General features: G+C 53.0%; 48 protein-coding genes, 1 pseudogene and 1 riboswitch (1 of these 50 only partly in view). Of the genes and pseudogenes, 27 read left to right on the top strand and 22 right to left on the bottom strand.

Going from position 1 to position 53,441, the window contains the following annotated elements; genetic code table 11:
• From NNO03_RS13280 to NNO03_RS13270, 3 genes and pseudogenes are all read left to right on the top strand, one after another.
• Nucleotides 1-757 (top strand): annotated as a pseudogene (locus tag NNO03_RS13280) (hypothetical protein); the annotation flags it as partial.
• A 342-nt stretch (nt 758-1,099) separates the two neighbouring features.
• Nucleotides 1,100-1,747 carry a hypothetical protein gene (locus tag NNO03_RS13275; protein WP_271449737.1) on the top strand — a complete coding sequence of 216 codons (648 nt, stop codon included), beginning with the start codon at nt 1,100-1,102 and terminating at the stop codon, nt 1,745-1,747.
• 27 nt (nt 1,748-1,774) lie between these two features.
• Complete coding sequence (locus NNO03_RS13270) at nt 1,775-2,725, top strand: hypothetical protein (protein WP_271449736.1); 951 nt, start codon at nt 1,775-1,777, stop codon at nt 2,723-2,725.
• A gap of 125 nt (nt 2,726-2,850) precedes the next feature.
• On the opposite strand, the gene NNO03_RS13265 is transcribed toward NNO03_RS13270, so the two are convergent.
• Nucleotides 2,851-4,131, bottom strand: coding sequence for a putative acyl-CoA thioester hydrolase (locus tag NNO03_RS13265; RefSeq protein WP_271449735.1), 1,281 nt, complete (start codon nt 4,129-4,131; stop codon nt 2,851-2,853).
• A 224-nt stretch (nt 4,132-4,355) separates the two neighbouring features.
• Here NNO03_RS13265 and hutI point away from each other — a divergent pair, with 224 nt between their 5' ends.
• The 5 genes from hutI to hutH all read left to right on the top strand — a co-directional run bounded on the left by hutI (nt 4,356) and on the right by hutH (nt 10,749).
• Nucleotides 4,356-5,579 (top strand): imidazolonepropionase, encoded by a 1,224-nt coding sequence (gene hutI, locus NNO03_RS13260; protein WP_271449734.1) that lies wholly within the window; start codon nt 4,356-4,358, stop codon nt 5,577-5,579.
• Nucleotides 5,576-6,517: a formimidoylglutamase gene (gene hutG / locus NNO03_RS13255; RefSeq protein ID WP_271449733.1), complete on the top strand. Its 942-nt coding sequence runs from the start codon at nt 5,576-5,578 to the stop codon at nt 6,515-6,517. The genes hutI and hutG overlap by 4 nt, the downstream gene beginning before the upstream one ends.
• A gap of 87 nt (nt 6,518-6,604) precedes the next feature.
• Entirely contained in the window at nt 6,605-7,330 is a 726-nt protein-coding gene (locus tag NNO03_RS13250) for a histidine utilization repressor (RefSeq protein WP_271441241.1), read from the top strand.
• A gap of 211 nt (nt 7,331-7,541) precedes the next feature.
• Nucleotides 7,542-9,227: a urocanate hydratase gene (gene hutU / locus NNO03_RS13245; RefSeq protein ID WP_271449732.1), complete on the top strand. Its 1,686-nt coding sequence runs from the start codon at nt 7,542-7,544 to the stop codon at nt 9,225-9,227.
• Nucleotide 9,228: 1 nt separating this feature from the next.
• Entirely contained in the window at nt 9,229-10,749 is a 1,521-nt protein-coding gene (hutH, locus tag NNO03_RS13240; RefSeq protein WP_271449731.1) for a histidine ammonia-lyase, read from the top strand.
• A gap of 90 nt (nt 10,750-10,839) precedes the next feature.
• Here the strand turns inward: hutH and NNO03_RS13235 are convergent, their stop codons facing one another.
• Nucleotides 10,840-11,316 (bottom strand): kinase inhibitor, encoded by a 477-nt coding sequence (locus NNO03_RS13235; RefSeq protein ID WP_271449730.1) that lies wholly within the window; start codon nt 11,314-11,316, stop codon nt 10,840-10,842.
• A gap of 57 nt (nt 11,317-11,373) precedes the next feature.
• A complete protein-coding gene (gene bioA / locus NNO03_RS13230; RefSeq protein WP_271449729.1) occupies nt 11,374-12,663 on the bottom strand; it encodes an adenosylmethionine--8-amino-7-oxononanoate transaminase in 1,290 nt (429 codons plus the stop codon).
• Nucleotides 12,664-12,739: 76 nt separating this feature from the next.
• Between bioA and bioB the strand changes: the two genes are divergently transcribed.
• Genes bioB through bioD form a run of 4 tightly spaced genes read left to right on the top strand, consistent with a single transcriptional unit; the run spans nt 12,740 to nt 16,364 of the window.
• Nucleotides 12,740-13,780, top strand: coding sequence for a biotin synthase BioB (bioB, locus tag NNO03_RS13225; RefSeq protein WP_271441246.1), 1,041 nt, complete (start codon nt 12,740-12,742; stop codon nt 13,778-13,780).
• Complete coding sequence (gene bioF / locus NNO03_RS13220; RefSeq protein WP_137384348.1) at nt 13,777-14,934, top strand: 8-amino-7-oxononanoate synthase; 1,158 nt, start codon at nt 13,777-13,779, stop codon at nt 14,932-14,934. The genes bioB and bioF overlap by 4 nt, the downstream gene beginning before the upstream one ends.
• Entirely contained in the window at nt 14,918-15,703 is a 786-nt protein-coding gene (bioC, locus tag NNO03_RS13215) for a malonyl-ACP O-methyltransferase BioC (protein WP_271449728.1), read from the top strand. Before bioF ends, bioC begins: the two co-directional genes overlap by 17 nt.
• Complete coding sequence (bioD, locus tag NNO03_RS13210; protein WP_271449727.1) at nt 15,666-16,364, top strand: dethiobiotin synthase; 699 nt, start codon at nt 15,666-15,668, stop codon at nt 16,362-16,364. Before bioC ends, bioD begins: the two co-directional genes overlap by 38 nt.
• Here bioD and NNO03_RS13205 read toward each other — a convergent pair.
• A complete protein-coding gene (locus tag NNO03_RS13205; RefSeq protein ID WP_271449726.1) occupies nt 16,330-17,052 on the bottom strand; it encodes an ABC transporter ATP-binding protein in 723 nt (240 codons plus the stop codon). The two genes, bioD and NNO03_RS13205, sit on opposite strands and share 35 nt — an antisense overlap.
• A gap of 768 nt (nt 17,053-17,820) precedes the next feature.
• Here NNO03_RS13205 and uvrB point away from each other — a divergent pair.
• Complete coding sequence (gene uvrB, locus NNO03_RS13200; RefSeq protein WP_271441251.1) at nt 17,821-19,842, top strand: excinuclease ABC subunit UvrB; 2,022 nt, start codon at nt 17,821-17,823, stop codon at nt 19,840-19,842.
• Between the two features lie 410 nt (nt 19,843-20,252).
• Here the strand turns inward: uvrB and yvcK are convergent, their stop codons facing one another.
• On the bottom strand, nt 20,253-21,161 hold the full coding sequence (yvcK, locus tag NNO03_RS13195) for a uridine diphosphate-N-acetylglucosamine-binding protein YvcK (protein ID WP_101741867.1): 909 nt from the start codon (nt 21,159-21,161) through the stop codon (nt 20,253-20,255).
• A 289-nt stretch (nt 21,162-21,450) separates the two neighbouring features.
• A riboswitch (molybdenum cofactor riboswitch) is annotated at nt 21,451-21,596 on the top strand.
• Between yvcK and moaA the strand changes: the two genes are divergently transcribed.
• From moaA to NNO03_RS13165, 6 genes are all read left to right on the top strand, one after another.
• A complete protein-coding gene (gene moaA, locus NNO03_RS13190) occupies nt 21,584-22,573 on the top strand; it encodes a GTP 3',8-cyclase MoaA (protein WP_115602345.1) in 990 nt (329 codons plus the stop codon). (Overlaps the previous riboswitch by 13 nt.)
• Nucleotides 22,574-22,592: 19 nt before the next feature.
• Nucleotides 22,593-23,105, top strand: a complete 513-nt coding sequence (moaB, locus tag NNO03_RS13185) for a molybdenum cofactor biosynthesis protein B (RefSeq protein WP_271449725.1) — start codon at nt 22,593-22,595, stop codon at nt 23,103-23,105.
• A gap of 2 nt (nt 23,106-23,107) precedes the next feature.
• Nucleotides 23,108-23,593: a cyclic pyranopterin monophosphate synthase MoaC gene (gene moaC / locus NNO03_RS13180; RefSeq protein WP_137384341.1), complete on the top strand. Its 486-nt coding sequence runs from the start codon at nt 23,108-23,110 to the stop codon at nt 23,591-23,593.
• Nucleotides 23,586-23,831, top strand: coding sequence for a molybdopterin synthase sulfur carrier subunit (gene moaD / locus NNO03_RS13175; protein WP_271449724.1), 246 nt, complete (start codon nt 23,586-23,588; stop codon nt 23,829-23,831). The genes moaC and moaD overlap by 8 nt, the downstream gene beginning before the upstream one ends.
• A gap of 1 nt (nt 23,832) precedes the next feature.
• Nucleotides 23,833-24,285, top strand: a complete 453-nt coding sequence (gene moaE, locus NNO03_RS13170; RefSeq protein WP_271441256.1) for a molybdopterin synthase catalytic subunit MoaE — start codon at nt 23,833-23,835, stop codon at nt 24,283-24,285.
• A 41-nt stretch (nt 24,286-24,326) separates the two neighbouring features.
• Entirely contained in the window at nt 24,327-25,031 is a 705-nt protein-coding gene (locus NNO03_RS13165) for a Bax inhibitor-1/YccA family protein (protein ID WP_137384338.1), read from the top strand.
• Between the two features lie 144 nt (nt 25,032-25,175).
• Here the strand turns inward: NNO03_RS13165 and clsB are convergent, their stop codons facing one another.
• On the bottom strand, nt 25,176-26,417 hold the full coding sequence (gene clsB / locus NNO03_RS13160; RefSeq protein ID WP_271449723.1) for a cardiolipin synthase ClsB: 1,242 nt from the start codon (nt 26,415-26,417) through the stop codon (nt 25,176-25,178).
• Nucleotides 26,414-27,175, bottom strand: a complete 762-nt coding sequence (locus NNO03_RS13155) for an endonuclease/exonuclease/phosphatase family protein (protein WP_271449722.1) — start codon at nt 27,173-27,175, stop codon at nt 26,414-26,416. Before NNO03_RS13155 ends, clsB begins: the two co-directional genes overlap by 4 nt.
• Nucleotides 27,176-27,366: 191 nt before the next feature.
• Between NNO03_RS13155 and NNO03_RS13150 the strand changes: the two genes are divergently transcribed.
• On the top strand, nt 27,367-27,777 hold the full coding sequence (locus tag NNO03_RS13150; protein WP_048212208.1) for a YbhQ family protein: 411 nt from the start codon (nt 27,367-27,369) through the stop codon (nt 27,775-27,777).
• Here NNO03_RS13150 and NNO03_RS13145 read toward each other — a convergent pair.
• From NNO03_RS13145 to cecR, 5 genes are read right to left on the bottom strand one after another with little or no spacing between them, the layout of a single operon-like run.
• Nucleotides 27,739-28,845, bottom strand: coding sequence for an ABC transporter permease (locus NNO03_RS13145; protein WP_271449721.1), 1,107 nt, complete (start codon nt 28,843-28,845; stop codon nt 27,739-27,741). The genes NNO03_RS13150 and NNO03_RS13145 overlap by 39 nt on opposite strands.
• Nucleotides 28,846-28,855: 10 nt before the next feature.
• A complete protein-coding gene (locus NNO03_RS13140; protein ID WP_121584394.1) occupies nt 28,856-29,989 on the bottom strand; it encodes an ABC transporter permease in 1,134 nt (377 codons plus the stop codon).
• Entirely contained in the window at nt 29,982-31,718 is a 1,737-nt protein-coding gene (locus tag NNO03_RS13135) for an ATP-binding cassette domain-containing protein (RefSeq protein ID WP_271449720.1), read from the bottom strand. Before NNO03_RS13135 ends, NNO03_RS13140 begins: the two co-directional genes overlap by 8 nt.
• Nucleotides 31,711-32,706: a secretion protein HlyD gene (hlyD, locus tag NNO03_RS13130; RefSeq protein WP_271441260.1), complete on the bottom strand. Its 996-nt coding sequence runs from the start codon at nt 32,704-32,706 to the stop codon at nt 31,711-31,713. The genes NNO03_RS13135 and hlyD overlap by 8 nt, the downstream gene beginning before the upstream one ends.
• The gene (gene cecR / locus NNO03_RS13125; RefSeq protein ID WP_271441261.1) at nt 32,703-33,380 is read right to left on the bottom strand and encodes a transcriptional regulator CecR; all 678 of its coding nucleotides are present in this window, start codon (nt 33,378-33,380) and stop codon (nt 32,703-32,705) included. Before cecR ends, hlyD begins: the two co-directional genes overlap by 4 nt.
• Nucleotides 33,381-33,600: 220 nt before the next feature.
• On the opposite strand from cecR, the gene rhlE reads away from it, so the two are divergent.
• A complete protein-coding gene (rhlE, locus tag NNO03_RS13120; protein WP_202039076.1) occupies nt 33,601-34,944 on the top strand; it encodes an ATP-dependent RNA helicase RhlE in 1,344 nt (447 codons plus the stop codon).
• 71 nt (nt 34,945-35,015) lie between these two features.
• Here the strand turns inward: rhlE and NNO03_RS13115 are convergent, their stop codons facing one another.
• A complete protein-coding gene (locus tag NNO03_RS13115) occupies nt 35,016-35,750 on the bottom strand; it encodes a GntR family transcriptional regulator (protein ID WP_271441263.1) in 735 nt (244 codons plus the stop codon).
• 202 nt (nt 35,751-35,952) lie between these two features.
• Here NNO03_RS13115 and NNO03_RS13110 point away from each other — a divergent pair, with 202 nt between their 5' ends.
• From NNO03_RS13110 to NNO03_RS13090, 5 genes are all read left to right on the top strand, one after another.
• Entirely contained in the window at nt 35,953-37,305 is a 1,353-nt protein-coding gene (locus NNO03_RS13110) for an adenylosuccinate lyase family protein (protein WP_271449719.1), read from the top strand.
• Between the two features lie 33 nt (nt 37,306-37,338).
• The gene (locus NNO03_RS13105; RefSeq protein WP_271449718.1) at nt 37,339-38,760 is read left to right on the top strand and encodes a DASS family sodium-coupled anion symporter; all 1,422 of its coding nucleotides are present in this window, start codon (nt 37,339-37,341) and stop codon (nt 38,758-38,760) included.
• Nucleotides 38,761-38,967: 207 nt separating this feature from the next.
• Nucleotides 38,968-41,118, top strand: a complete 2,151-nt coding sequence (gene dinG / locus NNO03_RS13100) for an ATP-dependent DNA helicase DinG (protein ID WP_271449717.1) — start codon at nt 38,968-38,970, stop codon at nt 41,116-41,118.
• Nucleotides 41,119-41,147: 29 nt separating this feature from the next.
• Nucleotides 41,148-42,116, top strand: a complete 969-nt coding sequence (gene ybiB, locus NNO03_RS13095) for a DNA-binding protein YbiB (protein ID WP_271449716.1) — start codon at nt 41,148-41,150, stop codon at nt 42,114-42,116.
• A 171-nt stretch (nt 42,117-42,287) separates the two neighbouring features.
• Entirely contained in the window at nt 42,288-43,373 is a 1,086-nt protein-coding gene (locus NNO03_RS13090; RefSeq protein ID WP_271449715.1) for a malate/lactate/ureidoglycolate dehydrogenase, read from the top strand.
• Between the two features lie 96 nt (nt 43,374-43,469).
• Here NNO03_RS13090 and ybiJ read toward each other — a convergent pair whose 3' ends face one another.
• From ybiJ to mcbA, 5 genes are all read right to left on the bottom strand, one after another.
• The gene (ybiJ, locus tag NNO03_RS13085) at nt 43,470-43,730 is read right to left on the bottom strand and encodes a DUF1471 family protein YbiJ (protein WP_048212199.1); all 261 of its coding nucleotides are present in this window, start codon (nt 43,728-43,730) and stop codon (nt 43,470-43,472) included.
• A 301-nt stretch (nt 43,731-44,031) separates the two neighbouring features.
• Nucleotides 44,032-44,298, bottom strand: coding sequence for a DksA/TraR family C4-type zinc finger protein (locus tag NNO03_RS13080; RefSeq protein WP_048212198.1), 267 nt, complete (start codon nt 44,296-44,298; stop codon nt 44,032-44,034).
• Nucleotides 44,299-44,387: 89 nt separating this feature from the next.
• Nucleotides 44,388-45,065 (bottom strand): PKHD-type hydroxylase YbiX, encoded by a 678-nt coding sequence (gene ybiX / locus NNO03_RS13075; RefSeq protein ID WP_271449714.1) that lies wholly within the window; start codon nt 45,063-45,065, stop codon nt 44,388-44,390.
• A gap of 43 nt (nt 45,066-45,108) precedes the next feature.
• Nucleotides 45,109-47,394 (bottom strand): catecholate siderophore receptor Fiu, encoded by a 2,286-nt coding sequence (locus NNO03_RS13070; protein WP_271449713.1) that lies wholly within the window; start codon nt 47,392-47,394, stop codon nt 45,109-45,111.
• Nucleotides 47,395-47,685: 291 nt separating this feature from the next.
• Complete coding sequence (gene mcbA / locus NNO03_RS13065) at nt 47,686-47,946, bottom strand: DUF1471 family periplasmic protein McbA (protein ID WP_137384321.1); 261 nt, start codon at nt 47,944-47,946, stop codon at nt 47,686-47,688.
• 200 nt (nt 47,947-48,146) lie between these two features.
• Between mcbA and rlmF the strand changes: the two genes are divergently transcribed.
• The gene (rlmF, locus tag NNO03_RS13060; protein WP_115602333.1) at nt 48,147-49,073 is read left to right on the top strand and encodes a 23S rRNA (adenine(1618)-N(6))-methyltransferase RlmF; all 927 of its coding nucleotides are present in this window, start codon (nt 48,147-48,149) and stop codon (nt 49,071-49,073) included.
• Here rlmF and ybiO read toward each other — a convergent pair.
• The 4 genes from ybiO to glnH form a co-directional block, all read right to left on the bottom strand.
• Complete coding sequence (gene ybiO / locus NNO03_RS13055) at nt 49,070-51,307, bottom strand: mechanosensitive channel protein (protein ID WP_271449712.1); 2,238 nt, start codon at nt 51,305-51,307, stop codon at nt 49,070-49,072. The genes rlmF and ybiO overlap by 4 nt on opposite strands.
• 120 nt (nt 51,308-51,427) lie before the next feature.
• A complete protein-coding gene (gene glnQ / locus NNO03_RS13050) occupies nt 51,428-52,150 on the bottom strand; it encodes a glutamine ABC transporter ATP-binding protein GlnQ (protein ID WP_271441272.1) in 723 nt (240 codons plus the stop codon).
• Entirely contained in the window at nt 52,147-52,806 is a 660-nt protein-coding gene (gene glnP, locus NNO03_RS13045; RefSeq protein ID WP_005123684.1) for a glutamine ABC transporter permease GlnP, read from the bottom strand. The genes glnQ and glnP overlap by 4 nt, the downstream gene beginning before the upstream one ends.
• Nucleotides 52,807-52,939: 133 nt before the next feature.
• On the bottom strand, nt 52,940-53,441 hold the 3' portion of the coding sequence (gene glnH / locus NNO03_RS13040) for a glutamine ABC transporter substrate-binding protein GlnH (protein ID WP_271441273.1). 245 nt of this gene lie beyond the right edge of the window; 502 of the gene's 747 nt are visible here — the last part of the coding sequence; its start codon lies beyond the right edge, outside the window; the stop codon is at nt 52,940-52,942.

Below are 53,441 nucleotides of genomic sequence, written 5' to 3'. Positions count from 1 at the left end.
TTTTAAAGTTGCTAGCTATAAATTGATATCAGGCAAGTCAATTAAGGCTATGAGGACTATTGACCCCAATTTTAATGAGAAAGAAGAAATTGATGCTATAGCTAATATTATGAAATCAAAGATTAAGACCTTTTTGTACAATGATGGGCTTAATGTTGTGATTTCTGAAATGAAAGTGCCGCGTGATAAAGAAAATTTTCTGGTGGGAATTAAGGAGAGGTTTCAAGATTTTGTGTCTATGTATCGTCGTATGCTAGTAGGGCCGGGGGGACTAATACCTGATGAGGGGCTTGCATATCGTATATATAATGGATGTCTTCAGGTGGCAAGAATAAAAGACAATGCTATTACGTCAACCAGTTACAGTCTTACTGAAGGGACAAAACCCAATAAAATGTTTGTGCCAAATCTGGTGACTACTAATATGCCTATTGAAACCAACGAAGCTATTGTTTTAAGCACATTCTTAGATGCTAAGGTTATACCCATTACTGACCCTGACTTTATAAAGGCTAACTCAATGGAATACTTGATGTCAAATATGTTAGAGATGGCAAAGAAGCAAGGGCGTGATAGGAGTGATACACTACTTGATGATAACGATTCACATGTTTCGAATCCATCAGAGAGTGATGAAAATGAGGCGGTTGCGGCACAGCCTTCAAATGAGACACCTGCTGGCGAGACTCAAAAACCGCTTTTCAATAGAAGAGAATTACGGCGTGTTCTCAGCCACCAGGCTGTACTGGTGCAATAATAAGGTAGCGATGTCCAGGGATGGCGGTCAGCCATCCCTTTGCGCAATTACTGCTTAGGTTTTGCAATTACTTTGCTACCAATGCCGCGGTTATTGTATTCCCATACTCGGTTGAATTTAGTATATAAACGATATTGATATTATTTTAAGTTGATTTTTTCATCTATACACAATTTAAATAATTTCCGTGACTTTAAGGGAAAGAAGATATATTTCTCTGAATTATATATTACCGGTGGGCATGGATGTAACTTATACGCAAAAAACCTGAATTGTGAAGGCATATAAGCGTATTTAGACTATCAGCTAATTTATAGTGGCAGGAATATTTGGAGTGAAAAAATGAGTGACATGAGCATATCGGGTTCATTGAGTTCCACCGGTGGCGTACAGAGTCATCCTTCGGAGACATCAGGCAACACCAGTGCTGGCAAGCTTAGTAAAGATCTTAAATCGGTTGCAAATTCAGCTGAGCAAACATCAGAAGGACTTTCCCGAGCGTCTGCTATTAGCTGTGTGCCTGAAGGTGAACCCAATATTCAGCCTTCTGCGTGTATCAGGGTACTTCAGGTGCCGGGTGGCAGAGCGCAGATTAACCAAATGGGGGACTCTGGTAACAGCGGGGCGTCAACTAGGCTTAAAATAAACGAGCCAGCCGATCCAACGAGCCAGACAAGCGAAATATCAGGTAGTGGTTCCCCTGTAATTCTGGGCGATAAGTCGCCCGAAACGGATGTGATTGATTATGTTAATTCACTTAAGCGTGAGTTTAGAAATCTGTTTCCAGAGAGTCTTATTACTATAAAGAACTATGCCTTAGGCATAGTTCTTATGGAAAAACAGCTGAGTCACAAAAATTGGGATCTGCAGAAATCATATTTCCTTAACGAAAATATGCTGGCTCGGCGTCTGACTACCACTAGAGAGAAATACGCTGAAAGCATCAGGGCTCTGTCCGCGGACTGGCGAATAATCTCAGAACAAAACTGAAGTGTTAAAGATACGCTACGCTGCGCGGTGATTGAAAATTTAATTAATTTAGGTAGGAAGCATAATGTATTAGATTCTGATGCTATAAAATATTTTCCGATAATATTACTAGAGGAACAATCAGCCATATATACTGATTATAATTCTTCCTTGAAGAATATGGCAAAAAAAGATCATGGCAACTCACAAGGTGACTATATATATGGAAATAATGTGCGAAATGACGATTTATTTGGTGCTAGCATATACAAAGATCTACCTTTGGTAGATAAAATAAAATCCCTGAAAAGTGAAATTATCAACGAGATTGATTTTAAACAATATCATGCTAATGTTGATGGTGATATGGCTGTTTGTGTTCTTTCTTCATATTTAGCAAGTCTGAATATTTACCTTCACATTCTCAAATCTCCTGATAGAAAGGCACTTAATATAAATAACGAAGCTAAAGGTAAACATGGCAATAAAGAGAAGGTATTTTGTTACGTGCCTGGAGATACTTTAAAAAATGGAGTGTCTAATTTTGTAAAGGATGGAATGTCGTATTTAGCAAAAAAGGCTGAAACTCGCAAGCATATTTTTATCTTTTTGAAAGATAGCCATTATCAGGCGATAATACCAAGAGAAAAACTAAAAAAACAACTAGCAAAAGGAAAAATAACACAAATTGAAATCGACCAAAAATTAGATATTATAATTAATAATGCTGGAGATAGTAACTGTCTTTTCCACTCAGTTGCTGATGTGTTAAAATATAATAAGATAGATAAGACTGTAGATGGCGATCTTCTTAATAATCGGACAAAAGAATATCTTAATGCTAATTTTGAGCGCTTATTTAACGGACTTTATGTCCAAATTGAAGTAGAAGAATCTCAAAATAGTGTATATGGCATATCAGCAAGCTCTCATTTTAGGAAACTTTCCACTCTTATGTCGCAATATAAAGCTGCTGTAGAATCTTCTCGCCGGGTGTAACGCCTCAAGAGTCTGTAGAGGGCAAACTGGTTTTGGGGTTACCGGCCCAGCCGCCAGACTGTACTGGCGTAATAATAAGAGTGACCTATTCAGGGATGGCGGTAAGCCATCCCTTTGCGCAATTACTACTTAGGTACTGCAACCACTTTGCTACCAATACCGCGGTTGTTGTATTCCCACATGCGGTTGAAGTTGGTGTCGTTCAGGTTGCGCTGAATTTCACCTTTGTCATCTTCCGCACCGGTGTTCCCGGCAAACGGACGTTTTGAGATAACGCTGTCAGCCCAGGGTTTTGCCATGTTAAAGCCTTCGTTGATCACGCTGTCGCGAATAACCACCTGACCGTTAGTGTTGGAATCGACATCCAGCGAGCGGCCCAACTGCGCGACGCCATCGCCTGCTGCGGTAAAGCGGCTATTGGTGGCGAGGAAACCGTAGTAAATATTCGACAGGGTTGCTGGCGCAAATACGTAGGCTTCCTGCTGGGTGCGGGAGTTTACTACGCGGAAATCGGTGTTATCGAACACTACAGCACCGCGACCAGAAACCATATCCACATCGCCTTCAATGTAGCTGTTCGTTACCAGCGTACGCGGCTGACGATCGTTTTCCAGACGGTTTTGCACGCCGCTATTGGTTACGAAGAAGGTGTTCTGACGTCCCAGAATATTGACCTTGTCGATCTGCACTTTATCGCCATCGGTACGCAGTGCGACGGCCGGGTGGTTACCCGCATCAACGCTGTCACCGAGGTTATTTTCGATGGTCAGGTTCTGCAACTGCAGACCATTGTTTTGCGACCAGACAACCGCAGAACACATCACGCCGATGTTTGTGCCACGCTTATTCTGGCAATTATCATACATATACCACGCAGGTTTACCCGGCATATATTTTCCGCCAGGGTTCACCGTACGACGCCAGTCTGCGGTACTCATTTCGCCATCAATAGCCTGGCCAATTTTCACATCAAGCGGTTTTTCGCCCATACCGTAGAGCGTCAGGCTTCCTGTCGCGGCCGGAATATAGACCGTGCCCTGATACTCGCCAGGCATGATGGCGATGTACTGACGCTTATTGGTGCGTTTGATGATTGCCGCATCAACTGCCGCCTGAATACTGGTATGGGTAACGCCTTGAGTTCCTGCTGGGCCAACGACAAAGTCAGGCTGGGCGGGCAGGGAAATAGCGGAAGGACTCCATGGCGCAGTGTTTGGCGTCAGAGCTGAAAAATAATGTGCAGCGACAAAATTTTTCGCTTCATTTGCCGACAGAATCGGGCGCATAGACGTTCCTGGCGCGGTCTGATCGGAAGGACGTTGATCGGGCGGTGTAGAGCTACAGGCTGTCAGCGTCACGCCAAAAGCCATTGCCAGCGCCAGACGGGAAACTGATGAAATGTTCACAGGTTGCTCCGGGCTTTGAAAGTTATCCATTGAAGCCTGCTTTTTTATACTAAGTTGAGCGAAACGGGAAGGTGAAAAGGTAAAAAGTTGTTTTTTATAGCAGCGATGTCGGGTGTAGAGAGTCCTTATATCACAATTAGATAACAATTTTGGTCCTTCAGGTTGACAACATCCACAGGATGCAAAATAAATGTCTATACAACCTATGACAAGTGGTGAGTCGAATGCAGCAATTTTTCCCTGATGATGCTATCTGGCGTAATGTCCGCCTGGCGACCATGGATCCTGAACGTGATACTCCGTATGGGCTGGTGGATGGCCATGCGCTAATCGTCCGTCAGGGTAAGATTCGGGACATTGTGCCTGAGTCGTCGTTATACCTTACACACGATAATACCCTTGATATGCAAGGACGATTGATTACGCCGGGTCTGATTGACTGCCATACGCACCTGGTGTTTGGGGGCAATCGTGCAGGTGAATGGGAACAGCGGCTAAATGGCGTATCCTATCAGCAGATAAGCGCCCAGGGTGGCGGTATTAATGCCACCGTGTCGGCGACGCGCAGCGCCTCCGATGAGCAGCTCTTACAGCTGGCGCAGGGGCGAATGGAACGGTTGATCAAAGAAGGCGTTACGTTGCTGGAAATCAAATCGGGCTACGGCCTGGATTTGACGACAGAAGAGAAAATTTTACGCGTCGTGGCTGCGCTGGCGGCAGCTAACACCGTCGAAATAAGCCCAACGCTGTTAGCTGCACATGCCACACCGGCGCAGTATCGCGATGATCCCGATAGCTACATTACGCTGGTTTGCGAAACGATTTTGCCGCAGTTGTGGGAACAGGGATTGTTTGAAACCGTTGATCTGTTCTGTGAAACCGTGGGCTTTACGCTGGCGCAGAGCGAACGCGTATTTCAGGCCGCGCAGGCGTTGGGCATCCCGGTTAAAGGTCATGTCGAACAACTGTCATTACTGGGCGGGGCGCAACTGGTTAGCCGCTACCACGGATTATCAGCCGATCACATTGAATATCTGGACGAAGCGGGCGTAGCGGCGATGAGCCAAAACGGTACGGTTGGTGTGCTATTGCCCGGCGCTTTTTATTTCCTCAAAGAGAAACAGCGTCCGCCAGTTGAGTTATTACGTCAGTATCAGGTTCCGATGGCGGTGGCGACCGACTATAACCCAGGCACCAGCCCGTTTATTAGCCTGCATTGGGCGATGAATATGGCCTGTGTACAGTTTGGCTTAACGCCGGAAGAGGCATGGGCGGGCGTAACCCGTCATGCGGCCCGGGCGCTGGGGCGTCATGCCACTCACGGACAACTGAAAGCCGGGTTTGTGGCCGATTTTGTGGTGTGGGATGCCGAACTCCCGGTCGAGATCCTCTATGAACCTGGGCGTAACCCGCTCTACCAACGCGTATTTAAAGGACAATCAGCATGACTAACTGGCAACCTGCTTCTCCTTCGCTCTGGCAGGGGCGAGATGACCGCGCCGAGTCGCCGACTGCGCTGCGCCTGTTTCAGACTCTCACGCTGAGCCCGACGTTTAGTCCAGAAATGTACTCTGAGCAGATAGCACTGCTTGGTTTTGCCTGTGATGAAGGCGTTAAGCGTAATCAGGGACGTACGGGAGCCGCCGGAGCGCCGGACGCGCTGCGTAAAGCACTGGCCAATTTAGCCAGTCACGCGGGCCATCAACGGTTGGTCGATTTGGGAAACATTGTGGCCCAGGCACCCGACCTTGAAGGTGCTCAGCAGGCGCTGCGTACAGCGGTGCAGCGTTGCCTGCAGGCGGATATGCGTACCTTCGTGTTGGGCGGGGGACACGAAACGGCATTTGCGCATGGTGCAGGGGTGTTGGATGCCTTCCCGCAGGCAAAAGTGGGGATCGTCAACCTCGATGCGCACATGGATCTACGCTACGCCGAACAACCCACATCCGGTACGCCGTTTCGTCAACTGGCACATCTCTGTGAGCAACAGCAGCGTGAATTTCATTACGCCTGCGTGGGCGTCAGTCGGGCTGCGAATACCCAGGCTTTGTGGGATGAGGCGCAACGGCTGGGGGTCATCGTGGTGGAAGATCTGCACTGTCATACGGCTCAGACTCAGCTGGCGCAATTTGTTGCAAACATGGATGTCATCTATCTGACTATCGATCTTGACGTATTACCGGTATGGGAAATGCCGGCCGTATCCGCGCCTGCCGCGTTGGGGGTCCCGCTGGCGACGTTGTTGGGGCTCATTGAACCCCTTTGTCGCAGCGGTAAATTACAGGCGGTGGATATGGTTGAGTTTAACCCGCGTTTTGATGACGATGGCAGGGCGGCACGCGTTGCGGCACGATTGGGTTGGCAAATTGCGCACTGGTGGCACTGATATGCCTAAGGGAATTGCGCTTATCAGGTCCGGGTTATACCTGTAAACTGCACTTATTAAAATTCTCAGCTTAAGGAAGGCTAACGAATGCACCGAACCCGCCCCCAAACTGCTCCGGCTCCTTTTTACGAAAAGGTCAAAATGGAGATCAGTGAGAAGATTTCCAGCGGTATTTGGCAACCTCACGATCGTATCCCATCGGAGGCGGAACTGGTGGCGCAGTATGGTTTTAGCCGTATGACGATCAACCGGGCACTACGTGAGCTAACGGATGAAGGATTGCTGGTGCGTTTGCAAGGGGTGGGAACATTTGTCGCCGAACCTAAAGGTCAATCCGCGCTGTTCGAAATTCGCAGCATCGCGGATGAAATTAATGCGCGCCAGCATCAGCATCGATGTGAGGTCCTGACGCTGGAAAGAACCCGGGCAAATGCGCAGCAAGCCACGGCGTTAAACGTCAAAGAAGGCACCCCCATTTTTCACTCCATCATGGTGCACTATGAGAACGAGTTGCCGGTGCAGATTGAAGATCGCTGCGTGAATGCGGAGATTGTGCCGGAGTATCTGTTGCAGGATTACAGCCAGACCACGCCGCATGCTTACCTGTCACTCATCGCCCCTTTGACGGAAGGGGAACATATTGTCGAAGCGGTACGCGCCAGCGCGGAAGAGTGTGCGCTGTTGCATATCAAAGAGCACGATCCCTGCCTGTTGATCCGCCGGAAGACCTGGTCGGCGTCTTCTATTGTCTCTCATGCCCGCTTACTTTTCCCTGGTTCCCGCTATCGTCTGCAAGGGCGATTTATGTCCTGAAAATCGTGATTGCTGCCGCAGTATGGCAAAAATGTAGCTCAGTTGTTAATTGCGGTCTTGCGCCTGATTGTATAGACAAGTATATACTTTTAGCTAATGTGATCGTTAATCGTAGGCCTGATAAGACGCGTGTATGCCGCCATCAGGCGCTGTGCCGGATGGCGGCATACACGCCTGATCCGGCCTACATTCAGCCTGAGGAGTTTTTGTCATGTCTCACAGCAAGTATCGTCAGCAGGATGTGCGTGCCCCACGCGGCACTACCTTAACGGCCAAAAGCTGGCTGACCGAAGCGCCGCTGCGCATGTTAATGAACAATCTGGACCCTGACGTGGCGGAAAATCCGCATGAGTTGGTGGTGTACGGTGGGATTGGCCGTGCAGCGCGTGACTGGGAATGCTATGACGCCATCGTCAAGGCACTGACCGAACTGGAATCTGATGAAACTCTGCTGGTTCAGTCCGGGAAACCGGTCGGCGTGTTCAAAACTCATGACAATGCGCCCCGCGTGCTGATTGCCAACTCCAACCTGGTGCCGCACTGGGCGACCTGGGAACACTTTAACGAACTGGACGCCAAAGGGCTGGCGATGTATGGCCAGATGACTGCCGGGAGCTGGATCTACATCGGCAGTCAGGGCATCGTGCAGGGGACGTACGAAACCTTCGTTGAGGCCGGGCGTCAGCATTATCAGGGTAACCTGAGTGGACGCTGGGTGTTAACCGCCGGGCTGGGCGGCATGGGCGGTGCGCAACCGCTCGCAGCTACGCTTGCGGGCGCGTGTTCTCTGAATATTGAATGTCAGCAAAGCCGCATTGATTTCCGTCTGCGCACCCGTTACGTGGATGAGCAGGCCACCTCACTGGACGACGCTTTAGCGCGTATCGACAAATACACCCGCGAAGGTAAAGCGGTGTCCATTGCATTGTGCGCGAACGCAGCCGACATTGTACCGGAACTGGTTAAGCGCGGCGTACGCCCGGATATGGTCACTGACCAGACCAGCGCCCATGACCCACTGCACGGTTATCTGCCGTCCGGCTGGAGTTGGGAAGAGTATCAGGCGAAAGCGGTATCCGATCCGCAAGGTACGGTACAGGCGGCAAAACGTTCAATGGCGACGCATGTTGAGGCGATGCTAGCGTTTAGCAAAATGGGTGTACCGACGTTTGATTACGGCAATAACATTCGCCAGATGGCCAAAGAGATGGGGGTGGAAAACGCCTTTGATTTCCCTGGGTTTGTGCCTGCTTATATTCGTCCGTTGTTCTGCCGCGGCATTGGTCCGTTCCGCTGGGTAGCGCTTTCCGGCGATCCGCAGGATATTTATAAAACCGATGCCAAAGTGAAAGAGATCGTGGCTGATGATAAGCATCTGCATCACTGGCTGGACATGGCACGTGAGCGGATCAACTTCCAGGGCTTACCGGCACGTATCTGTTGGGTTGGCCTGGAATGGCGACAAAAGCTGGGTCTGGCATTTAATGAGATGGTGCGCAGCGGTGAAGTATCTGCGCCGATTGTTATCGGCCGTGACCATCTGGATTCAGGCTCTGTTGCCAGCCCGAACCGCGAAACCGAAGCGATGCGCGACGGTTCTGACGCGGTATCCGACTGGCCGTTGCTGAATGCGCTGCTTAATACCGCCAGTGGTGCGACCTGGGTATCACTGCACCACGGTGGTGGCGTTGGAATGGGGTTCTCCCAACATGCCGGCATGGTGATTGTTTGTGATGGCTCTGATGAAGCTACTGCACGTATTGCCCGGGTATTACATAACGATCCGGCGACAGGTGTCATGCGCCATGCCGATGCCGGGTATGACATTGCAGTGGAATGTGCCGTCGAAGAAGGGCTGAATTTGCCGATGATTGCCGCCACGCAGGGGAAACGCTGATATGAACACAATTACCTTAACGCCTGGCCACCTTAGCTTTGCGCAGTTGCGCGATATCTGGCAACAGCCGGTTCAACTGAGCCTTGATGCCAGTGCGATTGACGCAATTAATGCCAGCGTCGCCTGCGTCAATAGCATTGTCGCGGAAGGCCGCACGGCGTATGGCATTAATACCGGGTTTGGGCTTCTGGCTCAGACACGTATCGCGACTGACGATCTGCAAAATTTACAGCGCTCGCTGGTATTGTCTCATGCAGCAGGTGTAGGCGAAGCGTTAGATGATGCGATGGTGCGCCTGATTATGGTGCTGAAAATTAACAGCCTGGCGCGTGGTTTTTCCGGTATTCGCCTGAACGTCATTGAAGCGCTGATTGCGCTGGTCAACGCCGGGGTGTACCCGCTCATTCCGGCGAAAGGATCGGTGGGGGCATCGGGCGACCTGGCTCCGCTGGCGCATATGTCCCTGACACTGTTGGGAGAAGGCAGGGCGCGCTGGCAGGGAGAATGGCTCCCGGCGGCAGACGCGCTGAAGAAGGCCGGGCTGGAGCCGATTACTCTGGAAGCGAAGGAAGGGTTGGCGCTGCTGAATGGCACCCAGGCTTCCACCGCCTTTGCATTACGTGGGTTGATTGAGGCGCAGGAGCTGTTTGCTTCCGCGACGGTGTGCGGGGCACTGACCACCGAAGCGGTATTAGGCTCGCGTCGTCCGTTTGATGCCCGTATTCATGCGGCACGAGGACAGCGTGGACAAATTGATGCCGCGACGCTGTATCGCCATGTGCTGACCGATTCCAGCGCACTTTCACAGTCGCATCACAACTGTGAAAAAGTGCAGGACCCCTATTCTCTGCGCTGCCAGCCTCAGGTCATGGGAGCCTGTCTGACACAAATGCGCCAGGTCATGGAGGTGTTGCTGGTGGAGGCCAACGCCGTTTCGGACAACCCGCTGGTGTTTGCCGAAGAAGGTGATGTTATTTCTGGTGGTAACTTCCATGCTGAACCGGTGGCAATGGCAGCGGATAATCTGGCGCTGGCGATTGCCGAAATCGGGGCGTTATCCGAGCGACGTATTGCGTTGATGATGGATAAACATATGTCGCAACTGCCGCCTTTCCTGGTGAAAAATGGCGGGGTTAACTCCGGCTTTATGATTGCTCAGGTGACTGCAGCTGCGCTGGCGAGCGAGAATAAAGCCCTCGCGCACCCACACAGCGTGGATAGTTTACCCACGTCAGCAAATCAGGAAGATCATGTCTCAATGGCACCTGCAGCAGGTCGTAGACTGTGGGAGATGGCGGCGAATACGCGTGGCGTGATTGCTGTGGAGTGGCTGGCGGCTTGTCAGGGGATTGATCTACGTGAAGGATTAACCTCAAGTCCGCTACTGGAGCAGGCGCGCCAGACGCTGCGTGAGCAGGTTGCGCACTATACGCAGGACCGTTTTTTCGCCCCGGATATTGAATGTGCGACCGAACTGTTAGCACAGGGTGCGTTGTTAAAATTGTTGCCTGAGTTTTTGTAATACCCTGCCGGATGCGTTGACGCTTATCCGGCCTACAAAACCAGGAAACCCGTAGGCCGGATGAGGCGAAGCCGACATCCGGCGCTGCGTTTAACTAAACATCGCAGTAATCGATGCGCTGGCGAGCGAATGAAAATGGACGTTAAATCCGACCATCGCGCCGCTGGCGCTCTCATCGACATCAATCCGTTCCACATCCAGCGCGTGAACCGTAAATATATAGCGATGGGTTTCGCCTTTCGGTGGTGCCGCACCGCCATAGCCCGCTTTGCCGAAATCTGTTCGGGTTTGAATGACCCCATCCGGCAGGGCAACCCGTCCGGAGCCATACCCTTGCGGTAGTGCACGGGTATCCGCCGGCAGATTGACCACTACCCAATGCCACCAGCCGGAGCCGGTAGGCGCATCAGGATCATAGCAGGTCACGACAAAGCTTTTAGCTCCGGCGGGCACATCATCCCATGCCAGATGTGGCGAAAGATTATCCCCGTCGTACCCCATGCCGTTAAAGACGTGGCGATGTGGTAGCTTTTCCCCATCGCGCAGATCGTTGCTGATTAATTTCATGCTGACTCCTCTCGTTAGCCAAAAAGTGTAGCCAGAAACCACTCAGCTTACCGCTGATTATTCGCTAAAAAATGTTGCATCGCGCACAGCATCGTTCACAGCCTGTGTCAGACGTTGCAATTGATCGGGTTGGATGATGTACGGCGGCATCAGATAAATGAGTTTGCCGAACGGTCTTACCCATACGCCCCGTTCAACGAAGAACTTCTGTAGTGCCGCCATATTTACCGGCTGGGTGGTTTCTATCACGCCAATAGCGCCAAGCACGCGCACGTCGGCGACATAGTCGGAATCCGCTGCGGGGGGGAGTTCTTCACGCAACTGCGTTTCAATGGCCGCGACCTGTGAGCGCCACTCGCCGGTGTTGAGCAGCGACAGGCTGGCCGAGGCGACGGCGCAGGCCAGCGGATTACCCATAAAGGTCGGGCCGTGCATAAAGCAGCCAGCATCACCGTTGCTGATGGTTTCTGCGACCAGGCGGGTGGTCAGGGTCGCGGAAAGGGTCATCGTGCCGCCCGTTAACGCTTTGCCGAGGCACAAAATATCCGGTGTAATACCAGCATGTTCACAGGCAAACAGTTTACCTGTACGACCAAATCCGGTGGCGATTTCATCGGCAATCAACAGGATACCTTCACGGTCACACATCTTACGAATACGCTTCAGCCATTCGGGATGATACATGCGCATACCGCCAGCGCCTTGCACAATAGGCTCAAGGATCACCGCTGCTATCTCGTGGCGATGCGCGGCCATCAGGCGGGCGAACGGTACCATATCCAGTTCGTCCCACTCGCCGCCCATGCGGCTTTGCGGGGCGGGCGCAAACAGGTTTTCTGGCAGATAACCCTTCCACAGGCTGTGCATTGAGTTGTCGGGATCGCAGACCGACATGGCGCCGAAGGTGTCACCGTGATAGCCGTTACGAAACGTCAGGAAACGCTGACGCGCTTCGCCTTTTGCCTGCCAGTATTGCAGCGCCATTTTCATTGCCACTTCGACGGCAACCGAACCTGAATCCGCGAGAAAAACGCACTCCAGCGCCTTGGGTGTCATGTCCACCAACTGGCGACACAATGTAATGGCCGGGGCATGGGTAATACCGCCAAACATCACATGCGACATGGCATCAATCTGCGTTTTCATCGCGGCGTTCAACTGCGGGTGATTGTAGCCATGGATCGCCGCCCACCAGGATGACATGCCGTCAATCAGTCTCTCACCGCTGGCTAAAATCAGTTCGCAACCTTCGGCGCGAGCCACCGGGTAAACCGGCAAAGGAGAGGTCATCGAGGTGTATGGATGCCAGATATGGCGTTGGTCAAAAGCAAGATCGTCCGTTGTCATAATCGACTTGTAAACCAAATTAAAAAGATTTAGGTTTACGAGTCTACACCAAACTTACAACGAAACGTATATCAATATGGCTCACACTTCTCGCTGGACAATGTCGCAAGTCACCGAATTATTTGAAAAACCGCTGCTGGATCTGCTGTTTGAAGCGCAACAGGTGCACCGTCAGCATTTTGATCCGCGGCAGGTACAGGTGAGTACGCTGCTGTCGATTAAAACCGGTGCTTGTCCGGAAGATTGCAAATACTGCCCGCAAAGTTCACGCTATAAAACCGGTCTGGAAACCGAGCGCCTGATGGAAGTTGAGCAGGTTCTGGATTCCGCGCGTAAGGCGAAACAGGCCGGTTCAACGCGATTTTGCATGGGGGCGGCGTGGAAGAATCCGCATGAGCGCGATATGCCTTACCTGGAACAGATGGTCCAGGGCGTAAAAGAACTGGGGCTGGAAGCCTGTATGACGCTGGGTACGCTCAACGAAACCCAGGCCCAGCGCCTGGCCAGTGCGGGTCTGGACTACTACAACCACAATCTCGACACCTCGCCGGAATTTTACGGCAATATCATCACCACCCGGTCTTATCAGGAACGTCTGGATACGCTGGATAAAGTGCGTGAAGCCGGGATTAAAGTCTGCTCTGGCGGTATCGTGGGGTTAGGTGAAACGGTTACCGATCGCGCTGGTTTGTTGCTGCAGTTGGCGAATTTGCCAACACCGCCGGAAAGCGTGCCGATCAACATGCTGGTGAAAGTAAAAGGCACGCCGCTGGCAGATAACGACGATGTCGATGCGTTTGATTTTATTCGCACTATCGCTGTGGCCCGCATCATGATGCCAACGTCATACGTGCGTCTTTCCGCCGGGCGCGAGCAGATGAACGAACAGACCCAGGCAATGTGTTTTATGGCCGGGGCCAACTCGATTTTCTACGGCTGCAAGCTGCTGACTACACCCAACCCGAACGAAGACAAAGATCTGCTTTTATTCCGCAAGCTCGGTCTGAATCCGCAACAAACGGCGGTGCTGGCGGGTGATAACGAACAGCAGCAACGTCTGGAGCAGGCGTTGCGTACCCCGGATACAGACGACTACTACAACGCGGCAACCGTATGACCTGGCAGCAAAAAATTGACGATGCGCTAACGGCGCGTCGTTGTGCTGATGCCCTGCGTCGCCGTTATGCGGTGACGCAGGGGGCAGGGCGCTGGTTGTTGGCCGAGGGGCGTCAGTATCTGAATTTTTCCAGTAACGATTATCTGGGGTTAAGTCACCATCCGCAGATAGTCTGTGCCTGGCAGCAGGGGGCTGAACGTTTTGGCGTCGGTAGCGGAGGGTCAGGCCATGTTAGCGGCTATTCCATCGCGCATCAGGCGCTCGAAGACGAACTGGCGCAATGGCTGGGTTATTCACGAGCATTGCTGTTCATCTCCGGCTTTGCTGCCAACCAGGCGGTGATCGCCGCGTTGATGGGAAAAGAGGATCGGATTGTCGCCGACCGCCTCAGCCATGCGTCGTTGCTGGAAGCGGCCAGCCTGAGTCCCGCCGTGTTACGCCGTTTTACCCATAACGACCCGCAACATCTGGCTCGTCTGCTGTCTGCCCCCTGTCCGGGGCAGCAGTTAGTAGTTACCGAAGGCGTGTTCAGCATGGATGGCGATAGCGCACCGCTGGCGGATATCCATGCCGCAGCGCAACGCCAGGCGGCCTGGTTGCTGGTGGATGATGCGCACGGTATCGGCGTGTGCGGTGAGGAAGGGCGCGGCTCGTGCTCCCGACAGCAGGTCAAACCTGAACTGCTGGTGGTGACATTTGGTAAGGGATTTGGCGTCAGCGGTGCGGCAATACTGTGTTCTGACAGCGTGGCTGATTATCTGCTGCAGTTTGCCCGTCATCTGATTTACAGCACCAGCATGCCACCAGCGCAGGCGCAGGCATTGCGTGCCGCGCTGGCAGTGATCCGCAGTCGTGAGGGGGATGAACGCCGGGAAAAACTGGCGATGTTGATCCAACGTTTTCGTGCTGGCCTGGATACGCCGGATTTCACGCTGGCAAATTCAGACAGTGCCATCCAGCCATTGATCGTGGGCGATAACCATAAAGCGCTGCAACTGGCGGAGGCTTTACGCGCTCAGGGGTGTTGGGTGACCGCCATCCGGCCTCCTACTGTACCGGTCGGCACAGCCAGATTACGGCTGACGCTGACGCAGGCTCATGAATGCCAGGATATTGACCGTTTACTGGAGGTGCTGCATGGCGCAGGTCAATAAACAGGCCATTGCTGCCGCATTTGGACGCGCCGCTTCCCACTATGAACAACATGCCGGGCTACAGTGCCAAAGCGCCGACGCCTTGCTGGCGCTGCTTGGTGAACGGGATTATGCACGGGTACTGGATGCGGGCTGCGGCCCTGGGCGCATGAGTCGCTACTGGCGTGAGCAGGGAAGTGAAGTCAGCGCACTGGATCTTTCTGAACAAATGCTGGCAGAGGCACAGCGGCAAAATGCCGCCCACCATTATCTGCTGGCGGATATTGAAGCCATCCCACAAAACACCGCCACCTTTGACCTGGCCTGGAGCAATCTGGCGGTTCAGTGGTGCGATAATTTACGCGGGGCGCTAAACGAGCTTTGCCGGGTTGTGCGTCCCGGAGGCACGGTGGCGTTTAGTACGTTGGCACATGGATCGATGCCGGAATTACGTCGGGCGTGGCAAGCGGTAGATGACCGGGAGCACACCAACCGTTTCTTGCCCGTGGAGCAACTTGAAAAGGCGCTGCATGGCTGGGACGTCGAGTATCAGCATCATACGGTGACACTGTGGTTTGACGACGCGCTGAGCGCCATGCGCTCGCTCAAAGGGATCGGTGCGACGCATCTCCATGATGGACGCGAGCAGCGCGTACTGACCCGTTCACAGCTGCAGCAGTTACAGTTAGCCTGGCCCTCCGTGCAGGGAAAATACCCGCTGACGTATCAACTTTTTTTAGGAGTAATTCAACGTGACCAGAACGTATTTTGTCACCGGGACGGACACTGAGGTCGGTAAAACAATTGCCAGCTGTGCGCTACTGCAGGCAGCGGGACAATTGGGTTATCGAACGGTCGGCTATAAGCCCGTCGCCTCTGGGAGTGAAATGACGGCAGATGGTCTGCGAAACTCTGATGCCCTTGCCCTGCAGCGCAACAGCGCCGTGGCAGTGAACTATACGGCAATCAACCCCTATACCTTTGCCGAACCCACGTCACCGCATATCATCAGCTCTGATGAAGGGCGACCGATTCTGGCTTCAGTGATGTCTGCGGGTTTACAGGCGCTGCAAATGCAGGCCGACTGGGTGCTGGTGGAGGGCGCTGGCGGTTGGTTTACGCCGCTTTCACCCACGCTGAGTTTTTCTGACTGGGTACAGACGGAACAACTGCCGGTTTTTCTGGTGGTTGGCGTCAAGCTTGGCTGCATCAACCATGCCATTCTGACTGCACAAGCGGTACAACAGGCTGGGTTGACGCTGGCGGGGTGGGTCGCCAATGATGTGGCTCCGCCAGGGAAACGCCATGCTGAATATATGGCAACGCTGAAACGCGCGATTCCGGCCCCGCTGCTGGGGGAAATCCCCTGGCTGGAAGACGAGCCAGAACGCGCAACGACAGGGCACTATCTTGACCTTAGCGTTTTGCCTCTGGCACCATCCAGGCGTTAAGAAACGGGTCGTTGAACTGCGTCAGTTGTCCCTGGGCCACATTGCGTCCGCGATGTAACAGGCAATAGCAATCAGCGACCCGACGAATAAACGGCAGGCTTTGCTCTGCGAGCATAATCGCGATGCCCAACTCCTGGCTTAGCCTCACAATCAGGTTCCCCAGCTTGTGGATATACGCCTGGCCCGTGCCTCGCGTAGGCTCATCAAGGATCAGCAGGCGTGGGCGTGTAACCAGTGCGCTGGCGAGTGCGAGCTGGTGCTGATCATCCTCTGATAAGACGCCCCCTTTGGTCTGACGCAGACTGTACAACTGTGGGAAGAGGCGGTATATATCGCTGCTGTTCATCGTTTCGCTTTCTTCAACCGCCTGGCGCGCAATATGCAGATTTTCCTCGACTGTCAGCTGCGAAAAAATTCGTCTCTCTTGTGAAACGGCGTTAATACCCAGTGCAATGCGATTTGCCGCCGGGATCGGACTCAGATCGCACGGTGGCGCGCCTGCCTGATGCCAGACCATCGTACCGCTTTCGATAGGCAAATTGCCGATGATGCAATTGGCCAGCGTCGTTTTCCCCATCCCCGGAAGTCCCAGCACGCCGGTACACTTGCCAGGCTGCAGGTCGAGATCCACATTCCATAGCGTGTGCTGGTTGCCGTAATAGTGATTCACTGCGCGAAGACTTAACATCGATTTTCTCCATCATGAAGTTATTCGCCCGACAGGCCGGGGAGCAGAAGAAAATTGCAAATCTCTTGCCAGAAAAGGGAAATACGCGAAAAACAGCGGGATAGCGTGATCCACCGGCAGCGATGTCTGGATTTTAACGATCCGGGTTAATTTTGCGCACACTGCCAGTGCCTGGTCGCGTCGGGATGGTGCAGGCAGGTAAATGGTGAAAATGCGAGCAAGATCTCGACCGTCTCCAGGACTTCGTTGGCTGATAAATATAAAAAAATGGCGATAATTTTTTTTTATCCCACCCGAAAAGGGCAAGTCGGTGTTTTTGCCAGGCGGCAGTCAGCACGGGCTGGAGGCAGTTATCCACTATTCCTGTGGATAACCTTGTGTATTAGAGTTAGAAAACACAATGTAAGCGAGAGAAGACGCGGCCTGCGACTAAATTGATGCGAAAGACGGCTCGAGAGAATAGTCATTGAAATACAGAATGTTAGATAAAAGCAATGGCTGTCGCAGAAGCGTCATGCGTTGCCATAAAACTTTCATCTGCCGTCTTGACAAATGTTAAAAAAGTCATTGGTTTGGGGATAACACATTTTTGCTGGTGTTTTATTTCGCCAGTGCCAAAATTTTAGCCTGCTATGACGGGCTTTCTGATGGCGTAACAGAAATATTCTGGTGCGTTACTGTTTTTTCATCCAGTATATTTTACTGGCAAAATATACTGCTGCGAGTAAAATTACACACCTGCCCGCCCATTGCTTCAGGTAGCTGCTCATGAGTAAACCGTTCAAACTGAATTCCGCTTTTAAACCCTCTGGCGATCAGCCTGAGGCGATTCGTCGCCTGGAAGAAGGGCTGGAGGATGGTCTGGCGCATCAGACGCTGCTCGGGGTGACGGGGTCGGGGAAGACATTCACTATCGCCAACGTGATTGCGGACTTACAGCGTCCGACGATGGTGCTGGCCCCTAACAAGACCCTCGCAGCCCAGTTGTACGGCGAGATGAAAGAGTTCTTCCCGGATAACGCGGTGGAATATTTCGTTTCCTACTACGACTATTATCAGCCGGAAGCTTATGTCCCGAGCTCTGATACTTTTATCGAGAAAGATGCGTCGGTAAACGAACACATTGAACAGATGCGTTTGTCGGCGACCAAAGCCCTGCTTGAACGGCGGGATGTGGTGGTGGTGGCCTCGGTTTCCGCGATCTACGGTCTGGGCGATCCGGATCTGTATCTGAAGATGATGTTGCACCTGACGGTGGGGATGATTATCGACCAGCGCGCGATCCTGCGCCGGCTTGCTGAGCTGCAATACACGCGTAACGATCAGGCATTCCAGCGCGGGACGTTCCGTGTGCGTGGTGAGGTGATCGACATCTTTCCGGCCGAATCTGACGATATCGCACTGCGCGTCGAGTTGTTTGATGAAGAAGTTGAGCGCTTGTCGCTGTTCGACCCGCTAACCGGGCAGGTTGAATCCACTATTTCGCGCTTCACCATTTACCCGAAAACCCACTACGTGACGCCGCGCGAACGTATTGTGCAGGCAATGGAAGAAATTAAAGTCGAGCTGGCGGAGCGCCGCAAAATCCTGCTGGCGAATAACAAGCTGGTGGAAGAACAGCGTTTAAGCCAGCGTACGCAGTTCGATCTGGAAATGATGAACGAGCTGGGTTACTGCTCGGGTATTGAAAACTATTCACGCTATCTGTCCGGACGCGGTCCGGGCGAGCCGCCGCCGACGCTGTTTGATTACCTGCCCGCCGATGGCTTGTTGGTGGTGGATGAATCCCACGTTACGATTCCGCAAATTGGTGGGATGTACCGCGGCGACCGGGCACGAAAAGAGACGCTGGTTGAATATGGATTCCGTCTGCCGTCGGCGCTGGATAACCGTCCGCTGAAGTTTGAAGAGTTCGAGGCGCTGGCACCGCAAACCATTTATGTTTCAGCGACGCCGGGCAATTATGAGCTGGAGAAATCCGGTGATGATGTGGTCGATCAGGTGGTGCGACCCACCGGGCTGCTGGACCCGGTCATTGAAGTTCGTCCGGTCGCGACGCAGGTTGATGACCTGCTGTCTGAGATCCGCATTCGCGCGGCGATTAACGAACGCGTGCTGGTGACGACACTCACGAAACGGATGGCGGAGGACCTCACCGAATATCTCGAAGAACACGGCGAGCGGGTACGCTATTTGCACTCCGACATTGATACCGTCGAACGCATGGAAATCATTCGTGATTTGCGCCTGGGCGAGTTTGACGTGCTGGTGGGTATCAACCTGTTACGAGAAGGTCTGGACATGCCAGAGGTCTCTCTGGTGGCGATTCTGGATGCAGACAAAGAAGGGTTCCTGCGTTCGGAACGATCGCTTATCCAGACCATCGGTCGAGCCGCGCGTAACATCAACGGTAAAGCGATTCTCTACGGCGATAAAATTACCGCATCGATGGCGAAGGCCATTGGTGAAACCGAACGTCGTCGCGAGAAGCAGCAACTGTATAACGAAGAGCACGGTATTACGCCACAGGGGCTGAACAAGAAAGTCGTTGATATCCTGGCGTTGGGTCAGAATATTGCGAAGACCAAAGCGAAAGGTAAAGGGAAGTCGCGTGCTGGGGCGAAATCCGAGGTGGTTGAGCTGGATATGACGCCGAAAGCGTTGCAGCAGAAGATTCATGAGTTAGAAGGTCAGATGATGCAGCATGCGCAGAACCTTGAGTTCGAAGAGGCCGCGCAGATCCGTGACCAGTTGCATCAGTTGCGCGAGTTGTTTATCGCGGCATCGTAAGTGTGTGCCGGATGCGGGATAAACCCCTTATCCGGCCTACATGCGCACCTGTAGGCCTGATAAGCGCAGCGCATCAGGCAGCGTTTGGTGCCGGATGGCAGAGCAGCGCGTTTTGTAGACCGGATAAGCGCAGCGCATCAGGCAGCGTTTGGTGCCGGATGGCAGTGCAGCGCGTTTTTGTATGCCGAATAAGCGCAGCGCTTCAGGCAGCGTTTGGTGCCGGATGGCAGTGCAGCGCGTTTTTGTATGCCGAATAAGCGCAGCGCATCAGACGGCGTTTGGTGCCGGATGGCAGTGCAGCGCGTTTTTGTATGCCTGATAAGCGCAGCGCATCAGACGGCGTTTGGTGCCCGATGGCAGTGCAGCGCGTTTTGTAGGCCTGATAAGCGCAGCGCATCAGGCAAAGACGTTCACCCTAACGCCTGCACCGCTTTCTCCAGCGCGCTATGCAGCAACTGACGGTCATGACGATAGGGGATATCGCTGGCTTCCAGTTCATCCTGAATCACAATGCGGTCGGTCACGGCCGAAACATCGACTTTTGGCCCCACAATCACCGCATCAATCACTTTCTTACCAACATATTGCTCAATGATAGCCAGCTTATCGGCAAGGGTCAGGCTGGCGGCAGGCAGGCTGAGTTCGCGTCCCAGATTGCCGATATAAACCATTGGTGCCGGTGTGCGACGTAATGCCTGCGCCATTTCGTCAAGCAGTAATAGCGGCATCAGGCTGGTATAAAAACTCCCCGGTCCTATCAGGATCAGATCCGCTTCCGCGATGGTTTCAATCGCCTCTCGCGTGGCGGGAACTTTAGGTGAGAGCATTAATTCTTGCGGCAGGGTAGTGAGCTGGTCGATATTTACTTCGCCATACACTTCATGTCCCTGATCGTCGAGCGCCATCAGGTCCACCGGCAGTTCTGACATGGGAATTAAATGTGCATCAACTTTTAGCAGGCTGCGAATTAAATTGATGGCTTCCAGAGGCCGCACGCTGAGGTGATCGAGCGCCTTTAACATCAGATTTCCGAGGTTATGACCGGAAAGTTCCCCATTACCGCCAAAACGGTACTCAAACATCGCCGATGCAACGCTTGGTTGGGTAATTAATTGGTTAAGGCAGTTCCGCATGTCTCCCCAGGCAATACCGCCTTCTGAACGGCGAATTCGCCCTGTGGAACCACCGTTATCGGTGGTCGTGACGATGCCCGTCAGGCGTGAACCTAAAGAGGAAAGTGACGAGAGAACGCGTCCTAATCCATGCCCTCCGCCGAGAGCGACAACGCGATCCAGATCTGCCAGCGTACGAGTGCGCATAGTTATTCCTGATATCAATTGATCGGCGCTACAGTAACGTAAATAGCGTGTTTTCAGCAATTATCCAGTCGCCATCGGCAGAAAATAATTTTCTGCGATCTACCCCTTTCTGACGACATCGACCTGATAGCAAGATGATGTATATCAATGCAAAACCATGGTTTTTGCTTATTCTGTAGCGAAATTGCACGATCATGTCGCTATATACATATTTATACAGCGAAAGTGTACATGGCAAAAGTGTCATTTACACGCTAGTATCGGCATAACCACAATGTACTCGAAGCATGACGAGTATAAACACTCTAGCCTCTGCACCTGGGTCAAATGATACGGTGCTTTGGCCGTGACGATACGTGAATACGATTGTCACCAGGGCGCAGGAAGAAATGACTTCGCCTCCCGTATTTGGAAAGGTGTACATGGGCTCTCAACTTACCGATGCATTCGCGCGTAAGTTTTACTACTTGCGTTTGTCGATTACCGATGTGTGTAACTTTCGTTGCACCTACTGTCTGCCAGATGGCTATAAGCCAGGTGGTGTGACTAATAACGGCTTTTTGACCGTTGATGAAATTCGCCGCGTCACACGTGCGTTCGCCAGTCTGGGAACGGAAAAGGTGCGTCTGACAGGTGGCGAACCGTCACTGCGTCGCGATTTTACCGACATTATTGCTGCCGTACGTGAAAACGACGCGATTCGTCAGATTGCGGTAACCACCAATGGTTATCGTCTGGCGCGCGATGCTGCTGCATGGCGCGATGCCGGGTTGACGGCACTTAACGTCAGCGTCGACAGCCTCGATGCCCGTCAGTTTCATGCCATTACCGGGCAGGATAAGTTTCAGCAGGTGATGGCGGGGATTGACGCCGCCTTCGATGCCGGTTTTGAAAAAGTGAAAGTCAACACCGTGCTGATGCGCGATGTAAACCATCATCAACTGGACACCTTCCTGGCCTGGGTTCAACCGCGGCCAATTCAGCTACGTTTTATTGAACTGATGGAAACGGGTGAGGGCAGTTCTCTCTTCCGCAAACACCATATCTCCGGGCAGGTACTGCGCGATGAACTGCTTAAGCGCGGCTGGATCCACCAGTTACGCCAGCGCAGCGATGGTCCGGCTCAGGTTTTCTGTCATCCTGATTATGCCGGTGAAATTGGTCTGATCATGCCTTATGAGAAAGACTTTTGCGCCACCTGCAATCGCCTGCGTGTTTCATCCGTCGGCAAACTTCATCTGTGTTTATTTGGTGAAGGCGGGGTGAACTTGCGTGATTTGCTGACCGACGACGCCCAGCAGGCTGCGCTTGAAGAACGTATCTCTGCCGCGTTGCTGGAGAAAAAGCAGACCCATTTCCTGCATCAGAACAATACCGGTATTACGCAAAACTTATCTTACATTGGCGGCTGATCGCTAAAAGGAGTTTCTCATGAGTCAGGTAAGCGCTGAATTTATCCCGACACGCATTGCTATTCTTACCGTTTCCAACCGTCGTGGCGAAGAAGATGACACCTCCGGCCATTATCTGCGCGATTCGGCGCAAGAAGCGGGTCATCAGATTGTTGATAAGGCGATTGTCAAAGAGAACCGTTATGCGATTCGCGCCCTGGTTTCTGCGTGGATTGCCAGTGACGATGTGCAAGTGGTGCTCATTACCGGCGGTACCGGTTTAACCGAAGGCGATCAGGCACCGGAAGCGCTGCTGCCGCTGTTTGACAGAGAAGTCGAAGGTTTCGGCGAAGTATTTCGCATGCTCTCCTTTGAGGAGATTGGTACGGCGACGCTGCAGTCTCGTGCGGTTGCCGGGGTGGCAAATAAGACGCTGATTTTCGCCATGCCGGGGTCGACCAAAGCGTGTCGTACCGCCTGGGAAAATATTATTGCGCCGCAGCTCGATGCCCGTACACGTCCGTGTAACTTCCACCCACATTTGAAGAAATAAGTATGTCGCAATTAACCCATATTAATGCCGCTGGTGAAGCGCACATGGTGGATGTTTCTGCCAAAGCAGAGACGGTACGCGAGGCGCGAGCTGAAGCATTCGTGACCATGCGCAGTGAAACGCTGGCGATGATTATTGATGGCAGCCATCATAAAGGTGATGTTTTCGCTACGGCCCGCATTGCGGGTATTCAGGCGGCTAAACGCACCTGGGATCTGATCCCGCTGTGCCATCCGCTGATGCTCAGCAAGGTTGAAGTCAATCTGCAGGCCGAACCGGAACACAACCGTGTCCGCATCGAAACGCTATGTCGGCTGACGGGAAAAACCGGTGTTGAAATGGAAGCATTAACGGCGGCTTCCGTAGCGGCGTTGACCATTTACGACATGTGCAAAGCAGTACAAAAGGATATGGTGATTGGTCCGGTACGTCTGCTGGCAAAAAGCGGCGGCAAGTCGGGGGATTTTAAGGTGGATGCACATGATTAAGGTTCTTTTCTTTGCCCAGGTGCGAGAACTGGTTAACACCGATGCGCTAGAGGTGACGGCTGAATTTGCAACGGTAGAAGCACTGCGCCAGCATCTGGCAGGCAAAGGCGATCGTTGGGCACTGGCGCTGGAAGATGGCAAGCTGCTGGCGGCGGTAAACCAGACGCTGGTCAGCTTTGATCATCCTCTCAGGGCGGGTGATGAAGTGGCTTTCTTCCCGCCAGTGACCGGAGGCTAAAATGGCTGAAACGCGAATTGTTGTTGGGCATGCACCCTTCAGCGTCGGTGATGAATACCCCTGGCTTGCCGAGCGCGATGAAGACGGCGCGGTGGTCACCTTCACTGGTAAAGTCCGCAATCATAATCTGGGTGACAGCGTGCAAGCATTAACGCTGGAACACTATCCGGGGATGACTGAAAAAGCGCTGGCGGAAATCGTTGACGAAGCGCGTACGCGCTGGCCGTTAGGCCGGGTAACGGTGATCCATCGCATTGGCGAATTGTGGCCGGGCGATGAAATTGTTTTTGTCGGTGTGACCAGTGCACACCGTAGTAGCGCGTTTGATGCCGGGCAGTTCATTATGGATTACCTGAAAACGCGTGCGCCGTTCTGGAAACGCGAAGCCACGCCAGAAGGTGAACGTTGGGTCGACGCCCGCGACAGCGATAAGCAAGCAGCAAAACGCTGGTAGAGTACAATTGGTTTAGGCACATACTGACTCAGGAGATTGTCATGGACCGATTCCCACGATCCGATTCTATTGTGCAGGCCCGTTCCGGCCTGCAAACCTACATGGCGCAGGTCTATGGCTGGATGACCTGTGGGTTGTTACTGACGGCGTTTATTGCATGGTATGCGGCGAATACGCCTGCAGTGATGATGTTTGTCTTTTCCAGCAAAATTACCTTCTTTGGGCTGATTATTGCACAACTGGCGCTGGTATTTGTCCTGTCGGGAATGGTGCAAAAGCTCAGTGCCGGAATGGCAACGACGCTGTTTATGCTCTATTCGGCGTTAACCGGGCTGACGCTATCGAGTATTTTTATCGTTTATACCTACTCGTCTATCGCCAGCACCTTCGTGGTCACCGGCGGGATGTTCGGTATCATGAGCCTGTACGGATACACCACTAAACGTGATCTCAGCGGCTTGGGTAACATGCTGTTTATGGCGTTAATTGGTATCGTTCTGGCCTCGTTGGTTAACTTCTGGCTGAAGAGCGAAGCGCTGATGTGGGCGGTGACCTACATTGGGGTGATCGTGTTTGTCGGCCTGACGGCCTACGATACGCAAAAGCTGAAAAACATCGGTGAGCAGATCGACTTGCGTGATAGTTCGAATCTGCGCAAGTATGCGATCCTCGGCGCGTTAACGCTGTATCTGGACTTCATCAACCTGTTCCTGATGTTGCTGCGTATCTTCGGCAATCGTCGATAATGCTTGTCGCCGGATGGCGCTGCGCCTGTCCGGCCTTGAAAGTAGGCCGGATAAGACGTTAAGCCGCATCCGGCACTAAAGTCATGATGATTTAGCCATCGCTTCCTCGTTTGATACCCGCAACTTTTTCACCCGACGTCGCCATCAGTTTTTTCCTCCTGCATCCCCGGTTTGAATGCGATCTTGTGTTTCGAGCGCAGGTTGTGCCGGCGGCTCCACTTCAGTCAGGCGTGGAGTGTGTGCCGGTAGCCAACCGACCAGTGCCGGGAAGTGGCGTAAAAAGTGAAATGCCAATACGCTTTTGGTCAGGTTCCACCAGGTTCGTTTTGGCAGCATGGATTCGTCAACCCGCTTGCAGTCCTGCGCAATAATAGGGTTCAGGTTGTCGCGCAGTATCTGATTAAAAGCACGGTCATGAATAATGAGATTGGCTTCCAGATTCAGCGACAGACTGAGCGGGTCAAGATTGCTGGAGCCGACGGTAGCCCAGTGATCGTCCATCAGCGCCACTTTGCCATGCAGCGGCTTGCGGTGATATTCATAGACGTGGACGCCCCCTTTGACCAGATAGTTATACAGCAACTGGGCACCCACTTTCACAATGGGTATATCAGGCTCGCCCTGAACGATGAGTTTTACCCGTACGCCGCGTCGCGCCGCTTTACGTAGTGCATGCAACAGACGATAACCGGGGAAGAAATAGGCATTGGCAATAATCACTTCCCGCTTTGCCTGCGCGAGCATTTTCAAATAATGGCGTTCAATATCATCGCGATGTTCCTCGTTATCACGCCAGACGAACAGCGCCTGCGCTTCGCCGGGGCGATGATTGTCGACTGCCCGGTGATGCCGTCGCCACCAGCGGCGTACGGCGCTATGTCCCGGCAGGCTCTCCAGCACGAAGGTAAGAATATCGACCACAATCGGGCCTTCAACACGCACAGCGTAATCTTGCTTGGCTTCCGGCCCGTAGTCAGACATGTGTTCGGCGGAGTAATTAATGCCGCCGACGAAGGCGATGCGATCGTCAATGACCACAATTTTGCGATGCATCCGGCGAAACAGATTGGTGCGCATCCCGAACAGACGTGGGCGCGGATCGTAATAACGGAAAACAATACCCGCCGCGGTTAACTCTTCGACAAAGCGATCGCTGAGATCTGGTGAGCCATAGCCGTCCAGCAACACCTCTGCGGCGATCCCGCGGTGCGCGGCAGCGATCAGCGCGGCATGTAGCTGTTTTCCTACCGCATCTTCAAACCAGATAAAGGTCTCCAGAATGATTTTTTGCTCCGCGTGTTCAATCGCGTGAAATACGGCGGGATAGTACTGATCGCCGTTTTCCAGTAGCTGAATTTGATTGCCTTCACGCCAGCCAGTTTTCATACACGAATCTCCGCGCTCAGGGGGGCATGATCGGACAAATGTCGCCAGTGTCGCAGCGCCAGCGCGGTTGGCATACTGGCGTTAGCATTTTTTACATAGATCCTGTCGAGGCGCAGTAGAGGACATCGCACCGGGAACGTTCGTGCCGGGCGACCGTGAGCGCGAGTAAAAATCTCGTCAAGACCGGCCTGGCTCTTTAACGGATAATTCGCCTGCTGTCGCCAGTCGTTAAAATCGCCAGCAACCACCACGGGGTCCGTGTCGGGCAGGGCATTAACCCAATTTGTCAGCATGCTGAGCTGTGCCTGGCGATGGGCCTCACGCAAACCGAGGTGGACGCACATCACATGAATCGGGCGGGAAAGCATCGGCGGCACAATGCGGCAGTAAAGCACACCACGCTTTTCACTCGTGCCAACGGATACATCACGATTTTCATAATGTTCAATGGGGTAACGCGATAGCACGGCGTTGCCGTGATGTCCTTGTGGATACACGGCATTGCGCCCGTAGGCGAAATCGCTCCACATGGTGTCGGCCAGAAACTCGTAGTGGCTGGTATCCGGCCAGTTTTCTATCTGCAGTGCGTGTACGTCGTGAGCGCCCAGCACTTCCTGCAGGCACACAATATCAGCGCCAACTGCCCTGATGGCATCCCGCAGCTCGGGCAAAATAAAGCATCTGTTAAAGGCGGTGAAACCCTTGTGAGTATTAATGGTGAGCACATTGAATGAAAATCGGTCTGCGGATTCGCTCATGATTCTCCCGTTGGCGTCACTTTCCTGACTCTCTCCGTCATCCTTCGGGATGCGGGGGTTTTGACCGTATCGCGAATTCTGTGGCGAAATAAATAGTGTAGTCGCCGTCACAAAAAGATGCGGTGTTGCGGAATTTTCCGTAAAGTCCGGTACTCTGAATAATTAGTTAAAAATCCTTCAGGAGAAAAGCCATGAGGTGGCAACAACGTGTTCGTGTCGCAACGGGTCTAAGTTGCTGGCAGATTGTGTTGCATTTACTGGTAGTGGCGTTGCTGGTAATGGGCTGGATGAGCGGCAAGTTGGTGCACGTCGGCCTGGGATTATGCGTCGTGTATGGCGTAACGGTTATCTTAATGCTGGCATTGCAACGTCACCATGAACAGCGCTGGCGTGATGTGGCTGACGTGCTGGAAGAGCTGACGACCACGTGGTATTTCGGTGCGGCAATGATCGTACTGTGGCTGCTGTCGCGTGTACTGCAAAACAACGTGTTACTGGCGCTGGCGGGGCTGGCGATCCTTGCCGGACCCGCAGTGGTCTCGCTGTTGGCGAAAGACAAAAAGTTACATCACTTTGCGTCTAAACATCGCATACGCCGCTGAGCCTGTTGTGGCCGCTATCACCAATAGCGGCCACAAACTTCCCCAGACAATCTTCAGACTCGCATCCTTCAGGTAAATCTGTTTTGTGATGTCCGTAAAGTGACGGATCGGGTTTATCCACGTCAGGTTTTGTAACCATACCGGCATATTTTCGACCGGAGAGACATATCCGGACAGCAAAATCGCCGGCATCATAAAGACAAAGACGCCGATAAATGCCTGCTGCTGTGTCGCGCACAATGACGAAATCAGCAAGCCAAATCCCACCAGCGATAACCCGTAAATCACCATGGTGAAGTAGAACAAACCCAGTGAACCGGCAAACGGGATGTGATAGGCCCAGATGCCGATGGCCAGTACGATGGTGGCCTGAAAGGTGGCAACAATCAGTGCAGGCACCGCTTTACCGATGAAAATCTGCCAGGTCGTCAGCGGGGAAACCAGCAGCTGATCGAGCGTGCCCTGTTCGCGCTCGCGGGCGACCGACAGTGAGGTGACGATCATCACGCCGATGGTGGTGATCATAGCGATCAGCGACGGAACTACGAACCATTTGTAATCCAGATTGGGGTTATACCAGTTACGCACGACCAGCTCGCTGTTGTTCGGTTTTGGCTTGCCGTCCATCAGCTCCTGCTGATACGCCTTAACGATCTGCTGCAGATAATTCGCGGCAATCTGCGCGCTGTTGGAGTTGCGCCCATCGAGAATGAGCTGCATGGGCGCCTGCTGGAAAGTATCCAGATTACGCGAGAAGTCTGCCGGGAAGCGCACCAGCAACAGTGCTTTTTGCGTGTCGATGGTGGGTTGGATTTCCTGTGGGCTTTTTAGCAGCAGAATATGGGTAAAGGCGCTGGCACGGGCAAAACGCTGGGTTAATTCCACCGAATGTTTACCGTTATCTTCGTTATAGATAGCGATAGTGGCGTTAGTGACTTCCAGTGTTGCGGCGAACGGGAACAGAATGACCTGAATCAGTACCGGTAAAATTAAAATGGCCCGCGTCTGCGGCTCACGCAGCAGCGATTGCAGCTCTTTGCGAATTAATGTCCATAAGCGATGAAACATGCCAGTCCCCTTAATCCAGCCGACGTTTGGTTTTAAGCCACGTCAGGCCAATAAACATCACCGCCGAAGCGATTAAAAACAACACGTTGATAATCAGCACCACCGGAATATTTCCCGCCAGAAACAGGCTTTGCAACGTGCTGACGAAATAGCGTGCGGGAATAATGTAAGTCACCGCGCGGATAATCGCCGGCATGCTATCTATCTGGAAGATAAATCCCGACAACATAATTGAAGGCAGGAAGGCGGCGTTTAGCGCCACCTGTGCGGCGTTAAACTGATTGCGAGTGATGGTGGAAATCAGTAAACCCATACCGAGTGTGCTGAGCAGAAACAGGCTGGTAATAAAAAACAGGATCAGCAACGAACCGCGATACGGCACGCCCAGAATAAATACCGAAACCAACATACACAGCAGCATCGCCAGCATGCCAAGAAAGTAATAGGGGATAAGCTTACACAGCAGCAGTTCGACGCGGGTGACTTCGGTAGACAGCAGCGCTTCCATGGTGCCACGTTCCCACTCACGCGCTACCACAAGCGAAGTGAGGATCGCGCCAATGACCGTCATAATGATAGTGACCGCCCCAGGAATAATAAAATGCTGGCTGATGGCCGCCGGGTTAAACCAGTACCGGGTCTGCACATCGATCAGTGGCTCGAACGATTCACCGCGGTCTTCTGCCCGTTGCTTTTGCCAAATCTGCCAAATACCTTCGACATAACCCTGCACAAAGTTAGCCGTGTTTGGCTCACTGCCGTCGGTGATGACCTGAATGGGCGCTACGTCGTTGGGGCGCGCCATCTGTTGGGCAAAATCTACCGGGATCACCACCAGGCCGCGAATGCGTCCGGCCTGCATTTTCTCAATCAATTCCTGACGGTTATCGCTGATGGTGGCATCAATATAGGGCGAGCCGGTCATGGTATGGGTAAAGTCCAGCGCCTCTTTGCTTTGCTGTTCAAGCAAAATCCCCACCCGCAGCTTGCTGGAGTCGAGGTTGATCCCGTAGCCGAAGATAAACAGCAGCAGTAGCGGGATCACTACCGCAATTAGCCAGCTACTGGGATCGCGGACGATCTGGCGTGTTTCTTTCACGCACAACGCCCGCACGCGCCGCCAGGAGAGAGAGTGGCTACTCATGCGTATGCTCCTTATCCCAGTCATTGATAAGCGTAATAAACGCCTGCTCCATAGTCGGGTCCGGCGTGTCGCTATCGGCTGCTTGTGCTTTCAGATCGTCAGGCGTGCCGCTGGCAATCAGCTTGCCGCGATATACCAGCCCGATACGATCACAGTATTCCGCCTCGTCCATAAAGTGGGTGGTGACCATCACCGTAACCCCTTTCTCTACCATGCTGTTGATATGCAGCCAGAATTCCCGACGGGTGAGGGGATCGACCCCGGAAGTGGGTTCATCGAGGAACAGGATATCGGGTTCATGCATCAGCGAGCAGGCCAGTGCCAGGCGCTGCTTAAAGCCCAGCGGCAGATCGTCGGTGGCGTGAGACGCGATGCTTTTCAGGCCGAATGCCTCGCTCATACGATCGATTTTCTCTTTCTGCGCCCGACCGCGCAGGCCGTAGACGCCAGAGAAAAAGCGCAGATTCTGCTCAACCGTCAGGTTGCCGTACAGGGAGAATTTTTGCGCCATATAACCCAGATGCTGGCGCGCTTTGCCGGAGCTGACTTTCAGATCCATATCCAGCACCAGCGCTTTGCCGGAGGTGGGGACCAGCAGACCGCACATCATTTTAAAGGTGGTGGATTTACCGGCACCGTTTGGCCCAAGCAGGCCAAAAATCTCACCACGTTGTACGGCAAAATCCACATGATCGGTGGCCGCAAAATCACCAAATTTCTTGGTCAGTGCTTTGGCTTCGATCACCGTTTCACCAGGCGTTCCCTCAACCGTATGCAGGATCGCGCCCAGCGGTGATTCCGACGTACCGGCACCACCCAGTAAATCAATGAAGGCATCCTCGAAGCGGGGCGTCGTTTCGCTGATGTTAATCTCCGGCATCCCGTCCGCCCGACGAATATCGTCCGCAGTGGCTGTTTTTTTCAGGATCAAACGTACCGATTTACCCTGAATCATCCCGTCGCTGACCTGCGGTAGTTTTAATGCCCGCTGCAGCAACCGACGGTTGTTTTCCTGCGGACTGCTCATCAGGAAACTGCGGCCCGCCATGGTTTGCGTCAGTCGCGTCGGTTCGCCCTGATACAACAGTTCGCCTTCGTTCATCAACAGCACATCACGGCACTGCTCTGCCTCATCCAGATACGAGGTACTCCAGAGGATCAACATGCCATCCCCTGCCAGTTCGTGCACCATTTGCCACAGTTCACGACGGGAGATGGGGTCGACGCCGACACCTGGCTCATCAAGCAACAACACTTTGGGCTCGCCGACCAGCGTACAGGCCAGCCCCAGCTTCTGTTTCATCCCACCGGAAAGTTTGCCAGCCAGACGCCCGGTAAATGGCCCCAACGAGGTAAATTCCAGCAGGCGGGCAAACGTTTTTTCTCGCGCTTCGCCGGTGACACTGCGCAAATCGGCATAGAGATTGAGGTTCTCCATGACGGTTAAATCTTCATACAGGCCAAATTTCTGTGGCATATAACCCAGTACCGCATGCAGCGCACTGTCGTCCTTGATGGGGTCGAAGCCGATCACTGTGGCGCTGCCGTCATCAGGTTTTAGCAGACCCGCAAGCATCCGCATTAGCGTGGTTTTCCCGGCACCATCAGGCCCGACAAGCCCAGTAACGTAGCCTGCATGAATGGTGCAGTCGAGTGGGGCGACTGCCGGTTTTTCCATCCCGGCAAAGCGTTTCGTCAGACCATTCAGCGTAATGACAGCGTCATTCATGCCGCGCCTCGGTACCGAATTTTACCGTCACCGGCATTCCCTGGCGTAGCGCATCGTCTGCGTCGGTCACGACAATACGCAGACGGTAAACCAGGTCAGTACGCAGGTCCGGGGTTTCCACCGTTTTCGGGGTAAATTCTGCAGTAGGTGACACGAAGCCAATTTTACCGTGATACGGTTTGTCCGGCCGACCGTCGGTGTAGAGCAAAATTTCACGTCCCGGCTGCGCCTGGCTCAGATTACGCTCGTCAACATAGGCGCGCACCCAGACCGGGCGGGTGAGCGACAGCGTCAGTACCGTACCGCCTGCGCTTAGCATACTGCCGGGTTCGACCGCACGGGTAAGCAGCGTACCGTCAGACGGTGAGGTTAGTGTGGTGTCATGCAAATTAAGCTCTGCCTGTGCCAGCTCGGCCTGGGCCTGTTCGAGTGTGGCTTTTGCCTGCGCAATATCCTGCGGACGGTTACCGCTGCGATATTGCGTGAGTTTATCTTGCGCGGATTTTAACGATGCCAGCGCCTGGTCACGCGATGAACGGGCATTTTCCAGATCGTTGGCGGAGATGGTGCGACTTTTCCACAATCCTACCTGTCGATTATAAAAATTCTGCGCGTAATCATAAGCCGCCTGCGCCTGTTTTACCGCCGCGGCAGTTTGCGCGATTTCTTCTTCCCGATAACCTGCCAGCATCAGGTCGTACTGTGCCTGGGCGGCGGCAACATTGGCTTTTGCCTGCATCAGCGCGTTCTCATACGGGGCGTGATCCAGTTCGCCCAGCACCTGGCCTGCGGTAATGGCATCGCCTTCGTCAACCGCCAGCGAGGCCAGTCGACCACCGACGCGAAAACTCAGGTTGACGCTACGGATGTCGACGTTGCCGTACAGCGTCAGGCCGTTATCTTGCCGACTTTGATACCACCACGTTCCACCGGCAATCACGGCAACGAGGGCCGCGATAACCAGCCCAAGAACGACAGGTTTTTTCATGACTCCAGACTCCTTTGCGTTAAACCTTGCAGAATAAGATCGATATGACAGGTGACCGTTTGGTAAATCAGCGCGGTTTTATCCTCATCAAATTGTGACCAGCCCGTACGTAACAGAATCGTTTCTTTACCCAGGCGAAAGGCCAGCACTTCGCCAAGTATGGCGTGGGTGTGCAGGATCATTTGGGTATCATGGGCATCGCAGCCAGTATAGGCGGCGATCAGGCGTGTCAGGTGGGTATGCAGTGGATCGATAACCTGGTCATGCACCAGTTGATACGCGGCGGTAGGGGAAAGCTGCTCGCGTGAAATAAATTTGCTCAGGTTAACCGTGTCGTCCTGGGTTAACAGCATGATCATATTTTTGCAGGCGCGCAGGATAAGCTCGCGCATCGCGGCCCGGTCTGGCTTTGGCTGAGAAAACAGTCGCTCTGCTTCCTCCGCGTGAGGGCGAAACTGCGAGCCGATAAAATCAGCAATCCACTGGGCACAGGCGAGATATAAATCCTCTTTTGAGCCAAAATAGTAGGTGATGGCCGCAATGTTTTGTCCGGCCTGAGCCGCAATATCACGCGTAGTGGCATGCAGGCCGTACTCGCCAAATTGCGCCAGTGCGGCGGCAATGAGCTGATTTTTCGCCTGTTCACCTTTGGTTGTCATGGTGGGTGTATTCATTGCGCGACTCTGAACTTAATCAATCGATTGATTAAGATTATGACTCATACGACACCTTGTCCAGTCTGTCGACGTATTTTCCGTGGGCGGGAAATTTATGCGGTATATCACAAAAACTGCTACACTCCGCCCCTTCATGACATTGTGGTTTTTGTCATCTCTATTATATGTATCTCCCTGAAAACGACACCGGTAACGGTCAGGGTGGTTCGGAGTTGTTATGTCTTTTGATTCCCTTGGTTTAAACCCTGATATTTTACGTGCCGTTGCCGAGCAGGGTTACCGTGAACCTACCCCTATTCAGCAGCAGGCGATCCCTGCCGTGCTGGAAGGCCGCGATCTGATGGCCAGCGCCCAGACCGGCACGGGTAAAACGGCAGGTTTTACCCTGCCGCTGTTACAACATCTCATTACCCATCAGCCGCATGGCAAAAGCCGTCGTCCGGTACGTGCGCTGATCCTTACGCCAACCCGCGAACTGGCGGCTCAGATTGGCGAAAACGTGCGTGATTACAGTAAGTATCTGAATATTCGCTCGCTGGTGGTCTTCGGCGGCGTCAGCATCAACCCGCAGATGATGAAGCTGCGCGGTGGTGTGGATGTACTGATTGCAACGCCGGGACGTTTGCTCGATCTGGAACACCAAAATGCGGTGAAGCTGGATCAGGTTGAGATCCTGGTACTGGATGAAGCTGACCGCATGCTGGATATGGGCTTTATCCATGATATTCGTCGCGTACTGGCTAAACTGCCGGCAAAACGTCAGAACCTGCTGTTCTCGGCTACGTTCTCTGACGACATTAAATCGCTGGCCGAAAAACTGCTGCACAACCCGCTGGAAATTGAAGTGGCGCGTCGTAATACCGCGTCAGAGCAGGTGACTCAGCATGTGCATTTCGTTGATAAAAAACGTAAACGTGAACTGCTGTCGCAGATGATTGGTCAGGGTAACTGGCAGCAGGTGCTGGTATTTACCCGTACTAAACACGGCGCGAACCATCTGGCAGAACAGTTGAACAAAGACGGTATTCGCAGTGCGGCGATCCACGGCAATAAATCTCAGGGGGCGCGTACGCGTGCGTTGGCTGATTTTAAATCCGGGGATATTCGCGTGCTGGTGGCGACCGACATTGCGGCACGCGGGCTGGATATCGAAGAGCTGCCGCATGTTGTGAACTACGAGTTGCCAAACGTACCGGAAGATTACGTGCACCGTATTGGCCGTACCGGCCGTGCGGCGGCAACCGGTGAAGCGTTGTCGCTGGTGTGCGTTGATGAACACAAGTTGCTGCGTGATATCGAGAAGCTGCTGAAAAAAGAGATCCCGCGTATTGCGATCCCGGGCTATGAGCCAGACCCGTCAATCAAAGCTGAGCCGATCCAGAACGGACGTCAGCAGCGTGGCGGCGGTGGTCGTGGTCAGGGTGGTGCGGGTCGTGGGCAGCAGCCGCGTCGTCAGGATGGCGGTGCGCCAAAAGCGAAACCGCGTAGCAGCGAAGGCAAACCGGCGGGCGATAAGCCTCGTCCGCCGCGCCGTCCGCGCAAACCTTCATCTGCACAGTAAGTTACGTTACCGGAAGGCAGCGTAAACGTGTTATCCGGCCTGCCTGTCGCGTAGGTCGGATACGCAATGCATCATTCCCCAGAACTTTGCGATTTCAGTACGATTGAGCAGGTATAGCGTCCTGCCGGATGAATCGAAATCGTCGTTTCAAATACCTTTCCTTCCCTGTCCAGATAGCGACGCACAATTCTCATCGCCGGAGAATCAGGTGCGACGTTAAGGATTTTTGCTATTTTCCTGGGCACGCCGACGGCCGTGATCGTCTGGTGAACTTCATGGCTTTTAATGCCGTAATGCGTTTCGATCAGATCGCTAATTAACGAGTGCGGATCGTCGCGGATGTACGTGCGCAGCTTGGCGTAATCCGTACTGGCGTAACTGTCGGTCCAGCAGATTGGCGCATCCGGGTTCTGCGCATCTTCACGCGTACTGGCAATGTGCAGCCAGCGGGAACCTGGCGGACAACCAATCATCTGGGAAAGCTCAATATCCGCCACAATCTCGTCGATTTTCTTAATCACGCGCAGGTTGTTTTTTGCCAGCAGTAACAGATCTTCCAGATGCGATAGCGGGTGATTAACACCGTTTGCCTGTGGTTCGCACACGCGAGTTCCTGCACCTTTACGCCGTGAAATCAGCCCCTGTTCTGTTAATTCCCTCAACGCCTCTCTTATGGTGTGGCGGCTGACCTGCCACGTTTCACACAGCTCCATTTCCGTGGGAAACAGCGAGCCGGGAGCAAAGGTACCCACCGAAATTTGCTGTGCCAGTTCACGTGCTATTCGCTTGTACAGAGATTCTTTCATCGCGGTTTCATCAAAAAATTAATGATCTTCATCACAAAAATATGTACGGACTATTCCATACATTTCTCATGAATACTATAAATGTCCGTACATTCAAATGTACGGACATTTGATTATGTCTGGACAATGTAGCGGTCTTTGTTTATCCAACAAACGACCCGAAACACGCATCTTATCATTATCAGATTTTCCAGGGGGATTTATGGCTTCGAATGTACTTGATTCTGTTCTGTTCAGGGATTCTTTCGGCACACCGGCGATGCGCGCGGTGTTTGACGATCGCGAGCTGGTACGCAAATACGTGGAAGTGGAAGTGGCCTTAGCCAAAGCCCAGGCACGCTGCGGTGTGATACCTGAGGCTGCGGCGCAGGAAATCGCCGAGAAATGTAATGCCGATACGCTTGATTTCGATTTGCTGCGCCATGAAACCGAGATTGTGGGTTATCCCATCCTGCCGTTGGTACACCAAATTTCGAAACAAGCCGGGGAATCTGGTGGCTATGTGCACTGGGGCGCAACCACGCAGGACATCATGGACACCGCGGTCGTTCTGCAAATTCGTGATGCGTTTGCGTTAATTGAAACCGATATGGACAAACTTCGTGCGACGCTCGCTGACCTCGCGCGCCGTTACCGTGACACGCCAATGGCGGGAAGAACCCATTTGCAGCAAGCGTTACCGGTGACCTTTGGTTATAAAGCGGCTATTTGGCTGGATATGTTCGAACGTCACGCTGAACGTCTTGCCCAGGCGCGCCCGCGTGTACTGGTTGGCGAGTTTGCGGGTGCGGCCGGTACGCTGGCATCGCTGGGGGATAAAGGGCTGGCAGTACAAAAAGCCATGATGGAAGAGTTGGGACTCAATGTACCGACCTCCACCTGGCACGTTGCGCGTGATGGTTTTGCCGAAGCCGTAAACCTGCTGGCGGTGATGACCGGTTCGCTGGGCAAAATTGCGTATGACGTGATGCTGATGGCATCAAACGAGTTTGGTGAGCTGTATGAACCGTTTGTCAAAGGCCGCGGAGCCAGCAGTACTATGCCGCAGAAACGTAACCCTATTTCCAGCGAGTTGATGCTGGCCTGTGCGAAAGGCGTACGTCAGCAAGCGGGACTGATGCTGGATGCGATGGTGCAGGATCTGGAGCGGGCGACCGGGCCGTGGCATGCGGAATGGATTGCTATCCCGGAAAGTTTCGTCCTCAGCGCCGGGGCATTGCATCAGGCCAACTTTATGCTAGCGGGGCTGGTGGTTGATGAAGCGGCGATGAAACGTAACCTCGGCATGACCAACGGACTGATTGTGGCTGAAGCGGTCATGATGGGACTGGCACCGTATATCGGTCGTCAGGATGCGCATGATGTCGTGTATGACGCCTGCCGTATCGTCAATGAACACGGGGGGCGACTGGCGGATGTGCTGAATGCGATGCCATCCGTCTGTGAACGACTGGATCCGCAGTTGATTGAAGAACTGACCGACCCGGCGAATTACCTGGGAATGGCTCCTGCAATGGTCGATCAGGTGCTGGCCAAATATCTGTCGCAGATATGATGGTTCTCGGGTTAACGGAATAAGGATATTTTTATGTCAACGAATTCTGTCGCGGGAAAATCCATTCTGTCGTTCCTGATACCGCTGGTCATTGGGGGGATCATTTGGTTTTATCCCGTACCTGATGGTCTGACGCCTCAGGCCTGGCATATGTTTGCCATTTTTGCCGCGACCATTGCCGCTATTCTTACCCAACCGCTCCCTTCGGGGGCGGTAATGTTGATTGCGCTTTGCGTGGTCATTTTTACCAAAACCTTGCCAGAGGCAAAAGCGCTTTCCGGGTTTGCTTCTGGCACGGTATGGCTTATCTTCTGCGCCTATGTCCTTTCTCTGGGGTTTGTTACCTCAGGGCTTGGGAAACGTATCGCGTACAAAATGCTGTCGCTTTTTGGCGGCAGCAGCCTGGGTATCGCTTACTCGCTGGGGGTGTCCGATCTGATTATGGCCCCGGCAATGCCGTCGGTTACTGCCCGCTCCGGGGGGATTATTTTTCCCATCACCCGTTCAATCAATGACGTACTGGGCTCGGCGCCTGGAGTAACCGGCAAGCGCATCGGTGATTTCTTAACCATGGTGTGCTTTCAGTTTACACCGATAACCGGAGCGATATTCCTCACCGGGATGGCGGCGAATCCGCTGGTGGCCAGTCTGGCAAAATCCTCGTTAGGCGTTGAGATAACCTGGGGGGGATGGTTTATTTCCGCGGTGGTTCCGGCGATGGTCTGTTTCTGCCTGATGCCGCTTCTGGTCTATAAATTGCTGGACCCTGAGCTTAAGCGTACGCCAGAAGCAAAAGCGATGGGCAAGCAGGCGCTGGGTGAACTCGGTGCGATGAGCAGCAACGAGAAAAAGGTCGCCTTTGGTTTTGTGCTGGCGTTGGTTGGTTGGGGCACCAGCTTGATCACGGGATTATCAGCGACCTCTGTCGGGCTGGGGCTGGCCGCGTATCTGTTCGCCTCTGGCGCAGTCAGTTGGAAAAGCCTGCTCAATGATCACGCGGCCTGGGATACGGTGATTTGGTTTAGCGTCATTATTAGCCTCGCGACCGGACTTGCCGATCTGGGCTTTATTAAATGGATGACGATAAAACTGGGCAGCGGTATTCAGGGGTTTGGCGCGATAGAATCCTTTATCATGCTGGGGATTCTTTATATTTACGTTCATTATCTCTTTGCCACGGCGACCGGGCATGTTGCTGCACTGTATGCCCCTTTTGCGGCAACGGCGATCGCAGCAGGCGCGCCGCCGATGATGGTCGCTATCTGTTTTGGCATCTTCAGTAACCTGATGTGGGGCAATACGGAGTACGGTGGTGGGCCAGGCCCCATCTATTTTGCCCAAGGGTATTTTGAACGACCACGCTTTTACAAAATCAACCTCTGCGTGGTGACGGCGAATGTGATTATCATTTTTGCCGTGGGCATGCTGTGGTGGAAGTTGTTGGGGTACTATTAACCGACACCCTTATTCGGCCTGCAATGTCCCTCACTGTAGGCCGAATAAGGCGCGAACCCGGATGTAGACCGGATAAGGTGTGTAAGCCGCCATCCGGCAGTTTAGGCCAGTGCTGCGAGCCGCTTTCCAGAATGGGGGAAAAAGGTACATTGAGCGTCTGAAATGTGCCACAATGGTGGCTGTTTATACAGTATTTCAGGTTTTCTCATGGCATTAACCGCGGCGCTAAAAGCGCAAATAGCCGCCTGGTACAAGGCGCTTCAGGAACAGATCCCCGACTTTATTCCCCGTGCACCGCAGCGACAGATGATTGCCGATGTCGCGAAAACGTTGGCAGGGGAAGAGGGACGGCATCTGGCGATTGAAGCTCCGACCGGTGTAGGGAAAACGTTATCTTACCTGATCCCCGGTATCGCCATTGCGCGTGAAGAACAGAAAACGTTGGTGGTCAGTACCGCTAACGTAGCGCTGCAGGATCAGATCTACAGCAAAGACCTGCCGTTGCTGCGGAAAATCATCCCCGATCTGCGTTTTACCGCTGCTTTTGGTCGTGGTCGTTATGTCTGCCCGCGCAATTTAGCCGCACTGGCGAGTACCGAACCCAATCAACAGGATCTGCTGGCTTTTCTCGACGATGATCTGACACCCAATAATCAGGAAGAACAAAAGCGCTGCGCCAGGCTGAAAGGCGATCTCGACAGCTATAAATGGGACGGGTTGCGCGATCACACTGATATCGCTATTGACGACGGACTCTGGCAGCGTTTGAGCACCGATAAAGCGAGCTGTCTGAACCGTAACTGCCACTACTATCGTGAATGTCCTTTTTTTGTCGCCCGCCGCGAGATTCAGGAAGCCGAAGTCGTGGTGGCGAACCACGCGTTGGTGATGGCGGCAATGGAAAGCGAAGCCGTACTGCCAGAGCCGAAAAACCTGCTGTTAGTTCTTGATGAAGGCCATCATTTGCCGGATGTCGCCCGCGATGCGCTGGAGATGAGTGCGGAAATCAGCGCCCCCTGGTATCGACTTCAACTGGACCTGTTCTGCAAATTAGTGGCGACCTGCATGGAGCAGTTCCGCCCGAAAACCACGCCGCCGCTGGCGAACGCCGAGCGGTTGAATGGTCACTGTGAAGAGCTATATGAACTGATCGCTTCACTTAATAACATCCTCAATCTCTATATGCCCGCCACGCAGGAAGCGGAACACCGCTTTGCAATGGGAGAACTGCCTGGTGAAGTGATGGAAATCTGCCAGCGACTGGCGAAACTGACGGAAATGCTGCGTGGCCTGGCAGAACTGTTCCTCAACGATCTCAGTGAAAAAACCGGTACCCACGATATCGTGCGTCTGCATCGGGTTATTTTGCAGATGAACCGGGCATTGGGCATGTTTGAGGCGCAAAGCAAATTGTGGCGTCTGGCGTCGCTGGCGCAGTCGTCAGGCGCGCCGGTGAGTAAATGGGCGACGCGCGAGGTGCGCGATGGGCAGATCCATGTCTGGTTCCATTGTGTCGGGATCCGCGTGAGCGATCAGCTCGAACGACTGCTGTGGCGTAGCGTACCGCATATTATTGTGACCTCTGCCACGCTCCGTTCTCTCAATAGCTTCTCGCGTCTGCAGGAGATGAGCGGTCTGAAAGAAAAAGCGGGAGACCGCTTTGTCGCGCTGGATTCACCGTTTAACCATGTCGAGCAAGGCAAAATCGTCATTCCAAAGATGCGTTACGAACCGTTGATGGAGAACGAAGAGCAGCATATTGCGGAAATGGCGGCCTATTTCCGCGAGCAACTGGAAAGTAAAAAGCATCAGGGCATGCTGGTGCTTTTTGCCAGCGGGCGGGCGATGCAGCGTTTTCTTGAGCATGTTACCGATCTGCGCTTGCTGCTGCTGGTACAGGGTGACCAGCCGCGCTATCGTCTGGTGGAGTTACACCGAAAGCGGGTAGAAAACGGCGAACGCAGCGTACTGGTCGGACTGCAATCTTTTGCCGAAGGTCTGGATTTGAAAGGCGAATTGCTGACCCAGGTACATATCCACAAAATCGCGTTTCCGCCCATCGACAGCCCGGTAGTGCTCACTGAGGGCGAGTGGCTGAAAAGCCTGAACCGCTACCCTTTTGAGGTGCAAAGCTTACCGGCAGCGTCGTTCAATTTGATCCAGCAAGTTGGGCGACTCATTCGTAGCCATGGCTGCTGGGGTGAAGTCGTGATCTACGATAAGCGGTTGTTGACCAAAAACTATGGCAAGCGTTTACTGAATGCGTTACCCATTTTTCCGATAGAGCAACCTGCTGTGCCAGACGTTATAGTAAAACCAAAAGAAAAAGCGAAACCCACGCGCCGCCGTCGGCGTTAACGATGCGAGCAACAGGAAAGGAGTTATCGATGGATTACCGCAAAATCATCAAAGAGATTGGGCGAGGTAAAAATCACGCGCGTGACCTGGACCAGGATACTGCTCGCGGACTGTATACCCATATGTTGAATGGCGATGTCCCTGACCTTGAGATGGGCGGCGTGCTGATTGCGCTGCGTATTAAAGGCGAGGGAGAAGCGGAGATGCTGGGCTTTTATGAAGCGATGCAAAACCATACCATTCGCCTGACGCCGCCTGTTGCCAAACCCATGCCTATTGTGATTCCCAGTTACAATGGCGCGCGAAAGCAAGCCAATCTGACGCCGCTGCTGGCTATTTTACTGCATAAACTGGGATTCCCGGTGCTGGTACACGGCGTCAGCGAAGATCCAACCCGCGTGCTGACAGAAACCATTTTTGAACTGATGGGGATCATGCCCACGCTGCATGCCGGCCAGGCACAGGCAAAACTGGATGGCCATGAACCGGTGTTTATTCCGGTGCGCGCGCTGTGTCCGCCGCTGGAGACGCAACTGGCGATGCGCTGGAGAATGGGCGTTCGCAACAGTGCACATACGCTGGCGAAGCTGGCCACACCGTTTGCAGAAGATGCCGCGCTGCGTCTTGCCAGTGTTTCTCATCCCGAATATGTCTCGCGAGTGGCAAAATTTTTCGGCGACATCGGCGGCCGTGGTCTGCTGATGCATGGCACGGAAGGCGAAGTGTATGCCAACCCGCAACGTTGCCCGCAGATTAGCCTGATAGACCCGACGGGAGTGCGTGTGCTACAGGACCGCCAGAGTGAGATGCCTGACGAGCCAGTCCCACTGCCGGTAGCAAAAGATCCGGAAACGACCGCCCGCTGGATAGAACGCTGTCTGGCCGGAAGCGAGCCGATACCGGCCTCATTGAAAATTCAGATGGCTTGCTGTCTGGTGGCCACCGGGGAATCCGCCACACTGGCAGAAGGACTTGCTCGCGTCGATCAAAGCTTCTGACCCTTTCGTCATCCCGACGGGCCTGACATCTGGCCCGTTAGTCGTTCCTGTCCTGTACCCTTTGCAACGTGAAATTTCTGCACGTTTATTGACCTCCTGGCTACCGTAGCGCAGCATAGTTTGTTGAAAAATAAGAAACACAACAAACACGCAACACAACAGGAGATTACAATGAACAGTGGACATCGCTTTCACGCGCCAACGCTGCATGCGTTTATTCAGGCCGTTTTCCGCCAGATGGGGAGTGACGAGCAGGAAGCGCAGTTGGTGGCCGATCATCTGATTGCCTCAAACCTCGCCGGCCATGATTCACACGGTATTGGGATGATCCCAAGCTACATTCGCTCATTCACGCAGGGGCATTTGCAGATCAATCGTCATGCGAAAGTGGTGAAAGAGGCGGGGGCAGTGGTTACGCTGGATGGGGATTGCGCATTTGGTCAGGTAGCCGCGCATGAAGCTATCGCGCTGGGGATTGAGAAAGCACAGCAGTACGGAATTGCTGCGGTAGCACTGCATAATTCTCACCATATTGGACGCATTGGCTACTGGGCGGAGCAGTGTGCGGCGGCGGGCTTTGTCTCTATACACTTTGTGAATGTGGTGGGGATTCCGATGGTTGCCCCGTTCCATGGTCGTGATAGCCGTTTTGGCACCAACCCTTTCTGCGTTGTGTTTCCACGTAAAAATGATTTCCCGTTGCTGTTGGACTACGCGACCAGCGCCATTGCTTTCGGTAAAACGCGCGTGGCGTGGCACAAAGGTGAGCCGGTTGCGCCGGGCTGTCTGATTGATGCCCTGGGGGCTCCTACCACCGATCCTGCTGTTATGCAGGAATCACCATTGGGCTCGCTGCTCACCTTCGCTCAGCATAAAGGCTATGCGCTGGCGGCAATGTGTGAAATCCTGGGCGGTGCGCTCTCTGGCGGTAAAACGACCCACGAAGCCAGTTTGCAGAACAGTGCAGATGCCATTATTAACTGCATGACCACGATCATCATTAACCCAACACTCTTCGGTGCCCCGGATTGTGACAATCAGGTTTCGGCATTTGCTGAATGGGTCAAAGCGTCGCCGCATGCTGAGGATGCGCCCATCCTGTTACCGGGCGAGTGGGAAGTGAATACCCGTGAAGAGCGGCTGGCGCAGGGTATCCCGCTTGATGCCGGAAGCTGGCAAGCGATATGTGAGGCGGCACGGCAAATCGGTATGCCGGATGCGGTATTGCAGGCGTTTCGCCAACGGCTTGAGCGTTAGATAAAAAAAAGCCCGTCCAGTGGCGGACGGGCAAACAAGGGTAACAAACAGGGTCAATGAGGGTTGGAGCATTGGGTCGTACAGGAATTCTGTTGGTTATTTGTAGATAACCGCGGTGCCGCTCATTTTGTCGTTGCCGACAGCGGAGGTGATGCTGTAACCACTTGCACCAGCAGCAGCTGCTTTTTCAGCCAGTTTTGCTTCCAGGCCATCCAGCGTGGTGGCACCATCAGCAGATACCACACCCATTTTATTCATGCTTTGTGCCTGAGTGGAGGTGACCGGCTCAGCAGCGAAAACACCAAATGACAGGGTAGACAGGGCGATAGCAGCAACAGCAAATTTAATGTTTTTCATGATTTTTCTCTCGCAGGTTTATTCGGTTAGTCGATGTTCTGTTCAGTAGACGTTGTTCTGTCGATGTGAGAAGTATCACGTTTTTTTCGGTGAGAGAAAATCGAATAGAATTGACGACATCAATCAAAAAAATTGAATGACAAATAACTTATTGAATATTAATAAATTCAGAAGAGGGATTTACAGTTCTTGTCATTGCGCTTTACAGAGAAAGTGACAACGGCACATTTTGCTACACCGTGAGTGAAAAAGCGTGCTCGTAAAGGAAATCGTATGCGCTGAAACTTTTGGTAAAGATGAGTCAACGTAGCTGGCTGTCTTTCGAACCTCTGCGATTATATCCTGAAAATGCAGAGTTATGTGAATCTTTGTCCTGTTGGCAGGAGATGCACAAACGCACGCCAGGTACCGCTTCACGGCGCGCCTGCGGGATAGGATTGCCACATTCTTCACATTCATGCAGACTTTCTCCCGTGGGTAACTCGCCACGGGCACGGGCAACAGCATCTTCAATCGTATTGTTGATCTGTTCGTTCACGGCGTCGTCATTTGCCCAGCCAGATGCCATGTGTGCCTCCTGTCATTCGTTTTATAAAATTCGTTTATAGAATAATTATAGCGAATGAGATGGAGGAAAAACGAGCGCCTACAGGCGTATCAGATTTCGGACCACTCGCGCAGCAGGTTATGGTAAAGATTAAGCAACGACAGGATCTCTGCACTTTCTCCATGGCGCGCTTTCAGTGATTGAATGTTCTTATCCAGTTCAAACAGCATGGCGCGTTTTTTGTCATCACGGATCATCGACTGGACCCACATAAACGATGCCACACGGGTTCCTCGGGTAACCGGCGTGACGCAGTGCAGACTGCTGGAGGGGTAAAGTACCAGATCGCCAGCCGGAAGCTTCACCGTATGTTGTCCGTAAGTATCATTTACCCGAAGTTCCCCGCCGTCATAGCTGTCGGGATGGCTTAAAAACAAGGTCGCGGAAAGGTCAGTTCGCATCCAGCCGTTTTCCGGGTGACTACGCACCGCGCCATCAACGTGAAAACCGTAGGTTTCGTTGTTCTGATAACGATTGAACAGCGGTGTAGAGAGGGTTTTCGGCAGTGCGGCAGCGAAAAACAACGCGCTGTTGTTCACGGCGTTCTGCACCGCTTGTTGCAATGCCATATAGCGCTCGCTTCGCGTGTCAACCTGCTGGTTATTTTTAACCTGTGCTCCCTGAGCGCCCGTTGTGACACGGCCATCAACCCAGTCTATGGTTTCCAGTTGTTCGCGAAACCAGACTACATCCTGCGCCGACAGGACGCCGGGAATGTGGTACATCATCAGAGTTTCTCCTGAAAGTGGGGCTTGCGCCCCACGCGATGGATTAGAAATGCATATTCGCGGTGAGCAGGAAGGTTCTTGGCTCACCCGGATGGTAACGGTATCCACTTTTGTTAATGGAGGATACGTATTGGGTGTCAAACAGGTTGTAGACGTTCAACTGGAAATCGAGATTACGGTTTACGCGATAGCCTAACTTGGCATCCGCAACCCAGTAACCTTCGGTATAGGATGGCGTCCCAACGGCGCCGTCCGAACCGCGATGCATGCTGCCCACGTAACGAGCACCGGCACCAACGGAAACATCATCAGTAGCCTGATACTGACTCCACAATGTGAAGGCATGTTCCGGCGTATACGGCAGGGAAGACGAACCATCCTGCGCGACGTCTTGACCGCTATGCACCGTGGCGCGCTGTTGGGTATAACCGCCAATCACCTGCCATGCCGGGGTAATATTTCCTGCCACGGAGAGCTCGTAGCCTTCAACACGTTTTTCGCCATACTGGGAGTATGTCCCGTCATCGTTCTGTTCAACTTCGTTCTCGATATCCGTGCGGAAAACGGCGGCGGTCAACAGCAGGCGTTTATCCAGTACCTCCCATTTCGTCCCGATTTCGCTGGTCTTTGCCTTTTGCGGTTTAAAGTCGGTACGGTTGGCGCTGTTACCGGTCCCACTTTGAGCAAGGGCAAAATTACTGCCGCCCGGCGGTTGCTGAGAAACCGCGTAGTTGATGTAAACGTTGCCGTTCTCGGTCAAATGGTACAGCGCACCTGCTTTCCAGTTCACCAGATTACCGGATTTCGCGGTGTCGACGGTGGTGACCGGAGAACCTTTGGCAGCGCCCGTTGGGCACGCGACGGCACCGCGACCAGAAGCGCCGCACGCGGTTGCACTGTCATACTCGGTTCGGTAATTATCCAGACGAATACCACCGTTCAGTTCAATATCACGCGTAATTTGCAGCGTATCGAAGGCATAAATACCGAAAGTATCGGTCTGTCCGTTGGCGTTAGCGCCATTACGGGATAATCCGCCAATGTTCACGTTGCTGTTCGGTGAGTAAATATTGACCGGTGGCGGGGTGAGTGGCGCTACGCCATAGTTGGTCTGTGTTTCACGGGTCAACTCCACGCCGGTACTGATGTCATGTCCGACAGCACCGGTATAAAATTTTGACGTCAGGTTGGTCTGGTTGGTGAGGATTTTGTTGCTGACATCTTTGGTATTCGCCACCCGTGACCAGCTCCAGGTATCGACGTTGCGGGTTGGCTGCGTGATGTTTGATGCGCCGCCCATGACCGCGGTCATCAGATAATCCTGTTTAATGCGCGACCAGCGCGTGGTGTTGCGAAGGGTCGTGCTCTCACTCAGGTCATGCTCGAAACGCATTGTCGCGGTATCGGTCGTCGAGTCGTCGTAATCGGAGTCGGTACCATAGAAATTATGCGTATCTACTTTTCCTGAATGGTTCAGGGCCGATGTTCCAGCAGACGGCGCTGAGTAGCCAGGCAGACCAATAGTCGGAATTCCTCCGTCCGGTGTGTTGTGCTGGGTGACGTGTAGATAGTTCAGATACAGTCGGTTTTCGGTGCCTAAACCAAAGGCAATAGAGGGAGCCACGCCGTAGCGTTCGTTTTTAATGTTATCGCGTCCGGCATCATGCGTTTTCTCACCCATCAGGTTTAGGCGTGCCGCGGTGGTGTCACCGATGACCTGATTGATATCCAGTGTTCCCCGGCGGAACCAGGCGCTACCGACGCTGGCTGAGGCGTCAATACCTGAATCGGTGCGCGGCTGCTTGCTAATCATATTGATGGAGCCTGTGGGGGCACTGCGACCATAGTCGGTGCCGGAAGGCCCTTTAATCACTTCAACCTGTTCCGTATTGAAGGTGTCACGCGTGACGCTACCAATATCACGAATACCGTCGATATAAATGCTGTTTGAGGTGTCAGCTCCTCGCATATACACCGCATCGCCGGTGGTGGAATTACCATTTTCACCCGCAAAAAATGCACCAACACCGGGCACGTTTTTCAACGCATCAGTAAGATTGGTTGCCCCCTGATCCTTAATAACCTGCTCAGAAATCACCGTCATAGTGCGAGTGGTGTCAGCCACCGGACGAGAGAACTTCGGGTCGGCAGAGTGCGTTGGGGCATACAGCGAGGGCTTGGCCGCTTCAACGACCAGCGTATCTTCCTGCTTTGTCTCTTGTGAACCTGCGGCGACGGCCTGGGCTACTGGAGACAAGCCAATACACAGGCCGGCAAAGAAGGTGAGTGAATGAAAACTACAAGACGGCAGATTGCGATTTTTATCCATGTTATGAATGACTTATTATTTTTGAGTAGTAGGTTTCACTCAAACGAAGGGACATCTCTGTGGACGTTATACCCTGCAGGTCTCGCCTGAATGAAATGCGTAATTGATAATAATTTTGATAAGCATTATCAATAAGTGCGACGTTTTAGCATTCATTACTTCAAAAATAAATACATTTATTTACATTGAATTCAAAATTCCAATATTGTGGTTACAATTCGGGCGGAAGCTTTCAGGAAGGAGAGAACAGCAAACTGCATTCAGGGTGAATGCAGTTGAGCTGAGGGAGAGTTACTTATAGATAGTTGCTGTACCGTACATTTGATTTTTACCGCCAGCGGAATTAACCACAAAGCCTTTCGCGCCTTGCTCTTTCGCTTTTTCTGCCAGCTTACCTTCGAGGTCATCCAGGCTTGATGCTCCGCTCACGGAAATCGTACCGGAGGCTTGTAGTGGACCGGTGGCAGGACTGGTATTGGGCTGTGCAGCAAAAGTCGCAAATGTCATGCCGGTAAGTACGGTAGCGGCAAGGAATGTGAGGCATTTCTTCATGATGATATCCTCTGAGAAACAACAGATCGTGCCTGATAAGTTTAGGTCGTCATTGCAGGGCATTTGCCGCAAAAAATCGACCAACAACAGGCTGTTTTTTGAACGATGTAATTCGCATAAAAAATGAAATTTCCCTGCTGTGTATGTTTACCCCGTGGCGTTATGCGGGTATCTTACGCCGCTGTTAAAAGGAGAATGCTATGCCCCCCCAGAAACCGGGATTACATCCACGCAACCGCCACAATGGCCGTTATGATCTTGCGACGTTATGCCAGGTTACCCCCGAGCTGACGCAATTTCTCACCCTCACGCCAGGCGGCGAGCAGAGTGTTGATTTTGCGAATCCGCAGGCAGTGAAGGCGCTCAATAAAGCACTGTTGGCGCATTATTATGCGGTGGCAAACTGGGATATCCCGGAAGGTTTCCTGTGCCCGCCGGTTCCGGGTCGTGCGGACTACATTCACCATCTGGCCGACCTGTTGGGTGAAACCACCGGAACCATCCCTGCAAATGCCAGCGTGCTGGATGTTGGGGTAGGGGCGAACTGCATTTATCCACTGATCGGCGTGCATGAATACGGCTGGCGTTTTACCGGCAGCGAAACCAGTAGCGAAGCGTTTAGCAGCGCTCAGGCAATCATCAATGGCAACCCCGGCTTAACCCGGGCGATTCGTCTGCGTCGTCAGAAAGATGCTTCGGCTATCTTCAACGGCATTATTCACAAGAATGAGCAGTACGAAGCCACGTTGTGTAATCCGCCATTCCATGATTCTGCTGCCTCTGCCCGTGCCGGAAGCGAGCGCAAACGCCGCAATCTCGGGCAAGACAAAGATGATGCGTTGAACTTTGGCGGCCAGCAGCAGGAACTGTGGTGCGAAGGGGGTGAAGTGGCGTTCATCAAGAAAATGATCGCAGAAAGCCAGGCCTTTGGTCGTCAGGTGATGTGGTTCACCACTCTGGTATCGCGGGGTGAGAATCTGCCTCCGTTGTACCATGCGTTAACCGATGCTGGCGCGGTGAAAGTGGTTAAAAAAGAGATGGCCCAGGGGCAAAAGCAGAGTCGCTTTATAGCCTGGACCTTTATGGATAACGATCAGCGTCGTCGTTTTATGGCGCGTCAACGCTAAATCGTGGGCTCGCTCGGCGGCAGCGGTTCTGCTGCCGTTGATTGTGGGCCTGACATCGGTGCAGGCAGTACCTGATAGGTCTGTACCGGGGCGCGCACGTTGGCCAGATCGAAGTGTTTTTTCACCTCGCTGTCGAGCGCAAAACGCACCGTCCACTGCTTTAGCGGCAGGGTGGTAAACGAGACCCGTAAGGTGAATGCCGTATTGGTCAAACCGACAATCCCGGCAAACGACGGCTCGCCAATGATAAGCCCACGAATATCATCCTTTTCCATCACCGCAGCGACTGCATCCTTCAGCGCCTGATTGGCTTTATCTGCATCTTCATGGCGGTCGACGTCGTAATTTGCGACGACCGATCCGATCCCACGCACGAAGTTGGCGAAGGTTGTTATCGAGGACCACGGGATGATGTGGTATGCCCCTGTGTCCTGGCGTACGCCAACAGAGCGGATCGACATGCGTTCGACCGTGCCGGTTAACGGGCCGATAGTGACCAGATCGCCGGTATTCATGCCGTTTTCAAACTGGATAAATATCCCAGTAATAATATCCTTCACCAGTGTCTGTGATCCGAAAGAGATCGCCAGCCCCAGCGCGCCGGCCCCGGCCAGTAATGGGGCGATATTGACGCCAATCTCTGACAACACAATCATGATCGTGATGGTACTGATGATCACTGCCAGCGCGTTGCGAAATAGCGTCAACAGCGTACGAGTCCGCGCACTGGGCAGCGGACGACCGTGAATATCTGAAGCCAGGCGGTTTTCAATCAGGCTGGCAAGGATCGTCCAGCCGATAGCAGAGAAGAAGAGAATCAGTGCGATGCGGATCAGAATATCGACCGTTTTTTCGCCCGCGCCGTAATGCAGCCAGTTCCAGAAGTCGAACAGTCCCCAGGCGTTGAGTAGCAACATAACGGCGACACACACAGTCAGGATCCTGGCCACGCTTAACGCCGTTGACAGCCAGCCATTTAGTCGCTTCTGTAATTCCGGATAGCTGCGCTGCGTGTGCGGCGACAAGGTAATGGTTTTGGCAATCCAGCGGGATAGCATGCCGGATACAAAGGCGGCGATCCCGATGATCACCAGGCTGCGTAACGTTGCGCCCATCATGAATTTCAGACTATTGCCCGGATCAAATAGTGAGAAGAAGAACAACACAATGAAATAGGCGCTGGCCAGCCAATGCCAGACCAGCGCAAAAGCACGGATAAACAGACTAAAGAAGGCTAAAGAGCGTTCAGCAAGATTCTGTAAGTGCTGGGTTATCTCATTCTTGTTTCTGAAAATCAGGTACAGCGCCCACAGCGTGATGCACAGCATGATGATGACGTTAGCCATTGCGCCGACCTGTACGTTGACCTGATTCGAAATAATGGGGACCGCCACAATAAGCCCGTAACCAATCAGACTGCTTAATGAACTCAGACGCCGGTTCCAGTATCGTGCGCCTGCATCCTGAATGTTAAATGGTCGCAGCTCTGTCACTGCCGGGCAAAAAATCAGGCGCAAAATGGCCTTAAAAAATTCAATCAGTGCAAAGGCATTGAGAAACAAGCTTTGCTGGAATGCAATCGTGCGGCTACCGGCATTCATTCGGTCGCTCAATATCTGCCCGACAAACAAGGTGAGCGCCAGCAGCAGTAAATCGATAATGAACGCGCCAATGATCATGGCGGGAAGCTGTACCCAATTACTGCGCTCGCGGTTTTTCCGTCGCGCCCATTGCCCCATTTTGCGATACAGCGGAAGTGCACAAAGCCGTATCAGCCAGTAAAAGCCAAAAACAGATGCCGCCAGCATAAGGAAATGGGTCAGGGCATTCGTGAACGTTTGCAGATTAAAGGTTTTATGGGGGGCGTCAGTGATGTTGCGATACAGCTGGGCAAAACGGCTTGAGAGAGCCTCGCCATAATGACGGCTGATATCCGTGACATTCTCCAGCACCGTTTTTTCTTCCGTTAACGTTGGCGGGACAATGGTGGGTACCGGTTCGGGTGGTGGCGTGGTCGCCACTTTACGCAATTGACCGATCAGCTCCTGGCGTGAGGTCTCATTTTCCAGCACATCCGCCAGTGCGCCATAGGCCGCCTTTTTTTGTTCAATATCGGGTTCTGTCGTGGGCTCAGCTTGCGGACTGGTTGAGTCTGAGGAGGGAACGCCGGGTATCGTCACCGCGTGAGTCGGCATGCTCAGAAGACAAAAGAAGATGAACAGGAACCAGCGCATCACTCCTCCCATGAGAAAATAAATTCAAAAGGATAAGTATAGATGTCAGGGCGGGAGAGGATTGAAATGAGAGGATTCTGGTGAAAAACCTCCCTTCCGGCTGAAGGGAGGTATCAGGCATCAGGAAACGTGCTGTAAAAATTCCTGCAAACGCTGGCTGGGTGGATTTTCAATCAGGGCTTGCGGATTACCATCTTCGGCAATACGTCCTTTATCGATGAAAATCAGGCGTGAGGCCACTTTTTCGGCGAAGCCAATTTCGTGAGTCACAATCACCATGGTCATTCCTTCTTCTGCCAGGTCCTGCATGACTTTCAGAACCTCATGACGCAGTTCCGGGTCCAGCGCTGAGGTTGGCTCGTCAAACAGCATCATTTTCGGTTTCACCGCCAGCGCACGGGCAATGGCAACACGCTGCTGCTGACCGCCGGAAAGCTCAGAAGGGTAGTGGTGGGCACGCTCGGCCAGACCGACTTTTGCCAGCAGCTCTTTGGCCAGTTTTTCAGCCTGTTCTTTTTTCGCCCCGCGTACGCGTAGCGGGCCAAACATGACGTTTTCCAGCGCAGTCAGATGGGGGAACAGATAGAACTGCTGAAACACCATCCCGGCTTCCTGGCGGATTAACCGTTCATCGACCTTGGGATCGTTGACTTTCAGACCATCAACAATCAGGTCACCGGAGGTAATTTCTTCCAGCTTGTTAATGCAACGCAGCAGTGTAGATTTACCGGAGCCAGATGGCCCGATAATCACCACAACTTCACCTTGTTTAATATTCAGATCGATGTTGTGTAGCACCTGGGTTGGACCAAAGTGCTTAGAAACGTTTTTAAATTCAATCACAGGATTTTCATCCTTCTTTCCAGACGACGCAGAATGAAGCTCAGCACCAGCGTAATGATCAGGTAGAACACCGCAACGGCGCTCCAGATTTCCAGTGCGCGGAAGTTACCAGCAATGATTTCCTGACCCTGACGCGTCAGTTCCGCGACGCCAATGACGATAAACAGCGAGGTATCTTTGATGCTGATGATCCACTGGTTGCCCAGCGGTGGCAGCATACGACGCAGCGCAAGAGGTAAAATAACGTGGCGGATGGTCTCCGTGCGTGAAAGCCCAAGCGCCAGGCCAGCCTCGCTGAATCCTTTATGGATTGAGAGTACCGCACCGCGCGTGATTTCTGCGATATAGGCACCGGAGTTAATCATGATGGTGACAACAGCGGCACTGAAGGGGTCAATACGTAAATCGTTAAACGCCATTGGCAGGGCGAAGTAGATAAACATGACCTGTACAACGATTGGCGTACCGCGGATGACTTCGATAAAGACCAGCGCTACGTGGTTGGCTATCCAACCGCCGAAGGTACGCGCAAAACCTGCTGCAAGCCCGATAATCAGACCGCCGGCCAGACCGAGGATTGAAATCCACAGGGTCATTTTGGCGCCTTCTATCAAAAGCGGGATGGCGGGCCAGATGGCACTCCAGTCAAACTGCATATGTCGTTCCTGTTACCGTGGTGAAAATAGTCAAATGCCCGTTTTACCGGATGTACTTATCCGGCCTACAGGTCTCAAAAATGCTGGCGTAGACCCGGTAAGCATTACGCTGCCGGGGCTACGCTGTAGATTATTATTTAGGTTCAGTACCGAACCATTTTTTGTAGATTTCGTTGTAAGTGCCGTTCTCTTTCAGCGTTTTCAGCGCGCCGTTCACTTTATCACGCAGTGCATCGCTGCCTTTCGGGAAGGCGATACCGTACTGCTGCGCTTCCAGGGAATCACCTACAGCTTTGAACTGACCGTTGCCGGCAGTTTTGATGAAGTACAGAATGTTTGGTGTATCGTGCAGTACAGCGTCTGCGCGGTTGGTACCCAGTTCCATATACGCGTTATCAATGTTCGGGAACTGACGCAGGTCTTTGGTTTTGATGTTCGCTTTTGCGTAATCCACTGAGCCGGTACCGCTTTTCACTGCGACGACTTTACCGTCCAGATCTTTTACGCTTTTCACATCGTTATTGTTCGCTTTGACCATCACTAACAGGCCGCTTTTGTAGTAGCCGTCAGAGAAGTCGATGGCTTTTTTACGCTCTTCGGTAATGGTGATACCTGCCAGCGCCAAATCGACGTTT

This window comes from Citrobacter sp. Igbk 16, assembly GCF_028069755.1.
Classification (GTDB): Bacteria; Pseudomonadota; Gammaproteobacteria; order Enterobacterales; family Enterobacteriaceae; genus Citrobacter.
The sequence above is the reverse complement of the archived record's forward strand: the minus strand, read 5'-3'. Positions and strand labels throughout refer to the sequence as shown.

Bases quoted from the DNA above. Each gene is read 5' to 3' on its own strand.
- NNO03_RS13275 (WP_271449737.1), top strand. From the start codon at position 1,100: ATGAGTGACATGAGCATATCGGGTTCATTGAGTTCCACCGGTGGCGTA.
- hutI (WP_271449734.1), top strand. From the start codon at position 4,356: ATGCAGCAATTTTTCCCTGATGATGCTATCTGGCGTAATGTCCGCCTG.
- hutG (WP_271449733.1), top strand. From the start codon at position 5,576: ATGACTAACTGGCAACCTGCTTCTCCTTCGCTCTGGCAGGGGCGAGAT.
- NNO03_RS13250 (WP_271441241.1), top strand. From the start codon at position 6,605: ATGCACCGAACCCGCCCCCAAACTGCTCCGGCTCCTTTTTACGAAAAG.
- hutU (WP_271449732.1), top strand. From the start codon at position 7,542: ATGTCTCACAGCAAGTATCGTCAGCAGGATGTGCGTGCCCCACGCGGC.
- hutH (WP_271449731.1), top strand. From the start codon at position 9,229: ATGAACACAATTACCTTAACGCCTGGCCACCTTAGCTTTGCGCAGTTG.
- NNO03_RS13235 (WP_271449730.1), bottom strand. From the start codon at position 11,316: ATGAAATTAATCAGCAACGATCTGCGCGATGGGGAAAAGCTACCACAT.
- bioA (WP_271449729.1), bottom strand. From the start codon at position 12,663: ATGACAACGGACGATCTTGCTTTTGACCAACGCCATATCTGGCATCCA.
- bioB (WP_271441246.1), top strand. From the start codon at position 12,740: ATGGCTCACACTTCTCGCTGGACAATGTCGCAAGTCACCGAATTATTT.
- bioF (WP_137384348.1), top strand. From the start codon at position 13,777: ATGACCTGGCAGCAAAAAATTGACGATGCGCTAACGGCGCGTCGTTGT.
- bioC (WP_271449728.1), top strand. From the start codon at position 14,918: ATGGCGCAGGTCAATAAACAGGCCATTGCTGCCGCATTTGGACGCGCC.
- NNO03_RS13205 (WP_271449726.1), bottom strand. From the start codon at position 17,052: ATGTTAAGTCTTCGCGCAGTGAATCACTATTACGGCAACCAGCACACG.
- uvrB (WP_271441251.1), top strand. From the start codon at position 17,821: ATGAGTAAACCGTTCAAACTGAATTCCGCTTTTAAACCCTCTGGCGAT.
- yvcK (WP_101741867.1), bottom strand. From the start codon at position 21,161: ATGCGCACTCGTACGCTGGCAGATCTGGATCGCGTTGTCGCTCTCGGC.
- moaA (WP_115602345.1), top strand. From the start codon at position 21,584: ATGGGCTCTCAACTTACCGATGCATTCGCGCGTAAGTTTTACTACTTG.
- moaB (WP_271449725.1), top strand. From the start codon at position 22,593: ATGAGTCAGGTAAGCGCTGAATTTATCCCGACACGCATTGCTATTCTT.
- moaC (WP_137384341.1), top strand. From the start codon at position 23,108: ATGTCGCAATTAACCCATATTAATGCCGCTGGTGAAGCGCACATGGTG.
- moaD (WP_271449724.1), top strand. From the start codon at position 23,586: ATGATTAAGGTTCTTTTCTTTGCCCAGGTGCGAGAACTGGTTAACACC.
- moaE (WP_271441256.1), top strand. From the start codon at position 23,833: ATGGCTGAAACGCGAATTGTTGTTGGGCATGCACCCTTCAGCGTCGGT.
- NNO03_RS13165 (WP_137384338.1), top strand. From the start codon at position 24,327: ATGGACCGATTCCCACGATCCGATTCTATTGTGCAGGCCCGTTCCGGC.
- clsB (WP_271449723.1), bottom strand. From the start codon at position 26,417: ATGAAAACTGGCTGGCGTGAAGGCAATCAAATTCAGCTACTGGAAAAC.
- NNO03_RS13155 (WP_271449722.1), bottom strand. From the start codon at position 27,175: ATGAGCGAATCCGCAGACCGATTTTCATTCAATGTGCTCACCATTAAT.
- NNO03_RS13150 (WP_048212208.1), top strand. From the start codon at position 27,367: ATGAGGTGGCAACAACGTGTTCGTGTCGCAACGGGTCTAAGTTGCTGG.
- NNO03_RS13145 (WP_271449721.1), bottom strand. From the start codon at position 28,845: ATGTTTCATCGCTTATGGACATTAATTCGCAAAGAGCTGCAATCGCTG.
- NNO03_RS13140 (WP_121584394.1), bottom strand. From the start codon at position 29,989: ATGAGTAGCCACTCTCTCTCCTGGCGGCGCGTGCGGGCGTTGTGCGTG.
- NNO03_RS13135 (WP_271449720.1), bottom strand. From the start codon at position 31,718: ATGAATGACGCTGTCATTACGCTGAATGGTCTGACGAAACGCTTTGCC.
- hlyD (WP_271441260.1), bottom strand. From the start codon at position 32,706: ATGAAAAAACCTGTCGTTCTTGGGCTGGTTATCGCGGCCCTCGTTGCC.
- cecR (WP_271441261.1), bottom strand. From the start codon at position 33,380: ATGAATACACCCACCATGACAACCAAAGGTGAACAGGCGAAAAATCAG.
- rhlE (WP_202039076.1), top strand. From the start codon at position 33,601: ATGTCTTTTGATTCCCTTGGTTTAAACCCTGATATTTTACGTGCCGTT.
- NNO03_RS13115 (WP_271441263.1), bottom strand. From the start codon at position 35,750: ATGAAAGAATCTCTGTACAAGCGAATAGCACGTGAACTGGCACAGCAA.
- NNO03_RS13110 (WP_271449719.1), top strand. From the start codon at position 35,953: ATGGCTTCGAATGTACTTGATTCTGTTCTGTTCAGGGATTCTTTCGGC.
- NNO03_RS13105 (WP_271449718.1), top strand. From the start codon at position 37,339: ATGTCAACGAATTCTGTCGCGGGAAAATCCATTCTGTCGTTCCTGATA.
- dinG (WP_271449717.1), top strand. From the start codon at position 38,968: ATGGCATTAACCGCGGCGCTAAAAGCGCAAATAGCCGCCTGGTACAAG.
- ybiB (WP_271449716.1), top strand. From the start codon at position 41,148: ATGGATTACCGCAAAATCATCAAAGAGATTGGGCGAGGTAAAAATCAC.
- NNO03_RS13090 (WP_271449715.1), top strand. From the start codon at position 42,288: ATGAACAGTGGACATCGCTTTCACGCGCCAACGCTGCATGCGTTTATT.
- ybiJ (WP_048212199.1), bottom strand. From the start codon at position 43,730: ATGAAAAACATTAAATTTGCTGTTGCTGCTATCGCCCTGTCTACCCTG.
- NNO03_RS13080 (WP_048212198.1), bottom strand. From the start codon at position 44,298: ATGGCATCTGGCTGGGCAAATGACGACGCCGTGAACGAACAGATCAAC.
- ybiX (WP_271449714.1), bottom strand. From the start codon at position 45,065: ATGATGTACCACATTCCCGGCGTCCTGTCGGCGCAGGATGTAGTCTGG.
- NNO03_RS13070 (WP_271449713.1), bottom strand. From the start codon at position 47,394: ATGGATAAAAATCGCAATCTGCCGTCTTGTAGTTTTCATTCACTCACC.
- mcbA (WP_137384321.1), bottom strand. From the start codon at position 47,946: ATGAAGAAATGCCTCACATTCCTTGCCGCTACCGTACTTACCGGCATG.
- rlmF (WP_115602333.1), top strand. From the start codon at position 48,147: ATGCCCCCCCAGAAACCGGGATTACATCCACGCAACCGCCACAATGGC.
- ybiO (WP_271449712.1), bottom strand. From the start codon at position 51,307: ATGCGCTGGTTCCTGTTCATCTTCTTTTGTCTTCTGAGCATGCCGACT.
- glnP (WP_005123684.1), bottom strand. From the start codon at position 52,806: ATGCAGTTTGACTGGAGTGCCATCTGGCCCGCCATCCCGCTTTTGATA.